This window comes from Nocardia sp. NPDC050710 (assembly GCF_040654375.1).
Lineage (GTDB): Bacteria > Actinomycetota > Actinomycetes > Mycobacteriales > Mycobacteriaceae > Nocardia.
In genome coordinates this window covers 115,344-160,963 of sequence record NZ_JBFAHV010000023.1, presented here as the reverse complement: position 1 = coordinate 160,963, position 45,620 = coordinate 115,344, and the positions used below count along the sequence as shown (strand labels likewise).

General features: G+C 67.5%; 30 protein-coding genes and 1 tRNA gene. 15 read left to right on the top strand and 16 right to left on the bottom strand.

Annotated elements, in window-relative coordinates; translation table 11 throughout:
- Positions 1-10,086 (bottom strand): type I polyketide synthase (locus AB0H61_RS30970; RefSeq protein ID WP_357311267.1); only part of this gene is annotated, 10,086 nt, incomplete at its 3' end.
- Between the two features lie 1,570 nt (positions 10,087-11,656).
- Here AB0H61_RS30970 and AB0H61_RS30965 point away from each other — a divergent pair.
- On the top strand, positions 11,657-12,160 hold the full coding sequence (locus AB0H61_RS30965; protein ID WP_357311266.1) for a DUF2004 domain-containing protein: 504 nt from the start codon (positions 11,657-11,659) through the stop codon (positions 12,158-12,160).
- A gap of 520 nt (positions 12,161-12,680) precedes the next feature.
- The gene (locus AB0H61_RS30960; protein ID WP_357311265.1) at positions 12,681-13,142 is read left to right on the top strand and encodes a YbaK/EbsC family protein; all 462 of its coding nucleotides are present in this window, start codon (positions 12,681-12,683) and stop codon (positions 13,140-13,142) included.
- A gap of 366 nt (positions 13,143-13,508) precedes the next feature.
- Here AB0H61_RS30960 and AB0H61_RS30955 read toward each other — a convergent pair whose 3' ends face one another.
- Both AB0H61_RS30955 and AB0H61_RS30950 read right to left on the bottom strand, forming a co-directional pair.
- The gene (locus tag AB0H61_RS30955) at positions 13,509-13,670 is read right to left on the bottom strand and encodes a pentapeptide repeat-containing protein (RefSeq protein WP_357311264.1); all 162 of its coding nucleotides are present in this window, start codon (positions 13,668-13,670) and stop codon (positions 13,509-13,511) included.
- A 77-nt stretch (positions 13,671-13,747) separates the two neighbouring features.
- Complete coding sequence (locus AB0H61_RS30950; protein ID WP_357311263.1) at positions 13,748-14,077, bottom strand: hypothetical protein; 330 nt, start codon at positions 14,075-14,077, stop codon at positions 13,748-13,750.
- A gap of 118 nt (positions 14,078-14,195) precedes the next feature.
- Here AB0H61_RS30950 and AB0H61_RS30945 point away from each other — a divergent pair, with 118 nt between their 5' ends.
- On the top strand, positions 14,196-14,456 hold the full coding sequence (locus AB0H61_RS30945) for a hypothetical protein (RefSeq protein WP_357311262.1): 261 nt from the start codon (positions 14,196-14,198) through the stop codon (positions 14,454-14,456).
- Positions 14,457-14,467: 11 nt separating this feature from the next.
- On the opposite strand, the gene AB0H61_RS30940 is transcribed toward AB0H61_RS30945, so the two are convergent.
- The gene (locus AB0H61_RS30940; RefSeq protein ID WP_357311261.1) at positions 14,468-15,229 is read right to left on the bottom strand and encodes an alpha/beta hydrolase; all 762 of its coding nucleotides are present in this window, start codon (positions 15,227-15,229) and stop codon (positions 14,468-14,470) included.
- A gap of 589 nt (positions 15,230-15,818) precedes the next feature.
- Between AB0H61_RS30940 and AB0H61_RS30935 the strand changes: the two genes are divergently transcribed.
- Together AB0H61_RS30935 and AB0H61_RS30930 are read left to right on the top strand one after the other, a co-directional pair.
- On the top strand, positions 15,819-16,286 hold the full coding sequence (locus tag AB0H61_RS30935; RefSeq protein ID WP_357311260.1) for a tetratricopeptide repeat protein: 468 nt from the start codon (positions 15,819-15,821) through the stop codon (positions 16,284-16,286).
- A 126-nt stretch (positions 16,287-16,412) separates the two neighbouring features.
- Positions 16,413-16,787 carry a hypothetical protein gene (locus AB0H61_RS30930; RefSeq protein ID WP_357311259.1) on the top strand — a complete coding sequence of 125 codons (375 nt, stop codon included), beginning with the start codon at positions 16,413-16,415 and terminating at the stop codon, positions 16,785-16,787.
- Between the two features lie 65 nt (positions 16,788-16,852).
- Here AB0H61_RS30930 and AB0H61_RS30925 read toward each other — a convergent pair.
- A tRNA-Met gene (locus tag AB0H61_RS30925) sits at positions 16,853-16,926 on the bottom strand.
- Between the two features lie 606 nt (positions 16,927-17,532).
- Between AB0H61_RS30925 and AB0H61_RS30920 the strand changes: the two genes are divergently transcribed.
- On the top strand, positions 17,533-18,072 hold the full coding sequence (locus AB0H61_RS30920; protein ID WP_357311258.1) for a transglycosylase family protein: 540 nt from the start codon (positions 17,533-17,535) through the stop codon (positions 18,070-18,072).
- Between the two features lie 90 nt (positions 18,073-18,162).
- On the opposite strand, the gene AB0H61_RS30915 is transcribed toward AB0H61_RS30920, so the two are convergent.
- On the bottom strand, positions 18,163-21,174 hold the full coding sequence (locus AB0H61_RS30915; RefSeq protein ID WP_357311257.1) for a UPF0182 family protein: 3,012 nt from the start codon (positions 21,172-21,174) through the stop codon (positions 18,163-18,165).
- A 206-nt stretch (positions 21,175-21,380) separates the two neighbouring features.
- On the opposite strand from AB0H61_RS30915, the gene AB0H61_RS30910 reads away from it, so the two are divergent.
- Entirely contained in the window at positions 21,381-21,959 is a 579-nt protein-coding gene (locus AB0H61_RS30910) for a PPA1309 family protein (RefSeq protein WP_357311256.1), read from the top strand.
- 3 nt (positions 21,960-21,962) lie between these two features.
- Here AB0H61_RS30910 and AB0H61_RS30905 read toward each other — a convergent pair whose 3' ends face one another.
- Complete coding sequence (locus tag AB0H61_RS30905) at positions 21,963-22,985, bottom strand: PDZ domain-containing protein (protein ID WP_357311255.1); 1,023 nt, start codon at positions 22,983-22,985, stop codon at positions 21,963-21,965.
- 160 nt (positions 22,986-23,145) lie between these two features.
- Between AB0H61_RS30905 and AB0H61_RS30900 the strand changes: the two genes are divergently transcribed.
- The 3 genes from AB0H61_RS30900 to AB0H61_RS30890 all read left to right on the top strand — a co-directional run bounded on the left by AB0H61_RS30900 (position 23,146) and on the right by AB0H61_RS30890 (position 26,922).
- Entirely contained in the window at positions 23,146-24,543 is a 1,398-nt protein-coding gene (locus AB0H61_RS30900) for a zinc-dependent metalloprotease (RefSeq protein WP_357311254.1), read from the top strand.
- 89 nt (positions 24,544-24,632) lie between these two features.
- Positions 24,633-25,496 carry a hypothetical protein gene (locus AB0H61_RS30895; RefSeq protein WP_357311253.1) on the top strand — a complete coding sequence of 288 codons (864 nt, stop codon included), beginning with the start codon at positions 24,633-24,635 and terminating at the stop codon, positions 25,494-25,496.
- An 82-nt stretch (positions 25,497-25,578) separates the two neighbouring features.
- Positions 25,579-26,922 (top strand): AarF/UbiB family protein, encoded by a 1,344-nt coding sequence (locus AB0H61_RS30890; protein ID WP_357311252.1) that lies wholly within the window; start codon positions 25,579-25,581, stop codon positions 26,920-26,922.
- Positions 26,923-27,252: 330 nt separating this feature from the next.
- Here AB0H61_RS30890 and AB0H61_RS30885 read toward each other — a convergent pair whose 3' ends face one another.
- The 5 genes from AB0H61_RS30885 to AB0H61_RS30865 all read right to left on the bottom strand — a co-directional run bounded on the left by AB0H61_RS30885 (position 27,253) and on the right by AB0H61_RS30865 (position 32,381).
- Positions 27,253-27,537, bottom strand: coding sequence for a WhiB family transcriptional regulator (locus tag AB0H61_RS30885; protein WP_357311276.1), 285 nt, complete (start codon positions 27,535-27,537; stop codon positions 27,253-27,255).
- A 664-nt stretch (positions 27,538-28,201) separates the two neighbouring features.
- Positions 28,202-30,355 (bottom strand): ATP-dependent DNA helicase UvrD2, encoded by a 2,154-nt coding sequence (locus AB0H61_RS30880; protein WP_357311251.1) that lies wholly within the window; start codon positions 30,353-30,355, stop codon positions 28,202-28,204.
- 574 nt (positions 30,356-30,929) lie between these two features.
- Positions 30,930-31,409 carry a MarR family winged helix-turn-helix transcriptional regulator gene (locus tag AB0H61_RS30875; RefSeq protein WP_357311250.1) on the bottom strand — a complete coding sequence of 160 codons (480 nt, stop codon included), beginning with the start codon at positions 31,407-31,409 and terminating at the stop codon, positions 30,930-30,932.
- A 70-nt stretch (positions 31,410-31,479) separates the two neighbouring features.
- Positions 31,480-31,962, bottom strand: coding sequence for an EVE domain-containing protein (locus AB0H61_RS30870; protein WP_357311249.1), 483 nt, complete (start codon positions 31,960-31,962; stop codon positions 31,480-31,482).
- The gene (locus AB0H61_RS30865) at positions 31,959-32,381 is read right to left on the bottom strand and encodes a hypothetical protein (protein ID WP_357311248.1); all 423 of its coding nucleotides are present in this window, start codon (positions 32,379-32,381) and stop codon (positions 31,959-31,961) included. Before AB0H61_RS30865 ends, AB0H61_RS30870 begins: the two co-directional genes overlap by 4 nt.
- A 102-nt stretch (positions 32,382-32,483) precedes the next feature.
- Here AB0H61_RS30865 and AB0H61_RS30860 point away from each other — a divergent pair, with 102 nt between their 5' ends.
- Positions 32,484-32,714, top strand: a complete 231-nt coding sequence (locus AB0H61_RS30860; RefSeq protein ID WP_357311275.1) for a mycoredoxin — start codon at positions 32,484-32,486, stop codon at positions 32,712-32,714.
- Positions 32,715-32,795: 81 nt separating this feature from the next.
- Here the strand turns inward: AB0H61_RS30860 and nudC are convergent, their stop codons facing one another.
- Together nudC and AB0H61_RS30850 are read right to left on the bottom strand one after the other, a co-directional pair.
- Entirely contained in the window at positions 32,796-33,695 is a 900-nt protein-coding gene (gene nudC / locus AB0H61_RS30855; RefSeq protein WP_357311247.1) for an NAD(+) diphosphatase, read from the bottom strand.
- Positions 33,696-33,710: 15 nt separating this feature from the next.
- Positions 33,711-34,775, bottom strand: coding sequence for a potassium channel family protein (locus tag AB0H61_RS30850; RefSeq protein ID WP_357311274.1), 1,065 nt, complete (start codon positions 34,773-34,775; stop codon positions 33,711-33,713).
- A gap of 139 nt (positions 34,776-34,914) precedes the next feature.
- Between AB0H61_RS30850 and AB0H61_RS30845 the strand changes: the two genes are divergently transcribed.
- Positions 34,915-35,307, top strand: a complete 393-nt coding sequence (locus AB0H61_RS30845) for a hypothetical protein (RefSeq protein WP_357311246.1) — start codon at positions 34,915-34,917, stop codon at positions 35,305-35,307.
- Between the two features lie 42 nt (positions 35,308-35,349).
- On the opposite strand, the gene AB0H61_RS30840 is transcribed toward AB0H61_RS30845, so the two are convergent.
- Both AB0H61_RS30840 and AB0H61_RS30835 read right to left on the bottom strand, forming a co-directional pair.
- Complete coding sequence (locus tag AB0H61_RS30840; protein WP_357311245.1) at positions 35,350-39,408, bottom strand: UvrD-helicase domain-containing protein; 4,059 nt, start codon at positions 39,406-39,408, stop codon at positions 35,350-35,352.
- A gap of 180 nt (positions 39,409-39,588) precedes the next feature.
- Positions 39,589-43,440: a PD-(D/E)XK nuclease family protein gene (locus AB0H61_RS30835; RefSeq protein ID WP_357311244.1), complete on the bottom strand. Its 3,852-nt coding sequence runs from the start codon at positions 43,438-43,440 to the stop codon at positions 39,589-39,591.
- Positions 43,441-43,692: 252 nt separating this feature from the next.
- Here AB0H61_RS30835 and AB0H61_RS30830 point away from each other — a divergent pair, with 252 nt between their 5' ends.
- Genes AB0H61_RS30830 through AB0H61_RS30820 form a run of 3 tightly spaced genes read left to right on the top strand, consistent with a single transcriptional unit; the run spans position 43,693 to position 45,565 of the window.
- On the top strand, positions 43,693-44,472 hold the full coding sequence (locus tag AB0H61_RS30830; protein ID WP_357311243.1) for an alpha/beta hydrolase: 780 nt from the start codon (positions 43,693-43,695) through the stop codon (positions 44,470-44,472).
- A gap of 3 nt (positions 44,473-44,475) precedes the next feature.
- Positions 44,476-44,787: an MGMT family protein gene (locus AB0H61_RS30825; protein ID WP_357311242.1), complete on the top strand. Its 312-nt coding sequence runs from the start codon at positions 44,476-44,478 to the stop codon at positions 44,785-44,787.
- A 25-nt stretch (positions 44,788-44,812) separates the two neighbouring features.
- Entirely contained in the window at positions 44,813-45,565 is a 753-nt protein-coding gene (locus AB0H61_RS30820) for a VOC family protein (protein ID WP_357311241.1), read from the top strand.
- Positions 45,566-45,620 lie beyond the last annotated feature (55 nt).

Sequence of the window (45,620 nt, the reverse complement as noted above, 5' to 3'; positions counted from 1 at the left end):
CAGCGCCACCTCGAAGGCGAACAACGCAGGCTGAGTGAACTCCGTCCGATCCAACACACCCTCGGGGCCGGCGAACATCAGATCCTTCAGCGCACGACCCAACAACGGATCGAACCGCGCGCACACCTCATCCAACGCCGACGCGAACACCGGAAACACCTCGTACAGGCCCGCACCCATACCAACCCGCTGCGCACCCTGACCCGTGAACAGGAACGCGGTCTTCCCCGAACCCGCCGTCCCCTCGATCGTGCCCGGCGAACCCGCCGCGAGATCGGCCAGACCCGCCAGCAACTCGTCCCGATCCCGGCCGACGACGGTCCCCCGACGGTCCAGCAGTGCCCGTGAGTCCACCAATGACCGTGCCACCGACCAGAGGTCGATCTCCGGACGATCGGCCAACCACGTCCGCAAACGCGCCGCCTGCGCCCGCAGACCCTCCTCCGACTCGGCCGACACCGTCCACGGCACCACAGCACCATCGGTGTCCGGCCCGGTCGAACCATGCTCGGACATCGAAATCGCCTGGGCGGTCGCCTCTTCGATGATCACGTGTGCGTTGGTGCCACTGATCCCGAACGACGACACCCCGGCCCGGCGCACCCTGTCACCGGCCGACCACGCCTGCGCCTCGGTCAGCACCCGTACCGACCCCGCGGACCAATCCACGTGCGGCGACAATGCATCCACATGCAATGTCGCGGGCAGAGTTTCGTGCCGCAATGCCTGCACCATCTTGATCACGCCACCGACACCCGCCGCCGCCTGTGCGTGACCGATATTCGACTTGAGCGAACCCAGAAGCAGCGGTTCTCCCGCACGGTCCTGCCCGTAGGCAGCGATCAACGCCTGCGCCTCGATCGGGTCGCCCAACGCCGTTCCCGTACCGTGCGCCTCGACCACATCCACATCCCGTGGATTCACCCCGGCATTCGCCAACGCCGCCGCGATCACCCGCTGCTGTGACGGACCATTCGGCGCCGTCAAACCATTGCTCGCACCGTCCTGGTTGATCGCACTGCCGCGCACCACCGCCAATACGTCGTGGCCCAGCCGACGCGCATCCGACAGGCGCTCCACCACCAGCACCGCCGCGCCCTCGGACCAGGCGACGCCATCGGCCGCGGCCGAAAACGACTTGCACCGGCCGTCGCGAGCCAGACCACGCTGCCGCGAAAACTCCTGGAACACCATCGGCGTCGCCATCACCGTCGCGCCACCGACCAAGGCCAGCGAACTCTCCCCCTGGCGCAGCGCCTGGCAGGCCAGATGCAGCGCCACCAGCGACGATGAGCAGGCGGTATCCACCGTCATCGCGGGCCCTTCCAGACCCAGCGCATAGGCCACCCGTCCCGAGGCCACGCTCCCCAGGCCACCGGTGAGGACATACCCCTCGACCTCGGGCCCGGCCTTACCCGTCACAGCCTCGTAGTCCTGGTACATCACGCCCGTGTAGACACCGGTGTCGGTGCCGTGCAACGACGTCGGGTCGATCCCCGCGTGCTCCAGCGCTTCCCAGGACACCTCCAGCAGCAACCGCTGCTGCGGATCCATCGCGGTCGCCTCGCGCGGGCCGATCCCGAAGAAGCCGGGATCGAAATCGCCCGCGTCATAAAGGAATCCACCGCGACGGGTATAAACCGTCCCCGGCTTATCCGGATCCGGGTCGAACAGCCGCTCCAGATCCCAGCCACGATCCGAGGGGAACTCACCGGTCGCATCCCTTCCGGAAACAACCAGATCCCACAGCGCATCCGGCGATTCGACGCCGCCGGGGAACCGGCAGGCCATACCCACGATCGCGATGGGTTCGTCCACGCGTACGCGGCGCGACACCCGTGCCGTCCTGGAACCGGAATCCGTTCCGTCGATCTGGGAGTGCAGGAGGGTGGCGACTGCCGCGGCGGTGGGGTGGTCGAAGACCAGGGTGGACGGCAACTGGACACCGGTGGCCTTCGACAGCCGGTTGCGGAATTCGACGCCGCCGAGTGAGTCGAATCCCAGTGCGTCGAATCGCTCGCCGGGGCTGATGTCTTCGGCGGAACCGTGCCCCAGCACGGCCGCCGCGTGCTCCCGAACCAGGTCGAGCACCACCTCGGCGCGTTGGGCCTCCGGTACCCGGCTCAGTCGTGTGGCCAGTGAACTCGACACGGCCGCGGTCCGGTCCGTGGTGCGGGGCAGGAAACCGCGCAGCACCGTCGGCACCGCACCATTGCCCGCTTCGCGCCGCAACTCGGCCGGGTCGAACCGAATCGCCGCCAAGTGCACGGCGGCGCGACGAGTGATGGCCGCATCGAACAGCCGCAGACCTTCGTCATTCCCGAGTGCGTGGAGACCGAGCCTTTCCCAGCGGGCGACGGCGCTGCGGTCCAAGCCACCGGTCATGCCGCCAGCGGAGTTCCACGGCCCCCAGCCCAGTGCTATCGCCGGCAATCCGTCGGCACGGCGACGGTGCGCCAGCGCGTCGAGGAAGGCATTGGCTGCCGCGTAGTTGCCCTGTCCCGCCGATCCGATCGTTGCCGCGACGGACGAGAACAGCACGAAGGCCGACAGGGCACGGTCGCGGGTGAGCTCGTGCAGGTGCCATGCGGCCGCGGCCTTCGAGCTGAACACACGCCGCAGTTGCTCGGTGGTCAGGCCCGCGAGGGTGCCGTCGTCGAGGACACCCGCCGCATGGACCACGCCGGTCAGCGGATGGTCGGCCGCTATCGAATCGAGCAGAGAACGAAGGGCTTCCCGATCGCCTACATCGCAGGCCGCCACTGCGACCGAAGCACCGGATTCCGACAGTTCGGTCACCAGTTCGCTTGCGCCGTCCGCAGTTTCGCCACGCCTCGATACCAGCAGCAGATGGCGGACTCCGTGTGTGGTGACCAGATGTCGAGCCACCAGAGCGCCCAGGCCACCGGTGCCACCGGTGATCAGGACGGTGCCGACGCCGAATGACTCGCCCGGCTCGACCTCGTGTTCCCCTCGTGCCCTCGCCAGTCTGGGCACGAGCAATGCTCCGGCACGCACCGCGACCTGTGGTTCGCCCGCCGCGAGCACCGCGCCGACGAGTGTCGGGTCATCCATGGCCGCGGCGGCCGACGGTTCGGTGTCGACGAGAATGAACCGGCCCGGATATTCGGATTGGGCGCTGCGCATCAGGCCCCAGACGGCCGCCGCGGCGAGATCCGTTACCTCGCCCGGCAGCGCGGCGCCGTTCGCGGTCACCACGACCAGCCGACTGTCGGCCAGACGATCCTCGGCCAGCCAGGCCTGCACCGTTGCCAGCACCATTTCCAGGTGGCCGCGAACGACCGCCGGATCGTCGGCGGCGCTGACCTCCGGATACCAGCTCACTACATCTGGAACCTCTTGTGCCGCAGCAAGTTCCGAGGGGCTCGGGTAGTAGGCGTCGATTCCGGCGACCGGCCCCGAACCGAGTACGGCCATCCGGTCCGCGGAAATACTCGCTGTCGCTGCCGACGCGGGCGTCCACTGGACCTCGTAGAGGTCGGCGGCATCCCCGGCCAGGGTGCCGCGCAACTGCTTCACGTCATAGGGCCGCATGACGACGGCGTCGACGGAGACGACGGGTCGTCCAGAATCATCAACGGCCGCTATGGAAATTGTCTCCGGTCCGCGCGCCGTGGCGATGACCCGCAGCGTCGTCGCTGTGACCAGCGGCTGGTGTAGTCGCGCTCCGCCCCAGCGGAACAGCAACCGGCCGGTGTCCGGATCGCGGTCCTGACCGCGCCAGGCGAGCCCGGCCAGGCCGGCGTGCATCACCAGGTCGAGCAGAGCCGGATGCAGATCGAACCGCTCCGGTTCGGGCGCGGCCGCCGTATCCAGGGTGACCTCGGAGAAGACGGTCTCACCCCGCTGCCATGCGGCATCGACACCGATCAACGCCGGGCCGTATTCGAGACCGGACACCGTGGCGATCCGCTCGGGAATCCCTGATGGGTCGAGAATTTCGGCGTCGATCGGCGGCCAGGCCTCGTCGAGCAGCTGGTCCAGCGGCGCGTCATCACCGTCCCACGAGGGGGCCAGCACACCGCTGGCGTTACGCATCCATTCGCCCGCTCGGCGGCCCACCTGACGGAAGTAGAAGCTGAACTGCCGTCGCCCGGCCTGATCCGGCTCCTGCACCGACACCTGGAGTTCGACCTCGTCGTCTTCCGACGGCGGTATCGGAGCCTCCAGGGTCAGCTCCTCGACGACGCCGCAATCTATCCTGCCGCCCGCGACGAGCAGGAACTCGACGAGGGCCGCGCTCGGCAGCACCACGGTGCCGTAGGTCATATGGTCGGCGATCCACGGATGGGTCGCCAGCGAGAACCGGCCGGTGAAAACGAACTCGTCCTTACCGGCCACCGGCACCACACCGGTGAGCAACGGGTGGGCACGGGTGTCGCCGGTGGCTTCGGGACGGGGCGGCAACCAGAATCGCTGGTGCTGGAAGGCGTATGTGGGCAGGGGAACTCGCCGTATCGCCCGGCGACGCAGCAGTGGCGTCCAATCCACCCGCACACCCGATGTGTGAGCGTGCGCCAGCATCGTCGAGAACTGTTGGAGCTCATCGTGATCCCGGCGCGCGGCGGCGGCCACAACGGTGGCCGACTCGGCGTCCGCCAGCAGGGTCTGCCGGGTCATCGCCGCCAGCACCGCGTCGGGCCCCACTTCCAGGAACCGACGCACACCCGAGGCGATCAACGTCTCGATGCCCGGCGCGAATCGCACTGCGGCCCGCACCTGCCGAACCCAATAAGCGGGTTCGGTCACTTCGTCCCCGGCAAGCTCACCGGACACATTCGAGACGACCGGCAGGCGTAACGGATGGTACGTCAACTCCTGTGCGACAGACTCGAATTCGGCCAGCATCGGCTCCATCCGATGCGAGTGGAAGGCATGGCTGACCCGCAGCCGCGACGTCTTCGCGCCACGCTCGCCGAATCGGGCCTCGATCTCGACGACCGAGTCCTCGTCACCCGAGATCACCAGAGCCGTCGGCGCGTTCACCGCGGCGACCGACACTCGGCCGGGATACTGCGCGACAATATCGTTGACTTCGGTTTCGGACGCTCCGACGGCCAGCATCGCTCCGCCCTCGGGCAACGCACCCATGAGACGGCCGCGCGCCGCCACCAACCGGCACGCGTCCTCGAGCGACCACAGGCCCGCGATGTACGCGGCGGCGACTTCGCCGATCGAATGGCCGATCAACACATTCGGGGTGACGCCGAACGACTCCAGCAGGCGATACAGCGCCACCTCGAAGGCGAACAACGCGGGCTGGGTGAACTCCGTCCGATCCAGCACCGTGACACCGGTACCGCCGTGCGCGGCGCCGCTGAACATGAGGTCTCTGAGCGAGCATTCCAGCACCGGATCGAACTGGGCGCACACCGCGTCCAACGCGGTCGCGAACACCGGGAATGCCTCATACAAGCCGGCGCCCATACCGATCCGCTGCGCACCCTGACCGGTGAACAAGAATGCCGTCTGCCCCGGACCGACGACGCCTGCGATCACACCGGTACCGGTTCCCGATTCGGCGAGATTCGCCAACCGCTCGAGTAACTCGTCCCGATCGCGACCGAGGACCACACTCCGCGAATCCAGCTGTGCCCGCGACGTCGCCAGCGCATAGGCCGCATCCGCGATATCGACCTGCGGCCGCTCCGACAACCATGCCCGCAGCCCGGCGGCCTGCGCGCGCAGACCCGTTTCGCCCTTACCCGACACCAGCAATGGGATGACCGGCACGGTAATTTCGATGGCTTCCGCGGCGGTCGCAACCGGTGCCGCAGGCGCTTCTTCGAGGATCACATGCGCGTTGGTGCCGCTGATCCCGAACGACGACACACCCGCCCGGCGCACCCGGTCTCCGGCGATCCACGGTTCGGCCTCGGTCAGCAGACGCACCGCGCCCGCAGCCCAATCCACGTGCGGCGAAGGCGTTTCGGCGTGCAGCGTGCGCGGCAACCGCTCGTGCCGCATGGCCTGCACCATCTTGATCACACCGGCCACACCGGCGGCGGCCACGGTATGGCCGATATTCGATTTCAAGGAACCGATCCGTACCGGTTCGAGATCGCCACGATCCTGTCCGTAGGCGGCGATCAAGGCCTGCGCTTCGATCGGATCACCCAGGGCCGTGCCGGTCCCGTGCGCCTCCACGGCGTCCACATCGACCGCCGAGAGCCCCGCATTGGCGAGGGCCTGCGCGATCAACCGCTCCTGCGACGGACCATTCGGCGCGGTCAGACCATTGCTCGCGCCGTCCTGGTTCACCGCACTACCGCGAATAACGGCCAAGATATTGTGGCCGAGCCGCTGCGCATCCGAAAGTCGCTCCAGCACAAGGACGCCCGAGCCCTCCGACCACGCCACACCATCGGCGGCAGCCGAGAACGCCTTACAGCGGCCATCCGGCGACAGGCCGCGCTGGCGGGCGAAGTCCACGAACAGATACGGGCTGGCCGCGACCGTCACGCCACCGGCGAGAGCCAGCGAGCTGTCGCCCTGGCGCAGCGCCTGGCAGGCCAGGTGCAATGCCACCAGCGACGACGAGCAGGCCGTATCCACCGTCACCGCCGGGCCTTCCAGGCCGAACACGTACGCGATGCGCCCCGAGATGACGCTGTGCGACGTGCCGGTCAGCCGGAAACCCTCCAGGTCGCCGGTCACCCGGCGCGAGTAACCCGAGGAACAGGCACCGGCGAATACGCCGGTATCGCTGCCCCGCAATGACATCGGGTCGATACCCGCGTCCTCCAGGGCTTCCCACGATGTCTCGAGCAGCAGCCGCTGCTGCGGATCCATCGCCAACGCTTCGCGTGGGCTGATGCCGAAGAATCCGGGGTCGAAATCGCCTGCATCGCTGAGGAATCCACCGTGGCGCGTGTAGACCGTTCCCGGTTTGTCGGGGTCCGGGTCGAACAGCCGGTCCAGGTCCCAACCCCGATCGGTGGGGAATTCGCCGATCACGTCCCGGCCCGCGGTCATCAGATCCCACAGGTCCTCGGCGGACCGCACACCACCGGGGAATCGGGCGCCGATGCCGACGATCGCGATCGGTTCGTCCGTGGTCGTGCGCCGCGAGACCCGATGCTTGCCCCGGTCATCTCCGGTAACCCGGGCTCGCAACAGTGCCGCGACCGCATTCGCGGTCGGATGGTCGAAGATGAGCGACACCGGCAGCGGTACACCGGTGGCCCGCATCAGTCGGTTCCGCAGCTCCACCCCACTGACGGAGTCGATACCGAACTCGGTGAACGGCAGGTCAGGATGAATCGATGGGGCCGACTCGTGGCCCAGTACGGCAGCGGCGTGCCCGCGAACGATATCGAGAACTACTGCCTCGCACTGATATTCGGGGGTCGCCGACAGAGTGCGGGCCAGCGGGCTGTCTTCCCACGCTCCGGTCTGTCTATGTCCCTCGGAGATTTGCTCCTCGATGGCCGCAACGACGTCGGTAGCACCTGAAGTGACCTGCGCACCCGCCGAATAGTTGTCGCGCTGGAACGCGTAGGGCGGCAGGTCGATCCGCCGCCCACCGGAAACCAGCGCGCGCGGTTCCACCTGAAAACCGGCGCAGTAGGCCTGTGCCAGCGACGCCATGAAACGTTCCGGGCCGCCCTCGCCGCGCCGCAAGGATCCGACAACGGATACGCCCTCGGCCGCACCGGCCGCCTCGGCGGTCAGGGCGATACCCATAGTGAGGACCGGATGCGGACTGACCTCGATGAATCCGGTGATACCGTCCCCGATCAGCGCCGTCACAGCATCGGTGAATCGAATCGGTTCCCGCTCGGACCGATACCAATATTCGGCGTCCAGTTCCGCCGTATCCAACCGGTCGGCGAATACCGTGGAAAAGAACGGCACCGACCCGGATCGCGGGCGGATCGGCTCCAGTTCCTCGAGCAGCCGATCGCGGATCCGCTCGATCGCCTGCGAATGCGACGCGTAATCGATCGGAACGCGGCGGGCCCACACGCCGTCCCGGCCGCAGTCGGCGAGGAATTCCTCCACCGCCGAGACGTCACCGGAAATCACACTGTACGCCGGTCCGTTCACCGCGCCCAACGACAGCCGATCCCCGTACGCCGAAAGACGTTCTCGGACCGCATCCGCGCCCAGTCCGACCGAGACCATACCGCCGTGTCCGGCCAGCTCATCGGCGAGCGCCCGGGACCGGAGAGCCACCACACGCGCCGCATCGGAAAGCGACAGCCCACCGGCAACGTGGGCGGCGGCGATCTCGCCGTGGGAATGGCCGATCACCACATCCGGCTCCACACCGGCCGCTCGCCACATCCGGGCCAGTGAGACCATCACCGCGAACAGCGCCGGCTGCACCACATCCACGCGATCCAGTGCGGGGGCATCGACTTCGCGGCGCAGCACCGCCGTCAGCGACCAGTCCACATACGGCGCGAGCGCGGCTTCACATTCCGCGATCGACTCCGCGAACACCCCGCCCGAATCCAGCAGTCCGAGCGCCATACCCTGCCACTGGCTGCCATTCCCCGGGAAGACGAACGCGACTCTTCGCAGCTCGGCCCGCCCGATTATCGGCTCGATCGCCACAGCGGGCACGGTCGGGTCGGCCAGGGCTGCCAAACCGGCCAACAGCTCCGTCCGATCCCGCCCGACAACGCCTCCGCGCCACTCCATTTGGGCTCGCGTAGTCAGCAGCGAATGCGCCACATCGACCACATCCAGCTCCGGATGGCGCAGGAGCCACTCCCGCAGCCGGGCCGCCTGCGCACGGACGCCGCTCTCGCTACGTGCCGAGACCGCCCACGGCACCGCACCGGCCCGGCCGTCCACCGTGGACGCGGTGGACACGACGGCGGGTGCTTCCTCCACGATTACGTGGGCATTCGATCCGCCGAGGCCGAACGACGACACACCTGCCCTGCGAACGGTCGCCACAGGCCAGTTCTCGGCGCTCGTCACTACGCGTAAACCCAAGTTCGCGAGTGGAATTCGCGGATTCGGCGTCTCGAAGTTCAGGCTGGCCACCAGTTCTCGGCGGCTCAGACAGAGCACGGCCTTGATGAGACCCGCGATACCGGAGGCACCGTCCAGATGTCCGATATTCGTCTTGACCGATCCGACGGCCAGCGGCGCATCCTGTGCCCGGCTCCCGCCGTAGGTCTCGCCGAGCGCGGCGGCCTCCACCGCATCACCGGCGGGTGTTCCGGTGCCGTGTAATTCGACATACTGCACCGACGACGCCTCGACATCTGCCGCGGTCAGCGCGGAGCGGATCGCCGCCACCTGCGCATCCCGGCTCGGGGCGGTCAGCACTCGGCGTTCGTCGCCGGTGTCGACCGCACTGCCGCGGATCACGGCATGAATCCGGTCGCCGTCGGCGACCGCCTGCGCCAGTGGTTTCAGCACCACCATGCCGCCACCCTCGCCGCGCACGAATCCGTCGGCCCGCGCATCGAAGGTGCGGCAGGCGCCGAGCGCCGACTGCTCGATACGCTCACCACTCGGCGGCGACAGAATCAGGTTCAGGCCGCCGACCAGGGCCATATCGCACTCGCCGCTGCGCAGGCTCTCACCGGCCAGATGCACCGCGACCAGCGAAGATGCCTGGGCGCTGTCAACCAGGATGCTCGGGCCGCTGAAACCGAAGTAGTTCGAAATGCGGTTCGCGATGATGCCGCGTCCGACACCCCAGAGCGAATGGCGGCTGACGCCCGGTCCACCCTGGGAGGCCACGATTTCGGCGAAATCGCTTCCGGTGCAGCCGAGGAACACACCACACCGCCGGGCGTCGCGCGCCGTGGCGGCCAGGCCCGCGTCCTCGAGCGCCTCCCAGCTCAACTCCAGCGCCAGCAGCTGGTGCGGATCGATAGCCCGCGCCTCATCAGGCGTGATCCCGAAGAAGTCCGCGTCGAACTCCCCTGCGGTGTCGACAAATCCGGCCCGCTCGGTGACGCTACCCCGTCCGGGGGGAGCTGAGCCGATCGCCGCGCGCCCCTCGCTGAGCAGCTGCCAGAAACTGTCGAGATCGGCCGCGCCCGGCATTCTGCAGGACATGCCAACGATAGCGACGTCGAACGCCGATCCGGTCACCTCTGAAGTTCCTTCCTAAGGCACGCTGTGACCCCCCGTAAGCGTCTGACGAGTGTGTTTGTTGTCGGTCGGCATCGACATCCGCGATGCGAGACGGCATGAACTTCGCGGCCTCGGCCGCCGGATCGTTGAAGACGAGCGTGGCAGGCGAGTCCCGTTCGGCTGCCCTGGCCGGCCGGTCACGAAACCGCACATCACCGAGCGTTTCGAGTCCCAGTTCGATGAATGACGCGCCGACCTCGATCTCCGCGAAGGAGCCGGACCCGTCAAGGGCGGCCAGCGGCACTGCAATCTCATCGAGATCCGAACTCGCTGAGTCATTTTCGGAGACGCACGCCAATCGCCCGGTCAGCAATGCGTTCTCGATTCCGCGTCCCCCCGCGACTCCTGGGCGTTGGCGCTCGGTGGCCACCCGGAGCCTCCCGCGATATCCATCCGGATCGCGGAGCAGGTCACATACTCACCATCAATTCGTAGGTCTGACTGAGGAGTTCATAGGTAGGTCGACGCAGAAGATTCCTGCTTCGACACAACGGATTTCGACGCCGTCGAGGCTCAGCGAAGTGCCCCGAATGATGCGGCGCGTCTTCCGCGGGCGGCCTGGGATCCGAGGAGATGGCGCAGGCCCAGAATGGACATAACTGTGTCGCCGGGCTCAGTGGAGCAATTGATCAGCGAAAGGACTGACGCGCTACGTTGGCATGCCAGAGGATTGGGGGCGCGAGCAATAGGGGCGGTGCCCGAAACGCGCTCTGCGAGGTGCGCACATAGCGCCTACGCTATGGCTACGTGGATCGGCACAGTAATCCCTCAGATTGTCGAACAGCGAAACACGAATCATCGTACTGGACAGTAATTTGACGATCTCGAGCTTGTCAACCGTTCAGTAGCTTCCCGATGGCTACCTTGGCCGGGACGAGTCGCGGGCTCGATCGAGGCGGCGATCACCAGCCACCTCCGGCGTGATTGTGCAGGCAAAGCATTGGCCTCCTCGTGGCGTCAAAGCATCAAAAAATAGCAGACCCCACCCGACCGAACCTCCCAAATATGGGAAGGCGAACCAGCCCGTGTTCTGATCGTTACTCCGACCGGAACTCCACCCGAGATGCTAGGCCAGGGTATCGCGGACGTAGCGGGTGCCGGTGCCGGTGCGGGCGGTGAGCTGGCCGAAAGCCGCTCAGGTGTAACGGATTTCACCACTGGAGCGTTTCAGGCGGCATTCATGGTCGCACTCCGATGATTCGGTGCGGCCGTCGCGGTCGTTGCGGCGCAACGGTTTTCCTCGGTAGCCCACGCGGTAGCGGATGATCGCGCCCAGCGGGTCGATCAGGGCGACGGGCCGCCGAAGTGGTTGCGGTCGATGCGGGTGACCCACGGCCGACGTGGTGCACTGTCTCAGGCAATCCGGCCGCATCCGACTCGACTATCAGTGCCGCGCCGGTAGATTCGGGCGATAGTGGCGACCGCATCTGTGGCGTGGCGGGTGTACGGCTGGACGACAAACACTTTCTTCGAGAGTCGCGGCCTGCCAGTCCGGAACCCCGACCCTGGTGGATGGCACGATCGGACCATGAATCACCTGAACAGCCGGTTCGCGGGACACCTCGATTTCGGCGACGACTCGATGGCCGGTGCCGTACTACCCGCTGGAATAGATGGATTCGGAGCGGGTGCCTGGTATTGGATCCATGGTGATGAGACTCTGAACCAGAGCGAACTCGACAAGGCAGAGGCCGCTCTCCTCGACGTGAAGGCTCTGGTCGCTGCGGCCTTCGTCGCTTTCGCCGCCGAGCTGACCGATCCCCGGTCGACGACGTCATTGTTTCGCGACGTTCATCTCGAGGAGATCCCCGAAGAGATGGTGTGCGACTTGTTCGACGTGGACACCTGTGAAGCTGTTACCGACAAAGTCTTCCTCGACCATCTACTCGTCGTCGGCATTGCGATCAGCCCCGCGGCGACGGAACGTGTTCTCGCACTCGACTTCGCAATCGGCGCCGACAAGCCCACCGACCAGCTGCTTGTCGCCGTATGGGATCGGAACAACACCGTTACCGTCCACCACGAAAGTTGAGCCCGGCGAATCACCGGTCAGCAGGCGCTACGCCATATCCGGTGTTCTCCGGCGCATGCGAGTTGCGGTGAAGCGGTAAGTGAATCAACGGAAACGTCCCGGCCTCACCCGGGCGCAATCGCACCTCGACTACGATTGCACGTACGAAATCCGCTGACATCCAAGGATGTTCGACTCGTCCGGCCAACCAGATCGCAAACCGTACCCAGTTCGCGTCGGATGCAATTGGCGGCACTCGAGGTAATCGCCAAAAATCCAATGAGGTTCGGGATACCCCCGGTATGGATGATTCATCGGCGGCCGATCCGGTCGGGGCCGAGCAGGCTGGCGATGCCGCACCTGGCCGCTGGCGAGGGCTCGAAGTAGCGGCGCAGGTTCTTTGCAAGGATTGCGGTGGCGGGACTCGGCCATGAATTCGAGCAGGCTGACGCCTGCCTCGCCGAGGTGTGCCAGGGCTATGCTGAAAGGTACGGACCGCCGGGTTCGGCGGTGACGCCAACCATCCAGCGGAGGTTCCGCCATGACCATGTCACCAACCGTGCACACGTGCCTACGCGATGCAGGTGTCGAGTATGAAGTTGTGCGGCATCCGCACAGCCATAGCAGCAACGAGACAGCCCAAACTGCGGCTATCCCCGGCGACCAACTCGCCAAGACAATTCTCCTCGAAGACGACCAAGGCTACGTCGGCGCCGTACTGCCATCCACCCATCACCTGCGGTTGCCGAAACTGTGGGACCAAACCGGACGGCAGCTATCGCTGGCCAAGGAGTCGGACATCCGCGAAGTCTTCAAAGACTGCGAAGTCGGTGCCATACCTCCCGTATGCACCGCTTACGGCATGAAGACACTGGTGGACGAACGCCTGAGCACACAACCTGACATCTACTTCGAGGCCGGCGACCACGAGACGCTCATCCACATGCGCACCGAACAGTTCATGCGCTTGATGGAAACGGCGGAAAAGGTTCGCTTCTCCTAGCGCATGCAGAGTTCCGTGCCGTGATCACCCGAACGCGTGTTCTTCGGCGACAACTACCTCGGACACCGATCTCGTGTTCACATGGGAAGACCGGGCGGCCGGTCCACCGGACTCGATCCGAGAGCGGCTCGAGCGGCCGACAGCCGTGCAGGGTCCGCGGCGCGGCCTATCTACTCGGCGACGATGTAGACAGTGGATACGGATCCGGAACTCGAGCCTGACCGAGGTCCCGAATCCGCTCCCGAGGAACCGCGGCGGAGGTCGACCGCCGACTGCCGTGATCGGGTCTACGGGGTGCGCAAGCTGGGTCACGCAGCCGGACGTGCCGGTCACGACATCGGCCGTGCCCGTCCGTTCTCACACCGATCACCGGGGTGGCGGCGTGAACCCGACCGGCCACTGTGTGCTCTCGTCGTACACCGCGTCGCTGAGGTTCGCGCCGGTGAGGTTGGCGCCGGTCAGTTTCGCGCCAGTCAGTTTCGCGCCAGTGAGGTTCGCGCCGGTGGGCTTCGCGCGGTCCACGTTCACGCCGGCAAGGCAGGTACCGCCGAGGTCCGGTCTTTCGCGACGTCGGTCGTGGAGGACATCGCGCCGCCCGATGACCGTCAGAGCCGCCTGGATGTCGACCGGCGCCGGGCCCGATGCAGGGTTTCGCACTGGGACATGGTGGTCTGGGTGCGCAAGAACGCCGCGAGCACCGCGAACACGGTCGGATGATCCGCCGGGAAGTCCTTGGCGAGCCGTTCGAGCAGGTAGACGCCAGCGAGCCGGACATTGATCCGGTCGGAGGCCACTTGCTCGGCCGCGAGACGGAAGCGGTCAGTGACCGCGGTCTGCTGCGACAGCGCGTTGGTTGTACGCAGGGACTGACCGGTGAACCACAACGCGCCGACGGCCGCGCCCGCCGCGCCCAGCGTCCCGACAGTGGTCACCATCGCAGCCACCTTCATCCACCCTGACCAGTGCAGCGCCCGCCGCCACCGTTGTCTGTGGTGCAGGGCCACGAGATCGACGGCTACATCGACCGCAACTTGTTCACCGACGGGCAGACGGGTGATCAGCCAGTACGGGCGCGCCCGCGAACGTCTCGACCTGCCGAACATCAACAAGCAGATCGCCAAGGCCGAGAAGATGATCGCCGGTGACCAGCCAGTGAAAAAGGACAGGTTCGTCAGATTCACCAGCAAGGCGATGGTCCTCGATCGAGGGGTGCAGTCGATCCACGAGAGCCGTGTGGTTGCCGACTGCCGTGCCCAGGACAGCCCAGTCAAGACCGACGACTCCGCGCTCGTCGTCGCTGGGAATGCGGTGTGAGCGTGAGCGTCCTATCCGGTGATGCTGACGGCAGTGCGGATGGTCGCCGCACACAGGGCTGGGTCATCGATCATCGGTACGTGCCCGATGCCGGGGAGTTCTGTGTATCGCGCATCGGGGATGCGTTGCCGTGCGATTGCTCCGTTGACCGAGGGTGGGAAGATGCGGTCCTTCTCCGACCAGGCAAGTGTGATGGGGCATGGCAGCGTGGGCATGGGTGCGACGCTTTCGTCGGTGCTCAGTATGTCGTAGGCGGCCGGGCAGTCGACGAGATCGTGCACGGCGCCCAGCGCCTGGGCCGCAGTGAGGCGATCACCGTGTACCGCAACGTCATTCAGGATCAGCCTACGGATAGCAGCCGAGCGAAGCATCAGCGGGGCGAGTCCGTGTCCGACCTCGGCGAGTCGTTTCGCGCGGCGGAGCTTGTTGGTGGCGGTGGTTTCGTCGGCGGTGCCGGGTGTCCAGAATCCTGCCGGGGACAGCGCACAGACCGAGCGGGCCCGTCCGCGGCGGGCGAGTTCAATGCCCATCCAGCCGCCCAGCGAGTTTCCGGCGATGTGCACCGTGCTCACGCCACGTTCATCGAGCAGTTGTTCGGTGACATCGACGAGGTGCTTGATCGTCGCCGCGCCCTCGATGCGCCCACCTCCACGGTGCCCGGCGGCGGTGGGCACGAGGAGATCGAACTCGTTGGCGAGCAGCGGAACGACTTCGTCCCAGGCAGCGGCCGACATCGTCACGCCGTGCAACAGCAGTAAGGGATCTTTGTTCACAAGCAGTTGCTCCGACCGAACCGACGACTCAGGAAAGGCGCTGGAGCCAGTCGATTCGGTGCCAGCGCACCTGCGCAGTCTGCGCACAAGCGGTGTTTGCTGTCAACGTGATCGAGGATTCGTTGTGGTGGGAGCGGAGTTCGGCAGGTACCGAGGCCCGCTGCGGTGGAGCTCTCGCGAAGGCAGCCCCCTGTCCGCTCGCAAAGGCACAATTCTCGGCTTTGCGTTCGTGCGAGCGTCCGATTCGTCCCTGGGGGAGGTGGCGCATCTCGGTCGTCAGTCAAAAGGACCGCCTGTGGCTGCATGGCCCGGGGCTGGCCAATTTCCGCAGAACCCGAATCGCGCTCCCACCACCGCATGCCGAGGGCACGGGGAAGGCCCAACTGTAGTGGCAAGCACCCGACGGTGGCTCAGTTATCGTGGCAATGGCCCAACATCGCCGACAACGGACTTTTGACACCATGCCGTCCTGAATCGCGCGGCGCGGCAAAGGGTTTCCCACCTCTTCCAGCGCCGTTGAGCAAGCGTTGTCGTGCACTGAGGTCGGACGCGGCAGTGTCGTAGGCCAGCGCGACCGCCATGCCCCGGGTTGGCGATCGCAGTAGGCGACGACGTCAGTCAGCCACTCCAGCAGCACGCTGCGGCTATCACCCGGTACCGGTCAGGTCACGGGCATACCGCCCGAGCACCCATTCTCGGCGCCGATCACGAGGAGACGCTGATCGTGCTTTCCAACCTGGCCACCTCCCGCGCCATGATGGGTGACTACACCGCAGCAGTCGCCGACTACCAGCAGGTGTACGACAGGCGAGCACGTGTGCTCGGCCCCGACAACCCGGGCACACTGCGAACGCTGGAGATGCTGGCCGACACCCGGGCATCCGCCGGAGACCACGAGGGCGCCGCCGCCGACTTCCAGCAACTGCTCGACACGCGCAACCGAGTGCTCGGCCCGGAGCACGAACAAACCCTACGAACCCGTGGTGACCTGATCCACCAACAGAGCCTGCTGATCACAGCTCAACAGCAGACGCCAGACCAGGAAGTGGACAATTAGCCTGTCCGGAAAACCGTGAGGCGCGATTGTACGGTCGATGCTCGACCCTCTTACCTGCGATGCGACAGATCAGATGAGAAACACCAGCTCAGGTACCGGTTCTGACCGAATCGCTACTGACACCTCATGTCACCTCGTACCGACACGGCTGACGTATCCGCAGGTCAGCGCACCGACATTCTGACGCCGCCGCTCATCAGCCACCAACAGCTCAGCGGAAGGTCGAGCACCGGCACGCTACGTGACCCGACGAACTTCAACGATCAATGGCGGCGAGTGCGCACCGCGCTCAGGATCTCCGAGTCGATCACCGGGCACTCGTTCCGCAAGCTGCTCATCGACCTCGGACTGGACGCGGGACTCTCGGAGGTAGTGGTCGCCGACCAGGTCGGGCACGCCAACCCGAGCGAGACCTCAACGCCTGCGCTACCCGCTGGCAGCCGAGCAAACGATCGCCGCCACCATCCAGGACGCCGTATCCCAGCACAAAAGGTCGAGTAAAGGTCTTGAAGGCCGAAAATGGCCCAGGGCAGAGAGACCGAAATCTCTCTGCCCTGGGCCGTTTGTAGCGGGGACAGGATTTGAACCTGCGACCTCTGGGTTATGAGCCCAGCGAGCTACCGAGCTGCTCCACCCCGCGTCGGTAAACACAACATTACACATGTCTACGCACAGAAGGCAAATCACTACACTTTTCCCCTATTCGGCCAGGTCAGAGGCATCTGCGGCCACATGATACGAGGCGGATCGCAGAGCGAAAGCGGGCAACTTCACACCGAATCCCCCGTGCTGACATCAGGCACTCCGAGCTGAACAAGGCGCACAACAGCACTCGATATGCCATGCCAGCAGAGTGCGCATCGGCGACGATTTCAGCCCGCGCGCATGCGCGCGTGAGCCCGGTCAAGACCTTCGAACGTGACTCGAGTCACTATCTCTGGGTGATCTCGGGCACATAACGATGCTATAACTGACCGTCCGGAATCCATTCCTAAGGCATTTACGACCTGCACGAATGTGTGAATGCGGGTTATTCGCTTCATACAATTCGCACGTTATCAAGATGTGATCTGCCTGGATTTCTTCGTTACCGTCGATGCACGGCCCGGAGGCAATCCGCGGATGGGCTCGAACTCGTACCGCTGAACACCGGAGACCCTGTCCCGCGGTACGAGGATCCCCGACCTCCTGGGGACAGGGACGGCGCGACCACGCCGAATCGGTGGGCACAGGGAGGGAAAACACCATGTCTGAGAACCGGAAGTTCAGCACCCGCGCCCTCGGCTTCGCGGCCATGACCGGCGCCCTTGTTGCCGTCCCGTTCGCACTCTCCACCGGTACCGCCTCGGCAGCGCCCGCCCACAACTGGGACGGCGTCGCGCAGTGCGAGAGCGGTGGTAACTGGGGGATCAACACCGGCAACGGCTACTACGGCGGTCTGCAGTTCTCGCAGAGCACCTGGGCCGCCAACGGTGGTCAGGGCTCGGCCAATCACGCCAGCAAGGAAGAGCAGATCCGCGTTGCGGAGAATGTGCTCGCCACCCAGGGTCCCGGTGCCTGGCCGACTTGCGGCAAGTACCTGCGCGCCGGTGATCCCGAGCCCGCCGTGACCCCCCAGCCGGAGCAGGCCCCCGCCCTCCCCACTGAGCTCCCCAACAGCACCCAGTCCGCCGTCGACCAGGCCAAGAGCGCCGCGGGCGAGCTCGCCAAGCAGTACGGCCTGGAGTCGCAGTTCCAGGCGATCCTGGCGCAGAACAGCGCCCTCATCGACTCGCTGGGCCGCTGACGCCGAACCCGTCACGAACCAGCGTCAACAGAACGGCGCCGCTATCACTGGGGATAGCGGCGCCGTTCTGTATTCAACGGTCCCCGCGGATCAGCGACCCGCTTCCTGGTAGGCCTTGACCGCGGCTTCCAATTCCTCCAACGCCTTGCCGAAGTCCTGGAAATTGCCCGAACGCATGGCACTGCGCACGTTCTCGATCTTCCGGTTCAGCTCCGTGGCCGCGGCATCCTTGGCCTGCGACGACCCGGGGGGCGGGGTGACCGTACCCGGCAGCGAAGTGGCGCCGGTGGTCTGCGGCTGCTGGACACCCTCCGACGACGGCGGCGGCGCGGTACCCGGTTTCGGCCTGGTGGCCGGATCCCCGCCGAACGGTGTGGCCAGCGCACCCGCGCCCGGCAACACCTGGTTCAATGCCTCGGCCAGGGTGGCCGCATAACCGACCTTGACGCTGCCCGCCTCATCGCGGTAGCTCACCAGCACGCGCAGCAGCTGCGGGAACGTGGAGGTGGTGGGGCCGGTATTGCGTTCGTTGTAGAACGGCTCCACATAGAGGATGCCGCCGTCGGCGACCGGCAGGGTCAGCAGATTGCCATATTTGATCTTGTTGGAATTCGACAGCAGGGTTTTCTCGCGCGAGACCTGGTCCGCTGTCGTCATGCTGTTCTGGGTCTGCTGTGGGCCCTGGGTCTGGGTATCGGTCGGCAATCGCAGGATCGTGAACTTGCCGTAGTTGTCCGGATCCGAGCGCACCGAGATGTAAGCGGACAGGAACTGGCGGTTGTAGCCGACCATGGCACTGGTCAGGTTGAACACCGGCTTATTCGTCGCCGGATCACCGAGCAGCGCGTAGTACGGCGGCTGGTTGAACGTACCGCCGCCCTGCGCCTCGACGGTCGGGTCGGCGGGCACCGACCAGAACGCGTTATTGGTGAAGAACTCGCGCGGATTGTCCACGTGGTACTTCGTCAACATCTCGCGCTGCACCTTGAACAGATCCTCCGGGTAGCGGAAATGCGCACGCAGCTCCGTGGAGATATCGCTCTCCGGCTTGACCACGCCGGGGAACACACCGCGCCAGGCCTCGAGGACCGGATCGGAGGGATCCGTCTCGTAGAGGGTCACGGTGCCGTCATAGGCATCGACCGTGGCCTTCACCGAGTTGCGGATGTAGCTGACCTCCTTGCGGGGCAGCAACCTGCCGGTCTTCTTATCGATGCTGTCCTCCATCGCGCCCTCCAACGAGGTGGTCTGCGCGTAGGGGTAGTTGTCCAGGGTGGTGTAGGCGTCCACGATCCAGACGATCCTGCCCCCGACCACGGCCGGATAGGCGTTGCCGTCGGTGGTCAGCCACGGCGCCACCTTCTGGACCCGCTCCTTCGGGCTGCGGTTGAAGATGATCTTCGAGTCGTCGCCGATGGCGCCCGAGAACAGGATGTTGCGCTCGGCGTACTTGGCGGCGAAGGCGAGCCGGTTGAACCAGTTGCCGATCGACACGCCACCCTTGCCGTCATAGGTGTACGAGGCGGTGTCCGAATCGTATTCGCGGGCGCCCTGGCCACCGACCGCGCCGACGATCGCGTAGTCCGGGTTGGACTGCGAGATCAGCTCGCCGTAGTAGATGCGCGGCTGCTCGACCTTGATCCGCTGCTTGTCCGGCGCGGTGAACAGATCGCTGACCATGAAGATCGGGTAGCCGCTGTCGCTGCTGCCGCCGGTGGTCGCGTTCGGGTCCTCCGACTGCGGCTTGTTGACCCGATTGGCCGGGGCCGCGACGAAGCCGTTGCCGTGGGTGTAGACGGTGTGCTTGTTGATCCAGTCGGTCTGGTTGCCGCTCAGCGCGGACGGATGCAGCTCCCGCGCCGCGACGATGTAGTCCTGCACATCGCCGTTGAGGTTGTAGCGGTCGATGTCCAGCGACTCCGGGAAGCCGTAGAAGTTCTTCAGCTGCTGCAACTGGGTGAACGTGGGCGACAGGATATTCGGGTCCAGTAGCCGGGCGTTGCCGATGGTGGCCGCGTCGACCGGCACTTCGAGCGGGTTCTTGCGGCTCTCGCCCTTGTAATCCTTGTAATCGATCTTGTCGTCGGTGATGCCGTACGCCTGCCGGGTCGCGGCGATATTGCGCTCGATGTACTCGCTCTCCTTGTCCGCCGCATTCGGGCGCACCGAGAACTGCTCGACGATCAGCGGGTACACCGCGCCGACCAGAATCGAGGAGAGTACGAGCAGCGCCGCCGCCATGGCGGGTACCCGCAGATCGCGCAACACAATGCCCGCGAAGAAGGCCAGTGCGCACAGGATTGCGATGGACATCAGGATCAGCTTGCCGGGCAGCACCGCGTTGATATCGGTGAACGAACCACCGGTGAAGGTCGTCTTCTTGCGGTCGCTCATCAGCAGGTCGTAGCGGTCGAACCAGTACGCGACCGCCTTGAGCAGGACGAAGAGTCCGGCCATGACGGCGAGCTGGATGCGCGCGGGCCTGGTCAGCGTGCCTTCGCGGCCGGTGAGGCGCAGGCCACCGAAGATGTAATGCGTGACCAGGTTCGCGAAGAATGCGATGACCACCGCGACGAACAGCCAGTTCAGCACCACTCGGTAGAACGGCAGGTCGAAGGCGTAGAAGCCGACGTCCAAGTGGAACTGCGGGTCCCGCTCGCCGAACGAGCCGCCATTCAGGAACAGCTGCAGCGTCACCCACTTCGACTGCGCCACCAAGCCGGACAGCAGTCCGAGTAGCACCGGGATGCCGATGCCGAACAGCCGCAGCCTGCTCATGATCGTGGTGCGATAGCGCGCGATCGGGTCATTGGGGCCCGCCACCGGCACGAAAACCGGCCGGGTCCGGTAGGCCAGCAATAGCGCTAGCCACACCACCAGACCGACGAAGAGCGCCACCGCCGCGAACAGGATTACGCGACTGCGAAGGACGGTGAGATACACGCTGCGATATCCGACCTCACCGAACCACAGCCAGTTGGTGTACGTATCGGTCAGCCGCGGTCCCAACAGCAGTAATGCCGCCAGGATGATCGCCGCCACCAGCAGCACTCGGCTGCGGCGGGACAACGAAGGTAAGCCGGTGGGGGGCCGCATGCCCACGATGCCACTCTCCAAGGTCCGGCGGCGCCCGTACCGTTGCCGGCCGATGCACCGCAGTCCGATGTTGCGGGTGGTCCTTTCGGACCGTCTGGCGCCCACTCTACGGAAACGGACATCGAATGGGCTCGCTGACCTTGTTCAGCACCGGAAACACGATTCCGGCGGCTTCGGTGAAATCGGAGAACCGGTGATGCGAGGATGTTGCGGTGACCGCAGACCTGCACGCCGAACTCGTCCTCGCCCGCTCCGTCCGGGAAGTGGCGGAATTCGCCGACGCCGAGGGCTGGGGCCGGCCGCCGCAGATGTTCGCGCTGGTACCGACCGCCGATCTGGTCGCCGCCGAACCGGGACTGCTGGACCAGTTGGACCAGGGCAACGAACTCACCCCGATCGCCCAGGAGGCGTTCCCGGACGACATCACCGGCGGGTCGATGGCGCTCGACGAATTCCTCGCGACCACCACCTGGCCGCCCGCCGTCCAGGGTTGCGTACTCGTCCAGGAAATCGTGGTGCTGCCGCCGGATGCCGAGAGCACCCTGGACGACGCGCTGGCCCCGCTGCTGGCCGATCACGAGGCGGCCGACGCGGCCGCCCGCGCCGCCGCGGAATCGCATCCGGAACGTCGTGAGGCCCGGCTCCTCGCCGCGGTGCTGCGCGAGGGCGCCTCGCTGTGCCTGCTTCAGCTGCGTCCCGAGGATGACGACGAGTTCGGCGACCTCGACCTGCGCACCTATCCGAATCTGGCGCCGAATCTCGTCGAGGCGCTGCACCACACCTTCGAGTAGGAGCTATCCGCAGCTCACGGTTTCCCGGCCCGCGTTGATATCGCCGAGGGATTGCACCGCGCCCTCCAGGTTCTCGACCTTGACCAGCCGCAGTCCTTCGGGTGTGCGCTGACGGGCCTCGTTGCAGTTGGCGGCGGGAACCAGGAAGGTTTCGGCGCCCGCATCGCGTGCGGCGATCATCTTGTACTGGATGCCGCCGATCGGTCCGACCTTGCCATCCTGGTCGATGGTGCCGGTACCCGCGACGAACTTGCCGCCATCCAGCTCGCCTGGGCTGAGCTTGTCGATGAGGGCGAGGCTGAACATCAGGCCCGCGGACGGGCCACCGATATCGGCCAGGTTGAAGGTGACCTCCATCGGCGGCCGGGCGCCCTCACCCGGCGTCACGCCGAGGTAGCCCTTGGTCGCGTCGTCCGGGCGGGCGGCGAGGGTGATGTTCGCGGTCTGCTCGGCCGCGCCACGACGGAACACCACGGTGAGCTGGCTGCCCGGCGGTTGCGTGGACACCGCGGTCACCACATCCTTGGGGGTGGCGATCGGTGCGCCGTTCATGCTGATCAGCTCGTCGCCGGGTTCCAGCACACCCTTCGCCGGGCCGTCGCCGACCTTGCGCAGCAGCACCACCGTCGGCAGCTTCAGATAGTGCAGGGCCGCGACCTCGGCATTGCCCTCGGAATCCTTGAAGTCCTGCTGGTTGGACTTGTCGATCTCCTCGCGCGGAACATTCGGCGGGTAAACCTCGGCGCGCGGCACCAGCCCGTGCTGGCCGCTGGCCCAGAACCCGAATGCCTCGAACAGATTCAGCCCGTCGCGCACCGAGACGGTGGTCATATTCAGCTGGCCGGTCGTCGGGTCGACCGCGGCGCCCTGCACGTCGACCACCTGCTTGCCGTCGACCTCGCCCAGCGTATCGAAGGTGGGCCCGGGGCCGAGTGCGACGTACGGCACGGTGACCACACTGCCGACGACACCGAGTACGAGTACCGGGACGAGGGCGGCCACCAGGGTCATGATCCGACGATTCACCTGGTCCACCATAGTGATGGACTCGGCGCCGGGGCGGCGGAGGCGGACTTTCGCCGCTCGCGCCCGCACTCGTTCGCCCCGCGCGAACACGGCGCTCGAAGCGGTGGAAGCCGGGCTGCCGCACGTGGCTCGCCCCTATCGCGCGCGTAACGTTAGCTGTATGACTGACCTCCCATTCGGATTCTCGAACCGCGATGACGATGACGCGCGCAAGCGTGGCGAGGACCCGAGCGGCGCCGATCCGAACAACCCGTTCGGGTTCGCGATGGGCGGCGCGGGCGGATTCGACCCCTCGCAGTTGGGGCAGATGCTGACCCAGTTGGGTCAGATGCTCACCGGTATGGGCCAGCCGGGCTCGGCACAGGCCGGTCCGGTCAACTACGACGTGGCCAAGCGACTGGCCCGCCAGCAACTCGGGTCGAGCGTGACCCCGGTCAGCTCGAGCACGTCGAAGGCGATCGCCGATGCCGCGCACCTGGCCGAACTGTGGCTGGACGGCGCCACCACGCTGCCCGCGGGCGCGACCAGAACCGTCGCGTGGACGGCCAACGACTGGATCGAGGAGACCCTGCCGACCTGGAAGCGCCTATGCGATCCGGTGGCCGAGCAGATCTCCGGTATGTGGACCTCCCAATTACCCGAAGAGGCCAGGGAATTCGCCGCCCCGATGGTCGGGATGCTGGGCCAGATGGGCGGCCTTGCCTTCGGTTCGCAGCTCGGGCAGGCCCTCGGACAGCTGGCCAAGGAGGTGCTGACCTCCACCGATATCGGCCTGCCGCTCGGGCCGAGCGGGACCGCGGCGCTGTTGCCGTCGGCCATCTCGGAATTCAGTGCCGGGCTGGAGCAGCCCGAGAGCGAGATCATGGTGTTCCTCGCGGCCCGCGAAGCGGCACATCAGCGGCTCTTCCACCATGTGCCGTGGCTGCGCCAGCAGGTGCTCGGCGCGGTCGAGGATTACGCACGCGGCATCAAGATGGACTTCTCGGCCTTGGAGCAGGCCGCACAGGGCATCGACCCGATGTCGCTGAGCGATCCGTCCAAACTCGAGGAGATCCTGGCGCAGGGCACCTTCGAACCGCAGACCACCCCCGAGCAGAAGCAGGCGCTGGAGCGCCTGGAGACGCTGCTCGCCCTGATCGAGGGCTGGGTTCAGGTCGTGGTCACCGAAGCCGTAGGGGATCGGCTCCCCGGTGCGGGCGCACTGGCCGAGACCCTGCGTCGCCGCCGCGCCACCGGCGGACCCGCCGAACAGACCTTCGCCACCCTCGTCGGCCTCGAGCTACGTCCGCGCAAGCTGCGCGAGGCGGCCGCGCTATGGCAGCGGCTCACCACCGACGCGGGGATGGAGGCGCGGGACGGCGTCTGGGCGCATCCCGATCTGCTGCCCGATTCCGACGATCTCGACTCCCCCGCCGCCTTCATCGATTCGGTGATCGGCGGCGGCGCCACCGCCTTCGACGATCCGCTGGCCCAGCTGGCGGAGACCGAGGCACGCGAGGCCGCCGAGCGCGCCGCGGATGAGGCGAAGGACAACGGCCAGGACAACGGCGCGTCCTGAAAAACTGTCCTGTGAATAGCGCGAATTCCTGTTGATAACCACGGGATTCGCGGCTTTCGCGCGGTGGCCCGCCGCGCATACTTCCTGGCATGACGACGAATCGCGCACAGGGGCCGATGCTGAATCCACGGGTGACCGTGCTGGTCCGGCCCTCGGGGGTGGTGCAGCTGGGGTGGGATCCGGAGCGGGCGTTGCTGTTGGATCCGCCCGGATTGGATACCGAGACCGTGCTGACCTTCCTGCGGCTGCTGGACGGTTTGCAGACACGGCCGCAGATCCTCTGGCGGGCCGGGGAGTGCGGTATTCCGCCGGAACAGGCGATGGCGCTACTGGCCGAGATCGACGAGGCCGGATTGCTGGTACATCCGGAGAGCCGGGACGGTCGGATTCGCTCGGTGCGACTGCACGGGTTGGGTCCGCTGTCGGACGCGCTGACGACGGGATTGCGGCGGTTGGGTATTCGGCCGACTCGGTCCCGCGGGTACGCACCGGATACCCCGATCACCGGTTGGCAGGCCGACCTGGTGGTGCTCGCCGATGACGTGGTCGCCGACCCCCGGCTGACGAATGACCTTGTGTTGCATCGGATCCCACATCTGCAAGTGCGTATTCGAGACGGGAAGGGGATCATCGGTCCCCTGGTGCTGCCCGGCGAGACCAGTTGCCTGCGCTGCGCGGATCTGACCCGGACCGACTACGACGCGGATTGGCCCCACTTGGCCGCGCAGTTGCTCGGCCGGGTCGGACATGCCGCGCCTGCCGCGATCGCGGCGACCGCCGCGCTGGCGTTGAACGAAGTGGAATCGATTGTGGCGTGTTCGGCCCGCCGGGCGCCCGCGACCCTGGACACCACGCTCGAGCTCGATCTGGATTCACATCTGATCGCGCAGCGCTATTGGGCGCCGCACGAGGCATGCGGCTGCCGCGCGGTTTCCGCGGGCGCCTCGGCGTGATCACATCGATTCTTATACTCCGCCAAGGAAAGAGATCACATTACGATGGCAAACCCACGGTTCCGTCCGCCATGATGGGTACGTGTCTGAGATCGTGCGTCGTCGCTCATCCCGCAATGCCAAGTTAGCCAAGATTCCGCTCGGGATCGCCGGACGTGCCGCGGTCGGGTTCGGCAAGAAGCTGGCCGGTGGCGACAAGTCGGAGATCAATGCGCAGCTGAACCAGAAGGCCGCCGAACAGCTGTTCACCGTGCTGGGTGAGCTCAAGGGCGGCGCGATGAAGTTCGGCCAGGCGCTCAGCGTGATGGAGGCCGCCGTCCCGGAGGAGTTCGGCGAGCACTATCGCGAGGCACTGACGAAGCTCCAGGCCGCGGCCCCGCCGATCCCCGCCGAAACGGTGCACCGGGTACTCGACCAGCAGCTCGGCACCCAGTGGCGCCAGCGCTTCCAGTCCTTCGACGACGCACCGGCGGCATCGGCCAGTATCGGCCAGGTGCACAAGGCGGTGTGGTCGGACGGCCGGGTTGTCGCGGTGAAGGTGCAATACCCCGGCGCGGACGAGGCGCTGCGCGCCGATCTCAAGACACTCTCGCGGATGACCGGTCTGATCGCCTCGGTCGTCCCCGGCGCCGATGTGAAGCCGATCCTCGCCGAGATCACCGAACGCACCGAAGAAGAGCTCGACTACCGCAACGAGGCAGCCAACCAGCGGGCCTTCGCGAAGGGCTTCGACGGGCATCCCGAGATCGTGGTACCCAAAGTGGTGGCCAGTGCGCCGAAGGTCATCGTCACCGAGTGGCTGGACGGCACCCCGGTTTCGAAGATCATCGGGGCCGGCGTGGAGGATCCCGAAGGCACGCTGACCCTGCGCAACCGGGTCGCCCTGCTGATGGGGCGCTTCCACTTCTCCTCACCGGAAACCGTCGGCCTGCTGCACGCGGACCCGCACCCCGGCAACTTCATGATGCTGGAGGACGGCAAACTGGCCGTCATCGATTTCGGCGCCTGCGCACCGCTGCCGAACGGATTTCCCGATGTCCTCGGACGGATGCTGGCGCTGGCCGTCGACGAGCAGTTCGACGAACTCACCGAGCTGCTGTACGACCACCGGTGGGTCATCCCGGGACGCACCATCACCGATCGGGAAATCGCCGACTACCTGCGCCCGTTCACCGATCCGATCAAGACCGACTCGTTCCATTTCACACGCCGCTGGATGCAGCGGGTGGCGGGCAAGGCCTCCGACATCGGCAGCCCGGAGATGAAAACCGCACGGGCACTGCAACTGCCGGCCGAGCACGTGATGATCTTCCGGGTGCTCGGCGGCTCGGTGGGCATCCTCGCCCAGCTCGACGCGGAGGTCCCGTTCATGCAGTTGGCCACCACCTGGCTGCCCGGGCTGCGCGAGGAGCGCTCGGCCAGCTGAGAACTCACCCGGCGCACCACTTCTCGGCACGACACCCGGCGGGAAGGCGCGAATCGTGCCGACAAGTGGTGCGCCGGTGCGGCGGCGACGGTTGTCACGCCGACGAAAGGCGCTGTCTCGGAACGCAAACGAGCCGCCCACCGGATCATGCGGTGAGCGGCTGGTTTGCTTTCTCGTTCCTGGGCCCTGCCTGGGCCGGACAGGCATGGCGAGGCCTCAGCGACCGGAGGGAGGGAGGACATCGGTCCGAATCCCGGGCTCATGACCGCACCTCGCGGTGCGTGGTGTGGCCATGAGCCCGGGTGACGTAGCCCCTGGTTCGTTCCCGGATCATGCCGAGATCGCAACCTTGCGCGGGCGACCACGCGGACGCTTGCGGGCGATCACGACACCCTGGTCGAAGATCTCACCGCCCCACACGCCCCAAGGCTCGCCCCGGTCCAGGGCCGCGGTCAGGCAGCCCTTCTGAATCGGGCAGGACGCGCACAGCGTCTTGGCCTGCTCCAGTTGCGCCGGGCTCTCGGCGAACCAGAGATCGGGGTCTCCCGCCCGGCAGGGCAGGACTTTGGTGACCTCCCGGGAACGGGTCGGCCGTGCCACGGTTCGGCATGTCACTTGAGTAGTGGCCGTCGGCCAGCTCTCGGCGGTGAACACGTCGTTCTCCTTCAGCTTGTTTGCAGCGGTTCGTTACTTTCTCCACGAAACCGGTGGCAATCGGCTGAAGAGCCGCTTAAAAAGACTGGCCACGGTTTCGCTTCGTGCGATCCGTGGCCAGGAGGTCTGGGAGGTGTCCCCTACCTAGATCGACATCTGTGTCGATTCCTGATCACGGTCGCTGGGTGTGCGTTGCGGAGGCGGGCTGCCCGCATTTCGGTGTCTGCCGGACGATCCAGCAGAGCGACTGCCGGCTCATATCCGGCACCGAATGCGAAGGCACCGGCCGCTTCGATAGCTGTCGGGTGCCAGCTTCCGCTGGGCTTGTCCTGACGCAGGACGCAAATCTGGCGATGCGCGGGTGAAACAGCCGCGTGCGTGCCGAAGGCGCCTACGAAGGACAGACCGGTCCCCTGCAAGGCGAGGGTCCCCCGGGAGGCCGACACGGGCGCATTCACCGCAACGCTGAGAGCGCTGAAGCTTGTGAAGTCGTTCATTGGTCTGCCTCCCTCCTGTTCTCGTAATCTGTCGGAACTGCGCTGTGTGATCGCAGAGCGCGCCGGAATGCCCTCCCGGTGCGTGATTCCCACCATATGCAATGTCGGCTGAACCGACAACCTATTTTCTACCTGCGGTTTTGTGATGTGGATCGAGTTCGCGACCTGACGATGGCGAGTACATCCGCGCCGTACTGGACGATCTTCTTCGCGCCGATCCCCGGAATCGCCTGCAACGCCTTGTCATCGGCGGGCAGCTGTTCGGCGATGGCGGTGAGCGTGGTGTCGGTGAAGACCACGAACTCGCGCACCCGCAACGCCTCTGCCTTCTCGCCGCGCCACTCCTTCAACGCCTCGAGCAGCACCGTGTCGAGCTCGGCCGGGCAGCGACGGCACCGACCGAGCATGGTGGCGTAGGTGCCGATCAACGGTCTGGCGCAGACCCGGCAGTACGGCCGAACCCCGTTGGCGTCCTTGGTCGTTGCGGACGTCGCGATGCGGGAGGCGGGTGAATCGTCGGGGACCAGGCCGTTGAGGAATCGGGACCGCCGCCGGGTGCGCCTGCTGCCCTCGTTGCGTGACAGCGCCCAGGACAGCCGCAGATATTCGCGGGCCCGAGTGACACCCACGTAGAGCAGCCGCCGCTCCTCCTCCAGCGCCGCGAAATCAGCGACGGAACCGTCATCGGCGAGCACATGGGCGATCGGCAAGGTGCCGTCGGCGAGACCGACGAGGAAGACCGCGTCCCACTCCAGCCCCTTGGCCGCGTGCAACGAGGCCAGCGTGACGCCCTGCACGGTGGGTGGATGCCTGGCCTCGGCGCGGGCGGCGAGTTCACGCAGTAGACCGGGCAGATCCAGCGCGTCGTCCTGGGCGAGCAGTTCCTCGGTGAGGCGCACCAGCGCGACCAGCGATTCCCAGCGTTCCCTCGCCTGTGCGCCCGCGGGCTCGGTGGCGGTCAGCCCGACCGGGGCGAGGACCGCCTTGACCAGGGTGACCAGCGACTTGCCGCTACGAGCCTGGTCCGGGAGGTCCGCACGGGACGCGGCCTGCCGCAATACCGAAACCGCCTGCCTGACCTCGGCCCGCGCGAAGAAGCCCTCGCCGCCGCGCACTTGATACGGGAGGCCGAGCTCGGTCAGCGCCTGCTCGTAGGCCTCCGACTGCGCGTTGATCCGGTACAGCACCGCGATCTCGGCGGCCGGGGTACCCGCCTTGATCAGGCGCTTGATCTCCATGGCCACCGCGGTCGCCTCGGCCGGTCCGTCATCGTGTTCGGCGAAGATCGGCTCCGGGCCGTCCGCGCGCTGGCCGATCAGCTGCAGTCGGGTGCCCGCGATCCGGCCGCGCGCGGCGCCGATCACCCGGTTGGCCAGGGAGACGACCTGCGGGGTCGACCGATAGTCACGTTCCAGCCGGACCACCGTCGCCTCCGGAAAACGCCGGGAGAAGTCGAGAAGATAGGCGGGGGTGGCGCCGGTGAAGGAGTAGATGGTCTGGTTGGCGTCGCCGACCACGGTCAGATCGTCGCGATTGCCGAGCCAGGCGTCGAGCACCCGCTGCTGTAGCGGGGTGACGTCCTGGTACTCGTCGACCACGAAACTCCGGTAGCGCCCGCGGAATTCGTCGGCGACCGCCGGAAAATCCTCCAGCGCGGCGGCGGTGTGCAGCAGCAGATCGTCGAAGTCGAGAAGCAACCCGTCCGGCGAGGTCTTCAGCGATTCGTACCCCGCGTAGACCTCGGCCACCCGGGCCGCGTCGTACGGGATATCGCGGTGTTGTCCGGCCGCCGCGGCCGGATAGTCCTCCGGGGCGATGAGTGAGGCCTTGGCCCATTCGATCTCGCCGAGCAGGTCGCGCACGCTCTCGGTGGAGGAGGAGAGCCCCGCTCGATTCGCCGCCTGCGCGACGATCGGGAACTTGCCGTCGATCAGTCGCCACGGCACATCGCCGACGATCTGCGGCCAGAAGTACTTGAGCTGGCGCAAGGCCGCCGCGTGGAAGGTGCGCGCCTGCACCTGATTCGCCTCGCCACCGAGGCCGAGCTCACGCAATCGGCCCCGCAACTCACCCGCCGCCCGCGCGGTGAAGGTGACCGCGAGCACCTGGTCGGCCTTCACATGTCCGGCCGACACCAGATGTGCGATCCGATGGGTAATGGTCCTGGTCTTGCCCGTGCCCGCCCCCGCAAGCACGCATACCGGGCCGCGCGGGGCTCGCACGGCGGCGGCCTGCTCGGGATCCAGGGCGGCGAGGTCGAGTGCGGGCACGGGGACCATCATGACAGCCCCCTCCGACAACCCCGTGCCGCCCGCACAACACCCGGACCGCATCGGCTGTCCGCCACCCACTCGCCCGCATCACCGCTGTGGCGCAGTTCTCCCACGGTCACACGCTTCCGAATCGAAAGCCCGGTCACCGTGTCGTGACGAACCTTGGGCTGTGACGCGATCGGACACGCAGGAGCGAGACACACCGGCCGCGCGGAATCCCGCTGCAATTCAACGGTTTCCGTCGGTCGCCGACTGTAGTGTGAGCCCACCTCCAGCCGAGGGGCGATGGACATGGTCCGACATCGCGCCCAGGAAGGAGGTGGTGGGGATGGCGAAACATCGCCGAGTGGCGAAACATCGCAGACAGGGAGAGCCCCCGGTCAACCGCGGCATAATCTTTTTGGCAACTGCCGTGATCGCCGGGGCGCTCGTCTACTTGGTCCGCCGAGTGCGGGCTAGGTAATTCCCACCAGGTGGGGCGCTGTCAGCAAACGGCGTCCCACCGCTCGGCATCACTCGCGTGACAGCACAACTGTACCCACCGAGGTGCGTAGAGTCGACCGTTTCGCCGCAGGTCGGGCGGTCAGTTCGGGGTGCGATCGCGGAGTCGGCGTAGTGCGTCGGCGAAGGTTGAGGTGCCCGGGCCGAGCGGGGCGAAGAATTCGTGGTCGCAGGATTCCACCGAGACAATGGCTCGATTCGCCAGTGCCGCACCGGCTTCGGTGGGGACCAGGGATTTCGCGCGGCGGTCGTGCGGGTGGTCGCGGCGTTCGATCAGGCCCTTGTGCTCCAATGTGCGCAGCACCTGTGAGGTCATCATCGGGTCGGTGGCGGCCTGGGCGGCGAGGTCGCGCTGCATCACGGGCTCGTCGACGGCGCGCCCCGCCAGGTAGGTCAGCGAGGCCAGCAGGACGAATTGCACGTGGGTCAGGTCGAACGGGGCGAGGGCCGCGCGCTGGGCCGCCTGCCAGCGGTTGGTCACCTGCCAGAGCAAGAGCCCGGGACTTTCGTCGGCCTCCGCGAACCGGCTGCGCAAACCCTCATCCGATGCATCCGCACTCAATGACTCTCCTCACTCGCCGGATCCGGACGGGACACCGCATCCTCGCATTCCGGCCGCGCGCCCGACGCGATCATGCCTCGGCACCGAATAATGCCCATACATCCCGGGCACCGGCGTCCGGGCGAGGATCATCGAGCATCGCCCGCGCGATCACACCGTAGTCGTGTGCGCTGAGCTCGATCAGTCCGCGCCGCAACACCATTCCCCAGTTCGGCACAGCCGTGAGGCCGAGTTCGTCACGCAATGTATCGATGGGCGTCGAGCGGGCCTCGGTCCGATAACTCACCGCACGCCGCCACGGCTGGAAGCAACCGCCCTCCCCCTGCGATTCGGCCCGCCAGGCCGGGCGGTCGTCGATGGTGCCGATAGCGGTGAAGGAACGGACCGGGGCGCCGGTCCGCATGCCCTCGCGCGGCGAGTAGTAGACCAATTCGTCGCCGGGGCGCATCCGCTCCACCGCCGCGCGCTTGCCGTGATCGGCCTGCGCGATACCGAGTGCGACGCCGCGCCGGACATGTTCGTATGAAACCACGGCCAGCCAGTACTTGGTCATACCGTCACCACCTCGGCCGCCGCGACCAGCGCGTCGAGGTCGGGCTGTACGGATTCGGCGAGCCCGCCGCCCATGATCGTGGTCCACAGCCAGGACAGCGGACCCTCGATCGAGATGGTGACCGTGACGGTGGTGCGGTCGGCGTCGGTCCCGACCTGGTGATCGACGATCAGGCGCGCGCCGACGAGCTTGGAGACGTCCACGAATTCGGTGTCGCTGAGCCGCTCGACGATGAACCCGACCTTCGGTCCACCCTTCGGCTTCAGCGTGCCGGTCGCCCCCTGCTGGAACGGTCCGTCCAGCCGGGCCCATTCGGTGTCGGCGTTCCATTCCGGCCAGGTGGCCATATCGGCCCACTTCGCGAAGAAGGCGGCGGGTGCGGCGGTCGAGGTGGGCCGTGCGGCGGCGATGATCGTCATGGATTTAATATGCGCGCATACTAAATCTCGCGCAAGTCGTGGAACAGGAATGGACCGTCTGGCGTTGAAGGGTCCGTGACTGACGCGAACCCCACCCTGACCATGTACTCGACCACCTGGTGCGGCTATTGCCGCAGGCTGAAGAAGCAACTGGACGAGTCAGGCATCAGCTACGCCGAAATCGATATCGAGCAGGATCCGGCCTCCGCCGAATTCGTGGGCAGCGTCAACAACGGCAACCACGTGGTGCCGACGGTCAAATTCGCCGACGGCTCCACCGCCACCAACCCCTCCCTGGCCGACGTCAAAAAGGTCCTCGCCACTCTCTCCTGACGCCGGGTCTCGCGACCACAGACCTTGTCAACGCCGCACAGCAGCTACAACCCCTGTGGGGCGTTGACAAGGTCTGTGGGCTCAGTCGAGCGCGGCCCAGGATTCGACAATGGTGCGGGCTATGGAGATCGAGCCGGGGAGGAGGAGGCGGACGCCCTCTTGTTGTGCGGACCAGTCGCCTGCGGAGAGGGCCGCGCGGACCTCGGCGCGGGTGAACCAGTGGGCCTCGGCGATTTCGCCATCGGAGAAGGCCAGTGGCTGTTCGGGATTCGCGACGGCGGCGAAACCCAGCATCAGGGAGCGGGGGAAGGGCCAGGGCTGGCTACCGAGGTAGTGGATTTCGCGGACGTCGAGGCCTACCTCCTCCTTCATCTCGCGCTCCACGCATCGCTCCAGTGATTCGCCTGCCTCCACGAAGCCGGCCAGAATCGAGAACAGCGTCTTCGGCCAGGCATGCTGACGGGCGAGCAGTATCCGATCGGCGCCGTCGTGGATCAGGCAGATGACGGCGGGGTCGATGCGGGGGAACTCCTCGTGGCCGCTCTCGGTGACCCGGGACCAGCCGCCCTTGGCCGTCACCGTCGCCGAACCGTCGGCGGCATGGAAACCGGCTTTGTCGTGCCAGTTCAGCAGTGCGACGGCGGTCGAGAGCAGGCCCGCGGTGAAGTCATCGATGCCGCCGGCGAGCATGCGTAGATCGGTCAGTTCGCCGGACAGCTCGTTATCCCGGACGGCCCACAGGTGCCTGCCCTCGCCGATGCCGAGGAAGACCGCGGCGGGGCTCGGCTCGGCCGAGAACTCGACCGCCGCATCCAGCACCAGGGCACCCTCGGCGAACCGAACCTGACCCCGCCGGTTCACCCGCAGCAGCCGCGCCTCGGCCCACCCGCCCTTGAGCGCCTGCTCATCGGACCGGACTTCCTCGGCCCGATCGACGGCGGAACGCGACAGCAGCGGCACAGCATTCAGCTCAAATGACACGCTTCGACACTAGCCTCATTTGGCCGCGCGCCGGATATACAGCAGCTTGTCCCCGGCCTCGATGGCATCAACCTCCGGCTCACCCACCCGGATCAGGTCACCACCGCGCACCACGCCGAGCACGATATCGCTGAGATGACGTGGGGAACCCCCGATCTCGGACTGCTCCACATCGCGTTCGGCGACCGCGAAACCCTGTTCCGGAGTCAGCAGATCCTCCATGATCTCGACCACCGTCGGGGTGGTGGTCGCGATGCCGAGCAAACGGCCCGCCGTCTCCGAGGAGACCACCACCGAATCCGCGCCGGACTGGCGCAGCAGGTGGGTGTTCTCCGCCTCGCGGATGGCGACCACGATCGTGGCGGCCTTGTTGAGCTCGCGCGCGGTCAGGGTGACCAGGACGGCGGTGTCGTCGCGATTGGTCGCGACCACCACCGACGCGGCGTTCTGCACGCTCGCCAGCCGCAGCACATCGGACTGGGTGGCCGAACCGTGCACGGTCACCAGCCCGGCGTTCCCCGCCGCATCCAGCGCCACCGCGTCGGTATCGACCACCACGATGTCGGCGGGCTGCACACCGTCGGCGATCATGGCCTGGATCGCGGTCCGTCCCTTCGTGCCGTATCCGACGACCACGGTGTGATTGCGCACGCTGTGCCTCCAACGCTGAATCTTGAATGCCTGCCGCGAACGCTCGGTGAGCACACCGATGGTCGTACCGACGAGCACGATGAGGAAGAGAATTCGCAGCGGCGTAATGATGACGATATTGGCGAGCCGAGCCTCCGCGGAGACCGGGGCGATATCGCCGTAACCGGTGGTCGACAGCGAGACCGTCGCGTAGTAGAGCGCGTCGAGGAATGAGATGTCGTCGCCCGCGTCGTCGTGGTAGCCCTCGCGACCGAGAAAGACCACCAGCGCCGCGGTGAACAGCAGCCCGATCGCGAACAGCACCCGCCGGATCAGGGAAACCCATGGGCTGGTCTGGATTTCCGGGATGCGCAGCAAGCCGACCAGCGCAAAGTCCGGCCGACTGGATAACCCGAGCCCCCGCGACCTGTCCCCGAAGTCACCCAACACCGGTGTCACCAACCCTGCCGCTCGTCGAGCCGGCTATCTCCAGCATTACCTGTCCCTCCGGCACAGCACGGGAGCCTACCCGGTTGCCGCGCCGCCGCTCGGACTCGACGCGAACACCTGGTGAATGTCAGGGTGGGGCATGGCAGATAACGCGCCCGACTCCGGCCGCCGACCCGCACTTGCCCTCGCCGCCTTGCTGTTCAGCTCGGGCGTGCTGCATTTCGTGATGCCCAAAACGTACGACTCGATCGTGCCGAGGGCGCTGCCAGGCCGGGCCCGCGACTACACCTATGCCTCCGGCGTGGCCGAACTCGGAGTCGCGGCGACGCTGGCGGTGCCGCGCACCCGCGGCCTGGGTGGGCGGCTGGCGGCACTGCTGTTCATTGCGGTGTTCCCGGCCAATATCCAGTTCACCGCGGACATGCTGGCAAGTAAGAAGGCGTCGCGGCTGGTCAAGGTGGGCTCGGTGCTGCGGTTACCGCTCCAGATTCCGCTGATCACCCAGTCGCTGAAGGTCGGCAGGAAGGGCTGACCCCGGCGGCGGCGCGCGCGTCGTGTGGCGCGGGCGGTTTCGCTACGCGTCGGGTTGCGCCCGCGGCGGCGCGGCGGTGCGAATCAGCTCGGCCAGTTCATCCGGGCCCGCCAGCTCGGCAGGGGCGATGGTGCGACCCGAGCGCACGTAATGGAAGGCAGCGCCGATCTTTTCGAGCATCTCGGCTTCGATTCCACCGGTGCGGGCCGCCATCAGCCGCGCCCACGCCAGCCGATAGATGGCCAGCTGCATCGCGACCGCGGGCTCGTCGGCCGGGCCGGGTTCCGCGCCGGTCTTCCAGTCCACCACCACCCAGCCGCCGCCCGGTTCGGCGAAGACCGCATCCATCCGGCCACGGATGACCGTGCCCGCGATCGAGGTCTCGAACGGGACCTCCACCTCGAGCGGGCTGCGATGCGCCCACGGCGAGTTCAGGAACGCGTCCTGCATCCGGGTCAGCTCGTTATCGGCGCCCGCATCGGCGGTCTCGGGTTCGCCGACCCCGGGCAGTTCGTCCAACCCGATCAACCGGGTGCCGCCGAACCAGCGCTGCACCCACGCGTGGAACGCGGTACCGCGGCGGGCCAGCGGATTCGGCGGGAACGGCAGCGGACGCCGCAGCCGCCGAGCGAGTTTCGCCGGATCGGCGCGCATCTCCACCAGCGCCGTGGCCGGAATCTGCCCGGGCAGCTCCACCTCCTGCGCCGCCGCCTGCCCCGCCTCGAATTCGGCGAGCAACGCATCGACATCCGCCGCCCAGCCGTCGGGATCGTCAGGGTCACCGGAGAATTCGGCGGGCGGAAGGTAGTCGTCCGGCGGCGGGACGAAATCATCCGGTAGCGGGGCATGGTCATCCGACAGCGCGGCGAACTCCTCCGGCACGCCGAACTCGACCAACGGCACATCCACGCCCTCGAATCGCCCCGGCTCATCGGCCGACAGGGCGAAATCGCCCGACGACGGCGCAATGCCCGGCGGCGGCACAAAGTCGTCCGGTGGCGGCACGAAATCATCGGACAGCGGGACGAAATCGTCCGGCGGCGGCACGAAATCGTCCGGTAGGCGGGCGTGCTCATCCGACAGCGCAGCGAACTCCTCCGACAACCCGAACTCGACCAGCGGCACACGCTCACCCTCGGATCGCGCGGGCCGGTCCGTCGAGGAGGCGAGTTCGCCCGGGGGCGTAGCCGACCCTCCTGGTGACGCGATGTCGTCCGACGGTGGTTCACCGCCGGGTAGCAGAACACGATCATCCGTTGGCGCGACAACCTCGTCCGGCCGCGGGGGTTCGATGGTCGAGGGTGACGACGCCGGGTGGCGCGTGGAGGTGAGCGACGTGGCGGCGGATGTACGCGAGGGTGCGGTGGGGGTGGCCGAGGTTCGGGGTGGGGTGGTGGGGTTCGAGGTCGCTATCCGGGATCGGAGGTCCGCGAGGGCGGCGCGGACCAGGGCGGCGCCTTGTTCGACGGGGTCGCGGCGGCGGCCGAGGGGGTCGCGGGGCCACTCGGCGGTGGTGGGGTTGTCGGTGAAGGGGTTGACGGCGTCGACGTCCGGGGGGTCGTCCCAGCGGGCGATGTCGACGGCGCCGTGTACCGGGCTGTCGGGGGCCTCGCTGGCATGCTTCAGTTCGAGCAGGAAGTCGGAGGGGCCCTTGGGCGATGATCCGGTCTCGGCCCAATGGTGCGCCGAAACGAGTAGTACGCGTTCGGTTCTGGTGAGGGCGACGTAGAACAGGCGGCGTTCCTCGTCGATCCGTCTGCGTTCCAGGGCCTCCTTATGTGCCTTGATGGCCCGTTCCAACTCGGCACGGTCGTAGAGATCGGACAGGTCGAGGACCGGAACGCCCTCGGCGGCGTCGTCCTGGATTCGGTCGCCGCGCAGCGTGGTCGGGAGTTCGGCGAGTGCGCCGAGCCAGGTACCCGAGGCGGTGCCGGAGGGGAAGACACCGCGCACCACATGCGGCACCGCGACGATCTCCCATTCCAGGCCCTTGGCCGCGTGCACCGTGAGCACCTGCACCCGATCCCTGGCAACCTCGACTTCGCCCGGCTCCAAACCGTTTTCGACCGATTCGGCGGCCGCGAGGAAGGCGAGCAGGCCGCTGAGCGAGGCGCCCGCATCCGCCGCGTATCCGGCGACCACCTCGGCGAATGCGTCCAAATGCTCACGTCCGGCACCGGTTCCGGCCATCGCGCGACGCGCCTGCGTTTCCACCCCGACACCGATGGTGCGCTCCACATCCGCGACCAGCTCGGCCAGCGGCTGGCCACTGCGTTCCCGCAATGCCGCGAGTTCGCGGCCGAGCGCCTCGATGCGGGTGTAACCGGATTCCGAATACTTCTCGGCCGGACCGGGATCGGCGATGGCATCGGCCAGTCCGGCCTGCTCCGCGGGCTCCGGCGCGACCTCGCGCAGGGCCGTGGCGAGGGTGGAGCTGTCGGTGATCTCGTCGGTATCGCCGCCGGAGAGCCTGCTGATCGACAGATCGCGGGCCCGACGCGCGAGCGCCGCGATATCGGTGACGCCGATCCGCCAGCGCGCGCCGGTGAGGATGCGCATCGCGGCACTGCCCGCCGCTGGTTCGGCGATGAGCCGCAGGGTGGCGACGATATCGGCGACCTCCGGCGTCGCGAGCAGCCCACCGAGCCCGACGATCTCCACCGGCAGCCCCCGCTCGCGCAGGGCCTCCGCGAGCGGGGGGGCATCGGCGTTGCGGCGCACCAGCACCGCGGAGGTGGGTGGCGGCTCGGCAGCCTCGCGGCGCGCCGCCCATTGCGCGGCGATCTGCTCGGCCACCCAATCACGTTCGTCGGCAACGGTTTCGGCCAGTGCGAGGGCGACGACACCCGGTCCGGCACCGGGTTTGGCGCGCAGCGCGTCGACGGTCACCCCGCCCTTGTCGATCGCGCTGCGGCGCAGCGGTTCCGCCACCAGATTCGCCAACGCCAACGCCTCCGGCGGATTACGCCAGCTCGTCAGCAGCGGCAACGTCGGCGCCGGAATACCGGGCGCGCTGGGGAAATCGGTGGCGAAGCGTGGCAGGTTGGCCGCCGAGGCCCCGCGCCAGCCGTAGATCGACTGCATCGGATCACCCACCGCGGTGACCGCCAAACGCCTGCCGCCACTTTCGGGGGTGCCGACAGCATCTTGCGCCTGCTGTCCCGGTCGGCGTGATCCATCGGAAGAGGTGACCGCGCCACCGAAGAGGGCGGCGAGCAGGATGCGCTGGGCATGGCCGGTGTCCTGGTATTCGTCGAGCAGGACCAGGCGGAAGCGGTCGCGTTCGGCGACGCCTACCTCCTGGTGTTCGGCGGCGAGCCGCGCCGCCAGCGACATCTGGGCACCGAAATCGAGTGCCCCGCGGCGGCGCAGGGCGGCGGCGAGCTGCTGCACCAGCGGGAGCAGGGCGACACGTTCGCGTTGGACCTGAACCAGTCCGAGCAGCGCCTGACTCGGCCCGCCGCGCTGGCGCGGGCCCGCGGGCAGGGTGTGCACCAGCTTCTCCAGCTCGGTATGCGCCTCGGCCAGCTGTTCGGGCTCGACCAGATGTTCGGCGAGCTGACCGGATAGCGCCAGCACCGCCTCGGTCACCGAGACCGGGGTGCGGTCGGTATCGAGATCGCCGTCCCAGGTGCGCACCACCTGGTGCGCCAATTGCCACAGCTGGGTCTCGGTGAGCAGCATGGCCGAGGGTTCGACCGGCAGCAGCAGCCCGTGCTGGGTGAGCAGCCGACCCGCGTAGGAGTGATAGGTACTGATCTCGGGTTCCGCGCCGGATAGCTGCGCCCGCAGTTCGCCGGTCGAGTCCAGTTCCCGCAGCAGCGGAGCACCTGCCAGCCGCGCCAACCGGGTACGGATGCGAGAGGTCAACTGCTGGGCAGCTTTTCGGGTGAAGGTCAGGCCGAGCACCTGATCCGGCAGCACCAGCCGGTTGGCCACCATCCACACCACCCGTGCGGCCATGGTTTCGGTCTTGCCCGCCCCCGCCCCGGCCACCACCAGCGTCGGTCCCGGCGGCGCGGCAATCACCGCCGCCTGCTCATCGGTCGGCGGCGGCAGCCCCAGCGCCTCCGCCAACTGATGCGGTGTCACCCGCGTCATGTCGGTGCCCCGGTACCGTCCGACGATCGGGTCCGCGGCGATCCGCCACCGGCGGGGCGCACTTCACGCGGAACCGGGCCCCTCCCAGCGATCGTCCGAACCCCGCACGCGGCCATGGCCTCGATCATGCCGCGTATCTCGGGTAAAGCGTGCGATACGGGCGGCCGCACCCGGTCGCTCTCATTCGTCGGTCACCTGTCGGCCGGTGTCCTGGACCGGGCAGCTGCCGGAGACCGCGCAGTGGCGGCAGCCGTCATTACGCATGGCGAGGTAGCTGGGGCCGCGGGTGGAGGCGGCGGCGTCGTGGATGGTGGTGCGCCACGTGTCGAGGGCTTCGGCGTCGAGGGGGTTCTGCATGCGCTGGGTGGCGCCCTCTTTATTGCTCGGCTTGGCCACATAGACGAGGCGGGCGCCGCCGGGTTCGCCCGCGGGCATCGTGGTATCCCCTTGCCCGCCCTCGGATTCGCCCGGTGCCGTGGTCTTTTCGCCGAGCGCCGGGTCCAGCGCGCCCATCGCGGCGGCCACCTGGTAGGTGGCGAGCTGGGCGTGATCGGCGGCGGCCTGTTTGGTGATCGGGGTCTTGCCGGTTTTCACGTCCACGATGACGAATCGGCCGAAAGCATCGCGTTCCAGGCGGTCCACCCGGCCCCGGATCCGCACCGCGCGTTCGTCTTCGGTGCGGGCGGGCAGCTCACAGTCGACCGGAACCTCGACACCGGCCTGGGTGAGCTCACTGCGGGTGTTGCGCACCCACGCCATGAAGGTCTCCAGCATCGCCTCGGTGCGACGCAGCTCTTGACGCGAATGCCAGCCGGTACCGGGATCGACGGACTGCCACGCCTTTTCCAGAGCCGCCCGCACCTGGGGTTCGGGTACCTTACCCGCCAGGGCCTGCACCAGGGTGTGCACCAGATTGCCCTTGACCGCATGCGGGTTGTCGCCGTCGGTGCCGCCGTGGCGTTCCAGTGCCCAGCGCAGCGGGCAGGTGCGCAGCAGTTCCACGGTGGAGGGCGAGAGTGCGACCGCGGTCTCGTCGTCGTCCCAGAGCGGGCGCAGCGAACTGAGTTCGCCGGTGCCGTACCACTCTTCGGGGTGAGTGCCGCGCACGCCCGCGTGCGCCAGCCGGGCCAACTGGTGCGCCGCGCGCCGCCTGCGTTCCGGATCGGCCTCGGAATCGCAGACCACCCCACGCAATTCGGCGACCAGGGCGTGCATGACCAGAGCGCGCCCAGGATCGGCGACCGGCAGTATGCCCGGCTCGTGCTCGTCGTCGTGGCCGAGTAGTTCACCGAGGAAACGGGACGGCACCAGATCGCGTTCGCCGGAGACCGATTCGACGGCGGTGACCAGCAGCGACGACCGGGCTCGACTGCACGCGACCAGTAGCAGCCTGCGTTCCTCGGCCAGGATCGGCGCCGCCCGGCTCACCTGCTCGCCCTCGATGGCGATGCCCGCGGTGAGATCGACCAGATCCTCGATATGCAGCAGGGTGCCGCGCGGCCTCGGATTCGGCCAGATGCCTTCCTGTACGGCGGCGACCGCGACCACATCCCATTCCCGTCCCGCCGCGGCGTGCGCGCTGAGCAGCGCGACCGCCTCACCCGGCGCGGTCAGCGGCGCGGTGTCCTGTGGGATCTCCTGCTGGACAAGGTATTCGACGAAGCCCTCCAGACTGGCCCGCGGCAGTCGGTCCACATAGGCCGCGGCGGCATCGAAGAGTCCGACGGCGGCGTCGAGGTCCCGGTCGGCCTGCATGCCCACCGCGCCGCCGCGTTCGGACTGCGCGACCCAGCGTCGTTCCAGCCGCGACGCGATCCACAACGCCCACAGCACATCCTCCAGGCCCGCCCCGCCGCGCCGGGCCTTGCGGGCCTTGTCCAATGCGTCCAGCACCCGCTTCAGCGGCGCCGCCTCGACGTCGGTCAGCCCGGCCAGCAGGTCTCGATCCCCGGCGCCGACGAGCAGGTCGCGCAGCACTTCCGCAGAGGATTGATCGATCAAGGCGTCCCGTTCGGAGCTTTGACCTCGCCGTTCGGGATTCGATGTATCCCGTGCAGCCTCCTCCTCGCGCCGAGCGTCGGGCGCGGAATCCCATTCGGATTGCTCCACTGCCCGTTCGCCGACTTCATCCATCCGTTCGGAACCGGAGTCGGTCCGATCGGCTTCATCGGACCCGGTTCGATATCGGATCTCCTTGATATCGGACTGCTCACCGGCCTCGAGGCCCCAGTCCACATCGCTGTCGCGGCGATCGGCCACATCACCCGGTCGCTCGGGTTCGTAAGCCGCCCACGCGGGTTCGCCACCGGCGGTCACGAATTCGTCGTCGGCGACATCAGCTAATGCTCCCGGGTCGAGCGCGGAATCGGCGTATTCCCAATCCGATTCGCTGATGAACCGCTCGTCGTCGGCGAACGGCGGGTCGTTGGTCTCACCTTCGGTATGCGCTTCGAGCCGACCGGAATCATCATCGTCCGGTGCGGATTTCGTCCTCTTGCGCGCGGTTTCCAGCGCACTGCGCCGAATACCGCGCCGCAGCCGCCGCAGTGTGATCTGATCGGCGCCACCGAGTGGACCGCCGAGCAGGTCGAGGGCGTCCTCGGCGGAGAACAGCTCCGCGGCGGCCCGCGGTCCACGTTCGTCCGCGAGCAGCGCCCGCAATGCCAGCAGCATCCATGCCGCGCCGCGCCGCCGGGCCAGCGGCACGTCCAACGCGGGCTGCTGCACCGGAACGCCCGCGGCGAGCAGCGCGCGCCGCAGCGGCGCCAGCGAGAGCGGCACCGATCGAACGATCACCGCCATCCGCGACCACGGCACCCCGGCCGTGAGATGGGCCCGCCGCAAATGGTCGGCGATCAGCCCGGCCTCCTTGGCCGGGGTGGCCAGAACCCTGACCCGCACGGCGGCGCCGCCATCCGCCGGTTCCACATCACGGGCGGGCAGCGTAAACCGTTGCGGCGCACTGCCGGGCAACTTCGCGGCGATGCGCGCGACCGCGAGTTGCACCGCACCGCCCGCGCGATGGCTGTCCGCCAACACAATTCGACGTTCCGGCGGTACGTCCAGGTCTGCGAGGAAGCTGGAGTCGGCGCCACGGAAGGTGAAGATGCTCTGGTCCGGGTCGCCGGCGACCACCGCGGTGTGCGCGGCATTGCCGATCACCCGTACCAGCAGGGCGGCCTGCGGATCCAGGTGCTGGGCGTCGTCGACCAGCAGATATCGGATCCTGGCTCGTTCGGCGGCGAGGAGATTCGCGTCACCTGCCAATGCGTCCAGGGCCGCGCCGACCAATTCCGCGGCATCGAGGGCCGGGGCGGTGGCCTCCGGCGCCTCCACACCGACCGACCAGCGCAGCAGCATCGTCTGCTCGTACCGCACCGCGAACCGGCCCGCCGCCACCCATTCCGGCTTGCCGTGTTCGCGGCCGAGCCGCACGAGATCTTCGGGTCCGAGCCCGCGTTCGGTGGCCCGGAGCATGAGATCACGCAATTGCTCGGCGAACCCACCGAGCCCGAGTGCGGGCTGCAACCGCTCCGGCCACCGACCGGTCGCCCCGGCCGCGATATCCGTCAAGTCCCCGCGCAGCATTTCGCGCAGCACCGCATCCTGCTCGGCACCGGTCAGCAAACGCGGCGGCGGGTTGCCGTGCGCGGTGGCGTGCCTGCGCAGCACCGAGAAGGCGTAGGAGTGCAGGGTGCGCACCAGCGGTTCCCTGGTGGCGCCTGGCACGCCGCCCTCGGTCCCGCCCGGATCGGCCAGGCGCGCGGTGATGGCGTCGCGTACGGCACTCGCGGCCTGTTTCGAATGGGTCAGGAGCAGCACCGACTCCGGATCGGCTGCCGCGGCGATGCGCTCGGCGGCCAGATCGATCAGCAGGGCCGTCTTCCCGGTGCCCGGCCCGCCGAGCACCTGCCAGGGCCGCCATCCCGGCCGGATCGGCCCCACGGCCGCGGTGGCTTCGAAGAGCGCACGTACCTCGGCACCCCAGAGCCGAGCCCCGGGTGCCGTTGCGTTCCGGCGAACAAGTCGCACCGCGCTATCCGATCGCACCACGCGGGCTATTGCAACAGACGGGGCCGACACGATACGCGCTCCCCCGCCTCTCCGCGTCTTTTACCGGCAGCCGAGTGCCGGACGGGCTCACCTCGGGCATGCGGCCGAGTTGTGGGCGTGCCCGATGAGGATCCGTGCGCGCATGAGATCAGGTGGTCACGTTGGCGGGCCTACTCCGCCGAAGCAGCGGTACGAGTTGACCAGCAACAGGTGCACAGCACAATAGCTGGTGTGTCGACTCTTCACGTGCACCGCTTCGGTCCCGCCACCGGACCGCTCGTCCTCGCCCTGCACGGCCTGACCGGTCACGGGAAGCGCTGGGCGGCGCTGTCGGACGAGCACCTGCCCGAGGTCCGCGTCATCGCGCCGGATCTGCGCGGACACGGGAGGTCGACCGCGCTGCCGCCGTGGACCTTCGAACGCATCGTCACCGACCTGGTCGAATTGCTCGAGGCCGAAACCGACGAGCCGGTGCTGATCGTCGGGCATTCGTTCGGCGCGGCCACCGCGCTGCACCTGGCGCACCGGCATCCGGAACTGGTGCGCGGGCTCGTGCTGCTCGACCCTGCGATCGCACTGGAGCCGACGCTGCTCAACGACATCGCGCTCGGCACCCTCGCACACCCCGACTACGACGATGTCGAGCACGCCCGCCGGGACAAGCTGGCCAGTGCCTGGGCCGACGTCGAACCCCATGTGCTCACCGCCGAACTCGACGAGCATCTGACGCCGACCACGGGCGGCCGCGTCGGCTGGCGCATGAGCCTGCCCGCCATCACCTCCTATTGGGGTCAGCTGGCCCGTGACTTCGTGCTGCCGCCCGCGGATCTGCCCACCGTGCTGGTACAGGCGATGAAGGTGCAGCCGCCGTTCGTGACACCGGAGTTCCGGTCGGCGCTCGCCGCGCACCTCGGCGCACGGCTGACCGTGCACGAGTTCGACTGCGACCACATGGTCGCGCAGGCCCGGCCTGCCGAGGCGGCGGCGCTGGTACGCGCGGCGCTGGGCTGAGCCGTGCCCACCTCGGATGCCCAGATCGAGCTGGTCCGCGACCTGGTCGCGCGGATTCCGCCGGGGCGGGTGGCCACTTATGGCGATATCGCGGCGGCCGCCGGACTGTCCACCCCGCGCACCGTCGGCTGGATCATGCGCACCGATGCGGCCGATCTGCCCTGGCACCGGGTAATCGGCGCGGGCGGTAAGCCCGCCGCCCATCTGGCCCACCGTCAGCTGCGACTGCTGACCGAGGAGGGTGTGCCGATTCGGGACGGCCGGGTGGATCTGAACGCTGTGCGTTTCCGGTTTGCCGAACTACCGGATCGGTAGACCGGGCGGGGGTTAACGTTGAAGTATGTCCACCCGCCTGGCGTGTGTCGTGTTCGATGCAGACCGGCCGCGGTTCGTCGCGGGCTTTTGGGCCGAGTTGCTGGGCTGGGCTGTGACCGTCGATCGCCCCGACGAGGTGGATGTCGCGGCGCACGATCCGGACGGTCTCGAGATCGCGCTGACATTCCTGCCCACCGCACAGCCGAAAAACGGCAAGAATCGCATCCACCTCGACCTGGCCACCCGATCACTGGATCACCAGCGGGTTCAGGTGGATCGGGCGCTCTCGCTGGGCGCCCGGCGCATCGACATCGGGCAGGGCGCCGTGCCCTGGGTGGTGCTCGCCGATCCCGAGGGCAACGAATTCTGCGTGCTGGAACCGCGGGAACAGTACGTCGACACCGGCGCGGTCGCCGCGATCGTGATCGACACCAGGGATCCGGTACGGCTGGCCGAGTTCTGGTCCACCGCCTCGGGCTGGCCGGTCACCTACGGCGGGGCGCAGATCGCCGGGTTGCGGTCGGCGACGGGGGTCGGCTCCTGGCTGGAGTTCGTGCGCACCCCCGACGAGAAGTGCGGGCGCAACCGGCTACACCTCGACCTCACCTCCTTCCCCGCCGACGATCCGGCCAAGGAGGTGGCCCGGCTACGCGCCGCGGGCGCGACCCCGCTGTCGACCGGGGGCGGTGGCGGTGGCGCACCCGGGCTGATACTCGCCGATCCGGAAACGAACGAGTTCTGTCTACATCGCCCGGCACCCGACTCCTTGATCGCCTAGCCGACGATCCGATTGCGGCCTGCCGACGGCAAGGCTGCGCTGCGTGGATCGATGC

Excerpts from the sequence above, each read along its gene's own strand:
- AB0H61_RS30960 (WP_357311265.1), top strand. The coding sequence starts at position 12,681 with ATGACCATGTCACCAACCGTGCACACGTGCCTACGCGATGCAGGTGTC.
- AB0H61_RS30950 (WP_357311263.1), bottom strand. The coding sequence starts at position 14,077 with ATGGTGACCACTGTCGGGACGCTGGGCGCGGCGGGCGCGGCCGTCGGC.
- AB0H61_RS30895 (WP_357311253.1), top strand. The coding sequence starts at position 24,633 with ATGACGACGAATCGCGCACAGGGGCCGATGCTGAATCCACGGGTGACC.
- AB0H61_RS30870 (WP_357311249.1), bottom strand. The coding sequence starts at position 31,962 with ATGACCAAGTACTGGCTGGCCGTGGTTTCATACGAACATGTCCGGCGC.
- AB0H61_RS30930 (WP_357311259.1), top strand. The coding sequence starts at position 16,413 with ATGTCACCTCGTACCGACACGGCTGACGTATCCGCAGGTCAGCGCACC.
- AB0H61_RS30965 (WP_357311266.1), top strand. The coding sequence starts at position 11,657 with ATGAATCACCTGAACAGCCGGTTCGCGGGACACCTCGATTTCGGCGAC.
- AB0H61_RS30880 (WP_357311251.1), bottom strand. The coding sequence starts at position 30,355 with ATGATGGTCCCCGTGCCCGCACTCGACCTCGCCGCCCTGGATCCCGAG.
- AB0H61_RS30900 (WP_357311254.1), top strand. The coding sequence starts at position 23,146 with ATGACTGACCTCCCATTCGGATTCTCGAACCGCGATGACGATGACGCG.
- AB0H61_RS30840 (WP_357311245.1), bottom strand. The coding sequence starts at position 39,408 with ATGACGCGGGTGACACCGCATCAGTTGGCGGAGGCGCTGGGGCTGCCG.
- AB0H61_RS30920 (WP_357311258.1), top strand. The coding sequence starts at position 17,533 with ATGTCTGAGAACCGGAAGTTCAGCACCCGCGCCCTCGGCTTCGCGGCC.
- AB0H61_RS30820 (WP_357311241.1), top strand. The coding sequence starts at position 44,813 with ATGTCCACCCGCCTGGCGTGTGTCGTGTTCGATGCAGACCGGCCGCGG.
- AB0H61_RS30860 (WP_357311275.1), top strand. The coding sequence starts at position 32,484 with ATGTACTCGACCACCTGGTGCGGCTATTGCCGCAGGCTGAAGAAGCAA.
- AB0H61_RS30845 (WP_357311246.1), top strand. The coding sequence starts at position 34,915 with ATGGCAGATAACGCGCCCGACTCCGGCCGCCGACCCGCACTTGCCCTC.
- AB0H61_RS30865 (WP_357311248.1), bottom strand. The coding sequence starts at position 32,381 with ATGACGATCATCGCCGCCGCACGGCCCACCTCGACCGCCGCACCCGCC.